This window comes from Rhodovulum sp. HP10, assembly GCF_047553435.1.
Classification (GTDB): Bacteria; Pseudomonadota; Alphaproteobacteria; order Rhodobacterales; family Rhodobacteraceae; genus Rhodovulum.
On sequence record NZ_CP180201.1, the window covers coordinates 2,946,721 to 3,002,195 of the forward strand.

The window sequence follows — 55,475 nt, forward strand, 5'->3', positions numbered from 1 at the left end:
GGAAAGTGAAGTCCGCATCCTCACGGTGCAGCATCGAGCCGGTCGCCGCCCGCATCAGGTCCAGCGCGTTCGACAAGTTCGCCAGCGCCTCGTCATTGCGCCGTTCGGCCGCGAAGCGCGCGGCTTGCGGCTCGATCGTCAGGCGAAATTCGTAGCAGCGCTGGATGTCGGCGATCGTCTCGATCCGGCCGTAGCCCAGGGTCCGTGACTGATGCGCGCGGACGAAGTTGCCGGCTCCTTGCCGCGACACGATCAGCCCCTCGGCACGCAGCCGCTCGAGCGCGTCCCGCAGAACGGGGCGGGACACGCCGATCTCGGCCGCCAGCGTCGTCTCGGAAGGCAGCTTCTCATCCGGCGGATAATCTCCGTTGCTGATCCGTCCATAGAGCGTGTTGTAGACATGATCGGCGAAGGAAGGCCGTGATTTCTGCCGAGTGGCTTTCACTCTCTGGTCCTATATTTTCTGACTTCGGTGGGCGTCGGTCGATTATCGACCAGATTGACGAGTTGCGCCAGCATGTCAGCCGCGCCAAATCCCCCCGACTTCGTCACGATCGTCAAAACGCGTGATCCGGGCAGCGCAGCTCGGACGACGGCAATCCCCGGCAGGGCCAAGCCAAAGACCTCCGCTTGATCGACGCCGAGCCGGGCAAGGATGGCTGCGGCCGTTTCCCCGCCGCACGCGATCAGCGTGCCTACCGGGTCCCGCATGATCATCTTGGTCAGCCCTTCCGCAAAATCGGCCCCGGCTTCTGCCGCAGAGCGGTCCATGCCGCCAGAAACCATCTGCATCACGCAAGGGGCCCGCGGTGGATCAAGCGGAAGTCGGCCATCTGGGGCCAGGTACAGCGGCAGGTCGAGGCGCTCCACCTGCGCGAGCGTAATGGGATCGCGCGAGCCGATCGCAAGAACGGCCGGGCCGGGCAGAGGCGGTGTCCCTTGACGTGTCGCGTCGGGCCATAGCTGGGCAACCAATGCCGCAGCCAACGACCGGGCGCCCACGGGCAGGCCATCAAGTTCTGCCGCTTCTTTCATCTGTGCGGCGTCGGTAATGTCGGGCACATGGGGGGAAAGGCCCGAGAACCGCGCTGCGATGTCTAGAGGAGTTTCGATCCCCGCACCGGTCAGCCGGCCATGCCGTTGCACCCGGCCCATGTCCGGCAAAGCCGGCGCGGCGATGATTTGCCTCCGATGCAAAGCGTCGGCCAGAATCGCGCATTCGACCGCAACATGCCCCTTGAGCCTGGAATCAACCTTCTTCATGACCCGCTCTGGTCTCAGCCATGACAGGCACGCGCAAACGTTATGCATCGCCGCAGCGGCTGCTGCCGCGGTCCCATCCCGGCTGCCGGTAGTGACAGCGACGACCGGGGGAAGAGTGCATTCCCTTGCCGCCGCCAGCGCGGCCGGTGACAGGAAGACGCGGGTGCCGATGCCGAGGCTGGCAGCTTCGCCTGCGCTGTCCAAGGCTCCCGTGAGGTCATCGGCGACGATCAGCAGCCGTGGCGGGGTCATCCGTGTTGCTCGTCCAGCGGGACGATCATGTGTCGGATCGACTGGCGAAAATGGGTCCAAGTCACATGCACACGGCCGTTCCGATCCTGCAGGATCGATGGGTAGGATAGCTCGCGGTTCACCTGATCGGCCGAGTTGTTCGACAAGCAATAGCCGTCGCTGAAGGCCAGATCGATCCGGTCCGGCCAGCTCTGCCCGCCATCGGCGGACAGCGTCAGCGACAGCGGCGCACGGGGCGCGCCCCAGAAGGCGCGACCGGGCCGGGCTGCGGGCGCGGCCCCGTCCTCCTCGATCTCGTCATAGAGCGAGACGCGACGTCCCTCGGCATCCTCGCGGCTGGAGTGGTTATAGACCATCGCGATGCGCCCGTCGTCCAGCCGCACCGCCTGGATCGACGAGTTGTTGTTGGGTAGGCCCGCAGGCTCGGGAGCGCTCCACCGGACGCCATCGGCAGAGTGCGAGCGCCAGATATGATCGGCCCAACGGCTGCGATAAAAGGCCGCCATGCTGCCATCCGCCAGCGGCACGATGTTCATGTGCACGCAGCCGAGGCTGCCCGGCACTTCATAAACCTTCCAGCTGACCCCCTCATCATGCGAGACCATGACGACGCTGTCATCGTTCTCTCCGGTCCAAGCCACACCCTCCTCGACGCGGCAGCGGAACCCCGGCAGTAGCCAAGCCCCGTCATCGGCGACGATGACCGGCTGGCGCACGAAGATTCCCTTTTGCGACCACAGCGCACACGGCTCGGTCCAGCTTTGCCCGCCATCGTCCGAAATGCGGAACCGCACTTCGGCCTCGTTCTGCCGCCCACCGGGCTGGGCAGTATAGATCAGCCACAGCCGCCCGTCGGGTGCGGTGAACAGGACCGGGTTCTGTTCCGAGCGGGCCGGGTCGTCGGAAAGCTGGACCGGATTGCTCCAGTTCCTGCCGTCGAAGCGCGACATCAGGATCGAGATGTCGGACTTGCCCTCAATCGTGCCGCCGAACCAAGCGCAGAGAATCGTGCCGTCGGGCAGTTCGTGCAGGAAGGATGCGTGATTCTGGACGCGCGGCGTCGGCAGGTCGGTTGCGGGAAAGGCGATGTCAGCCATGACTTCGGTCATTTCGGCCTCCTTCAGGCGGTGACGAGACGGGGACGCAGCGCAAAGCGCCACACAAGTAGCAGGCAGGTCAGCGTGACCGAGATCACCCAGCCCGCAGTCAGTGTCGGCGTGACGACCAGAGCAAGACTGGCGAGCGCGAACCCGCCGCGTTCGGGGAGGGACAGGTTGCCGCGTAGCCAGCCGATCAGGAAGACGGCCCAGCAGAAGGTCGCCAGCAGCATGCCTGCGGCGCCGGTCGCGATCTGGAACGCGCTACCCTGCCACAGCACGGCCGGGTCTTTGATGAAGCCGAACGGCACGAGGAAAATCACCAGCGAATAACCGAAGGCCAAAAGCCCGGTCCGGTTCGCATCCGATTTCGCGATCCCCGCCGCGGCATAGGAGCAGAGCGCAACCGGCGGCGTCACCATGGACAGCACGCAGTAATACAGAACGAAAAGGTTCGCAGCCAGCCGATCGACGCCCAGATCCATCAGTGCTGGCACGAAGACCAGCGATCCGATGATGTAGGCCGCGACGGTGGGCAGGCCCATCCCCATGATGATGCAGCCGAAGATCGCCAGCAGCAGCGACAGATAGAGGTTGTCCGTGCCCATGTCCGACAGCAGACGGACGAATTTGAGTGCCAGGTTCGATTGCGTGGCAACCACCATGACGACCCCCACCGCAGCCAGAGGGGCCGAGATCCAGGCCATCTGGCGGGCGGTGTCCAGCACCGTCTCGAACAGCTGGGACAGGTTATAGCGGGTCGATCTGCGCAGGACCGGCGCCACCAGTGCGATGGCCGTGCCGACCAGCGCCGCATAGGGGGCCGAATAGCCTGCGATCAGCGTCGCGATCATCGCCACCGGCGCGGCCAGCAGGTGCAGGCGCGGGATCACCGGCGGTATCTCCAGCAGTTCCGGCGCGACATCGCCGACGCCCGATTTGCGCGCCCGCAGGTCCACGATGATATAGAGCGCGAAGTAGAAGGCGGCGGCCGGGATCAGGGCCGCGGCGGCGATGGTGATGTAGGGAATGCCCAGCATGTCGGCCATCACGAAGGCCGCGACCCCCATGATCGGCGGCATCAGTTGCCCGCCGGTCGAGGCGATGGCCTCGGTCGCGGCGGCCTGTTCTTTCGAATATCCCGAACGAGTCATGATCGGGATCGTGAGCACGCCGGTAGAAGTGGTGTTGGCAATAGCCGAACCCGACACCATCCCGAACAGCGCCGAACCCACCAGCGACATCTTCGCCGCCCCGCCCTTCAGCCGCGCAGTGGCGCGCATCGCAAGATCGATAAAAAGTTGACCGCCGCCGGTGATCGTGAAGACCGATCCGAACAGCACGAAATAGAAGACGAAGTTGATGGCCGCGCTGGCTGTCACTCCGAAGATGCCGTCAGTCTTCATGCCGATCAGTTCTGCTTGGGTCGGCAGGGAGAAGCCCGGAAACTGCATCAGACCGGGGAACCATGGTCCCAGATAGGCGTAGGCCAGGAAAATCAGCACAACTGCCAGCAAAGACCAGCCGACCGAACGGCGCACCGCCTCGAAGATCAGCGCAAGACCAAGCACATGCAAAAGGATGTCGACCGGTAGGACTGGGTCAATCATCTCGAACCGCCGCTCGAGCCGGAATATCTCGCCCGCATAGAGCGCGACGACCATCAGTGACAGCGCAACGCCCGCGATGTCGATGATGCGGGCCGCGTACCTGGCGCGACCTTCCCACGCCAGCGGCGTCCAGGCAAAGACCAGCGCGGTCGCCATGAAGACATGAAAGCTCGCTGCCGCAAGGGGCGAGGCTGGATGAAAGAACTGGGCCACCAAGAAGGCGACATAGACGACCGACAGCACGGCCTGCAAAGCGCGCCACCATGTGTCGAAATTTGAGATTTTGCGCATCGCGGGCCTCCTCCCCGGATATGGATGTGCCGTCGCCCGATTAAGGGCGGCGGCCTGCGGCGATCACTCGATCCAGCCGCGCTCCCGATAATAACGGGCCGCACCCGGATGCAGCTCGATCACGGCCTGATCTGGCTGAGCGCCCTTCTCGGGGTCCCATCCGGCCAGCGCCGGAAAGGCCTCGGCGATCTTCTCGCGCTGTTCGACCAGGGCGCGGGTCAGCTGATAGGCGACCTCCTCGTCCATATCGGCATTGGCGATGAGGATCGTGGGCGTCATCGAGGTGCGATAGACGCCCTCCTGCCCCGGATAGCTGCCTTCGGGCATGTTCGCAGCAGGAGCGCCCAGTTCGGACATGTGGTCCAGCACGGTATCGCTGGCGGGCACGAAAACCATGGGGGTGGTCAGCGTCACCTCGGACATGGTGGCCTGACCGACCGGGGCGTTCTCGATATAGACGTCGGCAGTTCCGTCACGCAGCATCTGTGCGATCTGGGCCGTACTGATCTGGGTGATCGCGCCGCGGCCTCGCATGTCCTCGAGGCTACTGCCCAAGGCTTCGAACATGTAGTTTGCGAGGATCGGCACCTGCGAACCTGCGGGTTTCAGCACGAAGCGGGGCGGATTGTCCGAGGCGACCATCTCGTCAAAGGTGGTCAGACCGCTTTTTTTGACATAGTCGCGCCGCGCGGCGATGGTGGTGTAGGCGAGTTGCAGACCGCCGACGATCGCGCGGGCGTTGTTCGCCTCGCGGCCCTCGAACTCCTCACCGATGCCGTCGCGCGCCCAGACCGCTGCACTGGCCGAGACGAAGCCCAGATCGGCGGCGCCCTGACTGACGGCGACAGGGTTCGTCATCCCGCCCCCGCGCGGCAGCACCTCGACGTTCAGCTCGTTCTCGCCTTCGGAGCCCTGAATGATCTCGCTAAAGGTCGAGCCGTAGGAATACCATGAGCCGCCCGGCTCCATGGTGATCAGGCGCAGGTCGACCGGCGCGGCAAACGCGGCCAAGGGCAGTACGGCTAGGGTCGTGGCGGTGGCGAAAGTCCGAATATGTCTCATCTGGTCCTCCCTTGGCGCCGGAGCGCCGGTTTTGCGTGACCCCATTCGCGGGGGCCGACGGACGTTCCGCTCTCCTCACGGAACGGGGCGAAGATGGCGGGGCGGTCGCAACTTGTCAATTGATTATATGAAGCGAGCAAGTATCAGGCTCTGGTCGCGGGTCAATACAGGAAAATAAGGATTATTCTGAGGTTAGCATGGATTTTCCGCTTTTCTTTATTTGACAACTTGTAAATATGTGATACCTCGTTTTTGCCATCAAGGGAGGATGCCATGCTCGACCAACCCCTGGAAATCCTGCAGCCCGGCTGCGTGCGGAACGGCGCGGGTCAGGCGGTGCGGGCCGCATCCTGGCTGCGCGATCGCGGCCTGACGCGGCCCGTCGTCATTGCCGATGCTTTCAATGCGACCCGACTGAATGCCCTCGGCTTGGACGGCGCGGCCTGCGTGTCGGTCCGGCCCGAGCCCGACCTCTCCGACCTCAATCAGGCGGTGACGGCGGCGCGCGCGGCGCGGCCGGATGTGGTCATCGGTTTTGGCGGCGGCAGCGCCATGGACGTGGCCAAGCTGGTGGCTGTCCTGCAAGATCCTGTGACGACATTCGACGACATCTCGGGGCCGGGTCGTGCTGGGCCGCGGCGCGCGGCGCTAATGCAGATCCCCACAACCGCCGGCACCGGCAGCGAGGCCGGCACGCGCGCGCTGATCACCGAACCCGGAACATTGCGCAAGATTGCCACCGAAAGCCTTCACATGCTGGCCGATATGGTGATCCTCGATCCCGGCCTGACGGTATCGCTGCCCGGTCCAGTGACAGCCGCGACCGGCGTCGACGCACTGGCCCATTGTGTTGAGGCTTTCACCAGTCGCCGCTCTCATCCGGTCATCGATCATTATGCGCTGGAAGGCATCCGGCTGATTGGCCGGTTCCTGCCTCGCGCGCTGGCCGACGGCGACGATCTCGAGGCGCGGGCGGCACTGCTTCTGGCCTCGTTCTATGGCGGGGTCTGTCTGGGGCCGGTGAACACGACCGCCGGACATGCGGTGGCCTATCCGCTCGGGACGCGCCACCACCTGCCGCACGGGCTGGCCAATGCGCTGATCTTCCCGCATGTCCTGGCGGCCAATCAGGGGGCCTGTCCCGACAAGACCGCGCTGGTCGCGGCCGCGCTGGATCTGGAGCAGGGCCGCCCGCTACTTCAGGCTGCGCATGATTTCTGCGCCGGGCTTGGCCTGCAGATGCGCCTGCGCGACCATGGCGTCCCCGAGGATGACCTGCCCGAGATGGCGGCTGAAGCCCATGCTATTCGTCGCCTGTTGGACTGGAACCCCCGCGACCTGAGCCGTGAGGACATTCTTGCGCTTTATCGCGCGGCCTATTGATACTGAAGGATCTGCCATGACCTCCGCCGAACCCCGCCGCGCTTATGTGGCCACGGTTACCTGCTTCAACGACGACGAGACGCTGAACCTCGATCAGTCCCGCGCACAGGTCCGCCGCCAAGTCGAAGCTGGCAACGACATCCTTTGCGCCGGTACGAACGGCGATTTCACCGCACTTTTGTTCGACGAGAAGCTGTCCCTGATCGAGGCCGTGCTTGCTGAGGCCGCAGGCCGCGCACGCGTCATGGTGAATGTCGGCGCCCCCTCGACCTTCGAAACGGTCCGGCTGGCCCGCGCCGCCGCCGATCTGGGGGTCGATTGCGTGTCGGTCATCACCCCGTATTTCATCGCCTGCACGCAAGAGGGGCTGCGTCGCCATTTCGAGATGGTGGCCGATGCGGTAGATGTGCCCGTCTATCTTTATGACATCCCTGCGCGGACCCAGAACCATATTGAACCCGACACCGCGCTGATATTGGCCCGGCACGGCAACATCTGCGGCATCAAGGATAGCGGCGGCAGCCAGAAGACGCTTGAGGAGTATCTTGAGGTCTCGCGCCAAGTCGAAGGCTTCGGCGTTTGGTCCGGTCCCGATCACCTTGTGTTATGGGCACTGAAGAACGGCGCGGCGGGCGCGATCTCCGGGCTTGGCAATGTTGCCCCGCATCTTTTGGCGGGGATCGTGCGCGCTTTCAACGCGGGCGACATGGAGGCCGCCGAAGCCGCGCAGGCGCGTTTCGGCGCGCTGCGGACCGACCTTTATGCCTTGGGTTATCCGCCCGCCGTCGCCAAGCGCGCACTCTATCTGACCGATCCGGGCGTGGGTGCCTCGCGACAGCCCGCACTGATGCCGGATGCCGCGCAGGATGCCGCAATCCGCGACATTCTTGATCGGCATGACCTTGCCGCAACCGTCTGACCGGAGGTTTCCATGACCAATCCCTTAATCGCCATCACTATGGGCGACCCTTCGGGCGTCGGCGCCGAAGTCACCCTTCGGGCGGCAGCCGACCTGCCTGCCGACCAGCGCGCCGGACTGATCGTGATCGGCGATAGGGCCGTGCTGGAGCGCGCCCGTGATGCGCTCGGCCTGGCGCTGGAACTGGGCGACGGCCCCGGGGGCCTGCGCCTGCGCCATGTCCCCGTTGAGGGCCTGCCCGACCGCTTCGGCGTATTGTCCCCCTCCTGCGGCGAGGCGTCCTTCCAGTATATCCGTACCGCCGTCGAGATGGCGCAGGCAGGCGAGGTCTCATGTATCGTCACAGCCCCCATCAACAAGGAGGCTCTGAACGCTGCCGGTCACCATTACGATGGCCATACGGGTTTGCTGGCTCATTTGACCGAAAGTCGTGGCAGTTGGATGCTGTTGGCGTCGGAACGTTTGAATGTGATCCACGTCTCGACCCATGTGGCACTGAAGGACGCAATCACCCGCGCCACGCCCGAGCGCATCTTGGAGACGATCCGAACAGGCCATTCCCACCTGAAGCGCATGGGCATAGAAGCTCCACGCATCGCCGTGGCGGGAATCAACCCACATTGCGGAGAATCCGGCCTTTTCGGCACCGAGGATGACGCGCAGGTCGCCCCCGCCGTCGCGGCAGCGCAGGCCGAGGGGATTGATGTCCAAGGTCCGATCTCGGCCGATACGGTATATCACCGCGCCTACCAGGGAGCGTTCGATCTGGTCGTCGCGCAGTATCATGATCAGGGCCACATCCCGATCAAGCTCGTGGCCTTCGATACGGCGGTGAATGTCTCGCTTGGCCTGCCGATTGATCGCGCCTCGGTCGACCACGGCACGGCCTTCGACATCGCCGGAACCGGCAAAGCAAACCATGTGAACATGCTGAGCGCCCTATCCTATGCTCGCAACCTCGCGCAGGCGAAGCGCCATGCCTGAGCCGCGCCACGCCATCGTCACCGGCGCCAGCTCGGGCATCGGGCTGGCCATCTGCAACCGCCTTCTGGCCGATGGCCGGAAAGTGACGGGTCTTAGTCGCCGGGCACCGGAAGCGACTTTGGGGTCGGCCTTTACCCATCGGCCCGTCGATCTGCTGGACGAGGACGCCGTTGCCGCTGCTCTGCCGGATCTGCCTGCACCTGATGCGCTGATCCATGCCGCAGGCGTGTTGCGAGTGGGCGATCACGCTTCGATGTCACGTGCCGAGGGTTCCCAGATGTGGCGGCTGCACGTCGACTGCGCGGCGCAGCTGATCCAGCATTTTGCGCCCCGAATGCCCCAAAACGGGCGGATCGTCTTGATCGGCAGCCGCGTCGCGACCGGGGCGAAGGGCAAGGCGCTCTACGCCGCCTCCAAGGCTGCCGTCACGGGCCTCGCCCGCTCGATTGCCGCCGAGCTGGCGCCCAAGGGGATCACGGTGAACATCGTGGCCCCCGCTGCGACGGACACACCAATGCTGCGCGATCCTGCGCGCCAGGGCGTCGGACCGGCCTATCCCCCCATCGGGCGCTTCGTTCTGCCCGAAGAGGTTGCCGGCACGGCGGCATTTCTTCTGTCGGATGCGGCGGCCAGCATTACCGGGCAGACGCTTGTCATCTGCGGCGGAGCTTCGCTTTAGCGTGTCATTTACCGGTCTCCGAGGCGCCCACAGTCGTCTTGCGCATCGCGTTCAGCTTGCGCTCGCTCCAGATGATCAGCACGCCGGCCAGGATCCCGAGCCGCACCGCTTAGAACGGTGCGGCTCGGGATCTCGCCGAAAAAGCTCCACCCGATGGCGATCGTGAAGATCATAGAGCTGTATTCGAACGGCGCCACCACGGACGCATCCGCATGGCTATAGGCGGCGGTCAAGCAGATCTGCCCCAGTCCGCCGATCACACCGATCCCGATCAGCAGGGCGAGGGTCACCGGGGCCGGCAGAACCCAGCCATAGGGAATTATCAGCAGGCTGAGCAGTGCCGACGTGATGATGAACCAGAACACGATCGCCGTTGTCGGCTCGGTCTGCGACAGCTTCCTGATGAAGATATGCGCAAGCGCCGACATGAGGGCGCTTCCAAGCGCCACCACCGCCCCAAGAGCGCGCAGCGGGCCCGACGCGGTGCCCATGTCGGTCAGCTGCGGAGACATGACGACCATCACGCCTGCAAGCCCTAGGCCGACCATCGACAGCCGGAACAAACGCACGTCTTCGCCCAGGAACATGCCCGCGAAGATCACGATCAGCAGCGGTGCGGCAAAGAAGATCGCAGTCGCTTCGGCCAAGGGGCCATCTGAATGAGGCGTCGAACCTCGGCGCCTGGCCCGAAGGCCAGGAGCTTTTGTCAGATTTCCTGGACGAGATCGGAGAGTAGCCATGGACGTTGCAACTGCATTGCTGAGCTTTTCCATTGCCGCGGCTTTGCTGACGATCACACCGGGGCTCGATACAGCCCTCGTTCTGCGGACGGCGGCGGTCGAGGGGCCGCGCCGCGCGATGCTGGCGGGAGCAGGGGTGGTGACCGGGGTGCTGGCATGGGGATTGATTGCGGCTTTGGGGCTCGGTGCTGTGCTGGCCGTGTCGGAACTGGCTTACCGTTGTCTTCAGCTTGCCGGCGCGGCCTACCTGATCTGGCTGGGGATCGGGATGTTGCGGGGGGCGTTGCGTGCGCGAGAGCCGGGCCTGCCCAGGGCCATGGCGCCTTCCGCACCGAATTGGTTCCTGCGCGGGGTGATGACCAACCTTCTTAACCCCAAGGTCGGAGTCTTCTATATTAGCTTCCTGCCGCAGTTTCTGCCCGTGGGCGTTTCGGTGGTGCCGTTCAGCGTCATGCTCGCGGGGATACACGCGTCGATGGGGCTGATTTTCTTTGCAGCGCTGACTGCCGCGACAGTGCCGTTTCAGAATGCCCTGAACGGCCCCCGCCTGCCTCGGCTCCTCGACGGGGTTACACGCCTGCGATGTTGGTTTTGAATCCCACGACCAGGCGTCGGGAATGGCGCATGAGCCGCGACGACATCGCTGCGTTTGAGGCCAGCTACACGACCCCATCGATGTTGTCGGCCGAAACCGGTGCGCACTTGAACACGATTCGGGCCGTTCTGCAGAGCGAGCGGGTCCAGCCGTTCCGACCAAACGGCCTGGATGTCGGACCGGTCTATCTTCGCAACGCTGTTGAGCCGGTTGTGGCACTCCTGAAATCTCAGAGAGGTAAGTGACCGATAGCCACGGGTTGTGCTGAAATACCGTTCTATCCCAGTGTGCTAGAAGTAAACCTCGATACCGCACCCCAAGCCTCTTGACAGGGGGTGTGCATGGAAACCGCCAAAACGTGCAAGCTTATGCTTCATTGGCAATTGTGGGAAGGGGCACATAGTTTTGCCTCTGAGCATCAAAATTTCCTTTTGAATTCAGGGCCCCGAAATCTCAACGCTGAACTGCGCTTGCCTTTTTCGTCAGATAGGTTTGCCTTTGGGGCGACATAAAAAAAGCCGACATAGCCGTCGGCTTTCTTGTAATCTTTGCATCACATACCTTATGAGGCGGATCGCCAAGATGTCCAACAGTCTTGCGTGGATATCTTTCGCATTTATCCTTCAAACAACATGTTTAGCAGCGTATGGGCTGAGATTTTCGAGAGAGCCCTCTTTGTAACCGCTATGAGCGGCAAGATCATTCATCTTCGCGTTAACGAGTCTCCAGACATTCATGCGCATAGCGGTCACATGCGTCTTAAGTTCGGGTTGATCAATGCCGAGCAGTATCATACCTGAAACATCTAATTGAGTCCCCAGCTCCTCCTTGAATGTGCTGTTAGGCGGTAGCAACAGGCTCAGAAAGGACGCGCTTCGAATAGCCTCTATTTTCGTCTGTTCGCTAATCTGATGTCCGCTGGCAAGTATCTCGAGTGCTGAAAGAAGTCTAGATGCCGCATCTCTTATAGAAGTGAGCTCATCAGCAATCAATTTTACCGTACTGTTGGATTTTTCGATGGCCATGATAGCTTGCTTGTGTGTTTCATCAGATTGAAACTTCAACTCGCTAAGCTTATTGGATGCACGTTCCAAGTCTAACTTTAGACGTGCAGCGCGATAGTTCATAAGCACTCCAAAGATAACACCAGAAAGAGTAATTGTTCCAGCTAGCGCACCAGCAATTACTCTTGGATCGCCTAGGGCTTCTAAAATTTCCATGCGTTACATCACCCTTCCTCTTGTGTGGTCTAAATTTCGGGTTGCTTATCTACACTGGCAATAGGCATTGCAGCTTTTCAGTTCGGCCTAACCAAGAGTTTGCTCCTAATTACATGAGGTGCAATGTCAGTCTACGTCGCGGCGGCGAAAGATGATCCGGTTCTCGCCGCTGAAAACGAGTGGTTCGACGCCGTTTTTGTAGAGCTCGCGACAGAGATTGGCGGTATCGCGTCGCAGTTCGCGAGCAAGATCGGCAGCCGAGATGTATTGCTCGCCAAACTGTCCACTTAACCTTCTTTCCATGCTATTTTGGGAACGGAGGACCCCGCCATGGATGGAACACCGAAAGCGACGAAACCCAAGGCTCGTGACGCGAAGACCAAGATCGCGCAAACCCGCATGAGCGTTCTGGAACTGGCGAAAGAACTCGGCAACGTGGCCGAGGCCTGTCGCCAGCGCGGCATGGACCGCACCAGCTTCTACGAGTGGAAACGTCGGTTTCAGACCCACGGCTTCGAGGGGCTGAAGGACCTGCCGCCGATCCACAAGACCCACCCGCAAACGACCCCGCCGGAGACGGTCGAGCGGATCAAGGCGCTGGCGCTCGAACATCCGGCCTATGGCTGCAACCGCTTCGAGGCGATGCTGGCGCTCGAGGGTGTGCGGGTCTCCTCAATCACCATCCAGAAGATCCTGAACGAAAACCGCCTGGGCACGCGCTACGACCGCTGGCTGGCGCTCGAGGAAGCCCATGCGGGCCAGACCATCGAGATCACTGCCGAACAAGCCGCCTTCCTCGAGAAGCAGAACCCGTGCTTCCGGGAAAGACACGTGGAATCAGGCACTCCCGGCGAGCTGCTCTCGGCCGACACCTTCTTCGTCGGCTCGTTGAAGGGGATCGGCAAGGTCTATCTGCACGCGGTCGTCGATACCTTCGGCAGCTACGCCTTCGGCTTCCTGCACGTTTCCAAGCAGCCCGAGGCGGCGGTCGCGGTCCTGCACAACGACGTGCTGCCCTTCTACCGCGCCCTGGACCTGCCGGTGAAGGCGGTGCTGACCGAGCGAGCCATTGAAGGCGCCATTGGTTCGAGCCCAATGGCGAGCGGTCGCGAATTCTGCGGCACCGAAAAGCACCCCTACGAGCTCTATCTCGACCTCAACGCCATCGAGCACCGCCGCACCAAGGTCCGCACGCCGAAGACCAACGGCTTCGTCGAGCGGTTCAACGGCACCGTGCTGGAGGAGTTCTTCCGCGTGAAGATGCGCGAGACCTTCTACGAGACTGTCGAGGCGCTCCAGGCCGATCTCGACGCCTGGCTCGTCCACTACAACACCGAGCGTCCCCATCTCGGCTATCGCAACATGGGCCGCCGGCCCATCGAAACCGTCATGTCATTCGTTAGCCAAGAAGGTTAAGTGGACAAGCAGAAGTCGTTGTTTGGCGCGTGAGATCGCTACAAAGTAAGCTGCGCGTTCCTCTGGCGGCTCGCCCCAAAAGGTTTCCTTTTCGACCCCAAGTATGACCACCGTATCGAATTCCAGGCCCTTACTCTTGTGCACCGACATAATGCGAACCGCGCTGTCACCCGAAAATGAGGCTAGTGCTGTTGATGAGTCCGCCTGGCTCTGCAGCAGCATGTGCGCATGCTCAAGAGTATGGGCGATGAGCTCATCGAAGCGATCGCCGTGGCTATAGTCCGGCGATAAAGAGATGAGACTATCACGCCCAACATTGTCTACCAGTGATATGGCGAGAGCTTGCAAATCGTTCATCTGCCGAAGATCGATCTCATGCGCCGCGATCTTCTTCTTGGTTTCCTTCACGAAGCGATCCCAGCGTGATCGCAGCTGATATTCTCGTTCCTCATCATAGCCGTGATTGAAAACAACCAAGTCAAGCAAACGGCGATAAGCGGAGGCTTGGCGCGAGCCACTTGCGATCAGAAGAAAATCGATGAGTAGTGACGTGATCGGCTCCGACGCTAAATCCTGTTTCGTATCTTCTTCCCGAAACGGAATCTCTTCCGCCTCAAAAGCAGCCACCAGACGCTGACAATAAAGACTTTGTTGTTTGCTGACTAGGATCGCAATCTCAGAGGGCTCAATGCCATCGTCGATCAGCTGGCGAATCCGCTCAGCCAAGCCGCTGGCTTCGTCTTCGTCATCTTCAAATCGAAGAATGCAAACCTCACCCTCGTCGCCAATGATATCGTCATCGTCGAGCGCCGCTGGCGGATCCATCATTTTGATCATCGCATTCTGCATCCGACGGAGAGCTGGCGCGGAACGGAAATTCTGATAGAGATGGCGCGGCAGCGCATCGAAAGCGTTGGCGAAGGTATCGAAGATGCCTTCGAGCGCTCCGGCCCAGCCCATGATGCTTTGCTTGGTATCGCCGACAGCCGTGAGGATTGTCGGGGTGTCGCCGAAACAAGCGAGTATCAGGCGATATTGCTCATCTGTGCAGTCTTGAAACTCATCCAGGAAGACATGGGTATAGGTCTGTCGCACCGCATTTCGGGCGACTAGGCTGTCTTCGATGATCTTGCAAGCGAGCGGCACCATGTCGGCGAATGTGATGGACTGGTGCTGCACTCGGCGCGGGCCAATCGAATAATCAGCGTTTAGCGCATCGTGTCCGCTAAGCACTGGGCGAAACCGGTCAATGATCCGCTTAGCGAAGGCATGGAAGGTGTTGCTATCGAATCGCGCAGCCAGCCCAAGTCCACAGCGTTTCCGGACGCGAGCCTTGAGATTTTGGCTAGCATCAGTCTTGAACGATATGGCGAGGATCCGGCGAGGGTAACGGCATGTTCCAGTGCGAAGCAGGAAGTCGGCACGTTGCGCCAACATTTCAGTCTTGCCAGCACCGGGACCCGCGGTAAGCGCCAAATTTCGCGTAATCTCTGTTGTAGCAGCCAACGCGTTCGGCTCAAGCGTTAAGCCATCCGCGGGAGACCATCGTTCCACTGCAATCATTCAGGTAAGCTTTCGAGTTCATTTTCGACATAGTCGATTAGCGCGGTCATTGCCGCGGGCATGTCCGCGGCAATTTCTGCATCATTAATCGCTGCCATTGCCCGGATATGCCAAGCTGGCTTGCTGCCTATCTTGAAGCGACGGTGGTAGGAATCGAACAGCTCAAGCTGGTCGTCTGTATATTGCCCTTCCACGGCATCGTGATTTTTGCCGAGGACAGCCTTGAGCGTTGTCTCATCTGGTTCTTCGCGCTCTTCATCTTCAACTTGATAGACTTCGGCGAATGCCTCGATCATCATAAAGTCGAGATCAAGCGGCGACGAGAAGAAGACGCCGCGCTCGTTGAAATACTCGAACCAACCATCGTCATCGGTTAAAAGTCTTTCGTCACTATTCCAAGCTGGGATGGTTGCTATTTCATCTTCGTCGATGCCCGCATTATCCACATCGCTATATTTCAAAAGCTGCTTCGCAGCGTACTTGATCCTGCCCCAGCCACCTTGGAAACGAGCAAGGTCGAGATCAAGCAAAGTCGCGTGCGGGATGCCGAGCCCGTGCAGCAACCGCCAAAAATGATTGACGTGGCGTCCACCCAAAGGGACGACCGAGATCGATGCATCATCCGTGAGAACGCCGCGTGCAGCGAGCATCCGCGGCAGGACGACTTCTTCGCTGTCGCCTTCACCCAAAATGACGAACCGGGCGAAGTACAATTCAGGGAATGCGTGTACGGCTTCACGCACATATTTTGCCGCGTCCTCATTTTCCGGGAGAACAACCCGAGCGATAACCGTTCGACGATCGACGTCTAACCTCAGATAGCGAATAGTCTCAGGGGCGACGCGACGCAAAAGTGATGGGGCGTGCGTAGCCACCAGAGTCTGTGCGTTCTGACCGTTTGCAAATTCGGAAATCGCGCGGATCACGCGCCCGAGATAGTGTGGTGAAAGGCTGTTCTCCGGCTCTTCGACCGCGATCAAAGTAAAGATAGCGGGTCGCAGTTTGTCGATGTCGAAAGATATTAGTTCACCGGCAAGCACCTTGTCGCCGATCTCGCGCATTGCGAGCACTAGAGAGATATACAGCAAGGATTGCTGACCGTCGCTTAGTCGTGAGAAGTCTACGAGCGACTCGCCGTGGCCTGGCGTGAAGCTAAGGCTCAGATGGCGGAGAAGCGCGTTCACCTCACTTTGCGCAAAAGAGATTGACGGGTTGGCAAAAAACTCGCCCTTGTGAAGCTGGCCCCAGATGTCGGTCAGCGAATCGCTGATGCCTACGATGGCGGCGTTCCCACTTAGGGCATTGGTAATTTGCGCTGTAAGATCAGAGACCTCAGTTCGCTCAACGCTCCAGTCAGCGGCCCGCAATGCCCGGCCAACTAAGGCGTTGGCTGAGTAAGAGATATGGTCCGATGGATCGCGGCGAGCAGGGAGGTAATGCACCTGAATGGCGTTGCGATCTTGCTTGGAGACCCGGCTTTCCTCTACCGGCAACCCGTCTTCGTCAGCTTCGGTAACGTAGGTGAAGGTTTCCTCGATATCATTGTCCTGATCGAGAGATGCTGCCAAACGGAAGCGGACGCGGACGACCTCGTCTTCGTCCACCATGAGCATATGCGCAAAATTGCCGGGCACCGCGGGCATGTCGACGTTTTCCAACTCAAGCTCTGGAAATTCGAAATCGGCCTCGATCCAAAGACTGCGCTCTGTTGGTGCACGCATCGTGCGCCTCGTCGGCGGGGATATGAAAATCGGAAGTTCTGATCTTACGCTGTGCGGGATCGAGACTGAACATCCTTGCCAGCGCCTGCAGCACCGCTGTCTTACCGGCGCCGTTCGGTCCAAGAATGAACGTTGTATCGTCTAACGCGATTTCTGTTTCGACGCCCCCAAAGCATCGGAAGTTGCATATACGCAAATGCGTGAGCTTCATTGGGTCTTCTCCACTGGAAAAACATACCTTCGAAAATTACTTTGGCGACTGTTTGTTGAATCACCTTCTCTAATTGTCATTTAGAAAGCCACCCTTGCGCTATGCATATTTTACTTCAATCAGACTGACTGGGTACAGATACAGGGGGCCGGATCGAAGGGCGGTCACCTGCGTCCCCCTCTTAGAAGCCGTTCTTGTTCTTCCAACGAAGTGGTCATGCTGATGCTGTCCTACTACCGTTATCCTACACTTTTCCGACTTGGCTTAAGTGCTGGATTTCAGATTTGATAAAAAGCTGCGTCTCAGCAATTGGACTACACACAGAGAGTCCGCTCAGGGCCGCTAAGTTCCGACCCATCCGCAGACCCAGCTCCTAACGAGGGCACTCTGGGAGAGGGATCGTGCGCCTAATTCGTCGACAACGCATACTCCTGTGCGCTACTGGCACAACGCGACATTATAATAGAACGAGGCGGCCGTTGACCACCTATCCTTCCTCTCTGCGTCTTAACGGCTTGGTGCGCACCGGCCCGGTAGACATTTGTCCTCGAGACGTTCGCCTCATCCTAGCGATGATTGATGCCGGACTGAAGGATCAGCAGATCCACGCCTTTTTCAGCCAGCCCGGGCGCGACTTCAATCCTAGAGAGATCTTAGAGCTGCGCTCGACCGATCGATCCAGTCTGCCAACGCCCGCGACCCGCGCGGAGTTGCAAGCCTTTCTCGACGGCTGGAGTACCTATCCTCCCCACTCCTTTCTTGGGCATTATTACGGTGAGCCGGGTTTCTTTGGGAATGCGTGGCAGGTCGCGTATCGCTTTCACCCCGTGGGACAAGGCATGCTCCACTCAGGCGAATTGCGGCAAGGGCGCCGCCGGCCTTTCACTTGGGTATATGATTGCGGCAGCGTTACCGCGGCGGCGCAGGTCGAGAGCGAGCTCGATACTCTATGCGCCGCGCGCAACGCTGCGCCTGGGTCAAAGCCCAGACTCGATTTTGTTGCGCTGTCGCATTTCGACGCGGACCATATCTCTGGCCTCGTCCATCTGCTTGGGCTTTTCGAGGTGAAGATTATCCTCCTGCCATTCCTTGAGCTTTGGCAGCGATTCTGGATCGCGGCATCAGCTGGCGATCTTGCCCCCGCCTTTCTGCAGTTTTTAGTCGATCCCGCCGGCTATCTTCGCGGCGTGGACGGCGGTAGGGAGGCGAGGATCGTTTTTGTGCCGCCGAACTCGGGCGACCCGCCGCCCGCGCTCGACTTAGGTCCGCCTGAAGGTCCACGTGGCGAGCTCGACGACCGACCGATGAAATTACGGCTGGAGACTGACCGCGTCCCGGACGTGGTCGACGGCGAGATCCCCGAGGTGACGGGGCAGCGCCTGTCGGCGGCGGAATTTCTGAAAGTGGGGTCGGTGCTCGACATAGACGGATTATGGGAGTTCGTCCCGTATAACGACGCACACCAAGCCAAGCGTTGCCCGGCGGGTTTCCAGGCGGCCGTCGAGCCGCTGATCAAGACCTTGCTAGACGCCAGCAATCCTGACGACCGGAAAACGGCCCTGGATGCACTTAAGGCACATTATGACACAACCTTCGGCGACAGCGCCTACCGCCGCAATATCATCTCACTGTTCCTGTACGGCGGTCCGGTGTCGGCACCTGCCGCTGCCTATATCGAGACCTGCAGGACCCGACTTGGTGGTATGGCTTGGCGCCATGAACCAGATAGGTCGGGGCTCTCTGCAACCCATTTCTCGATACTGTTCACAGGAGATGGTTCGCTGAACTCAAAGTCGCGTCGGACAGGGTTCGAGAATTTCTTCACGCCCCATGGCCGGCTTGAAAAGGCATCCGTTTTTCAAGTGATGCATCATGGCGCATCCGGGAACTCGTCGCCAGAGGTCGCAGCCCTAGTGGCGCCGTGGGCAAGCATCTTTTGTTCTGACCCCAGCAAGGGCCATAAGCATCCCGATGCTGACGTGTTGCGGCAGTTCTGGCCCTATAAATGCGTCCAAGTCGATGATGCGCACGGCTGGCGGATGCTTGGGGTGTTTGAATTCTAGATCGATAGGGTCGCTCGCGACTGCTGCACGGGCGAGAACGGTTCGAAACGGATGATCGGTCGTCCAACGGCGATGCCGGTATCGTCGCTCTAACGGTGTTTGCCTTGCCTGCGATCACGAGTACCGACAGGCACCGGGATTCCGCGAGAAAAATCGTGAGTACCAGCGGAAATACAACAGAAAACCCAAGGTCCGACAGCACCAGCGAGAGCGCGACCGAGCTTACCAGCGCGAATACATCCAACGGCCTGAGGTGCAAGTGGCCAGTCGCGAGGCTGAGCGGCGCCGCACCGCCGCCAAGCGCAAAGCCTCCCCGCCTTGGCTCACCGACGAGCACCTTGCCGCTATCCGCGCCGTCTACGCAGAAGCCGCCCGCCTCACAGAGGCGACGGGCATCCCGCATCACGTTGACCACATCATTCCGCTGACCCATCCCGACGTGCAAGGCCTGCACGTCCCCTGGAACCTGCAAGTCCTGACCACGTCAGAGAACCAGTCGAAAGGCAACTCCTTCGACGGCACGATGGAAAACGAAGGCTGGCGAACAGCAGTAGGCGTATAACTCGGTTATTGCTCTCTGCCCTACATGCCCAGGGGCGCGATGCAGAATACCGCCTTAGCGGCGCACTCTGCGCGTCTCTCGTCGAGTTGAAGGGGCAATCCCAGGGGCAGCGTCACTCAGCACCGCGAGACGCGATCTTGTCTCGTCGTTTTTCTCTCGATCTCCGCAAGTGTTCTGCCATGCAGGTGACGCAGTAGCCGTCATTTGTGTAGCGCGTTCGGGTTTCGTGTTTCTTGCACGGCGCACCCTCGTATCGCTCGTTGCCCGCGGCCCAAGCGGCAGCACGTTCAGGCGATATGGGGTCGTAGGCAGGAACCGTCCCGCGTTCGATAGCGTTACGAAAGGTGGAGTGGCTCGCGTCGAACTCTTCCGCCAAAATCGTCGTCGCGCGGCTTCTCGGTTCGCCCGCAGCAGCCAACTGCTCGAAGCGGCGCAGCGCGTCAGGCCACCAGGGCCGTTGTTCGATGTGGGGTTGCTTCGCCATAAGTCAGTTATGACCGATTGTGCCAACCTCGCCAATCGTTTAAACGTCGGGGCGCGCCGCAGGCCCCTTAGCTCAACTGGATAGAGCAGTCGACTTCTAATCGACAGGTTGAGGGTTCGAGTCCTTCAGGGGTCGCGCTGTGCGTCAATTTGAAAAGCACCAGATAGTTCTGCCTTTCTCGTCAGAGGATTTGCCTCTGCCGCGCAGACGGGTGCTGTTTTTCCTGCGAAAATCCATGCTGCTTCGATCCGCGCCTTTCGGAGTGTCGATCGCTGCGCAGCTCTTCCCCTGTCAAACCCGAGGATGGCCCATGAGCGACCGTTTCTTCGTCGTGACGGGCGGCCCCGGTGCGGGCAAGACCAGCCTGATCACCGACCTCGCCCGACGCGGCTTCCACACGATCCCCGAATCTGGCCGCGCGATCATTCGCGAGGAGATGGCGCGCGGTGGAGACGCCCTCCCCTGGGCGGACCGCATGGCCTATGAGCTACCCCCCGAAATTCGGACAGTGACGTAAGCTACGATTTGCAGTCTGCTGATCTTCGACGAGAAGGAGATCAGAGATGTCGAAACGCAAGCAGCACGCGCCTGAGTTCAAGGCGAAGGTCGCGCTGGAAGCCCTGAAGGGTGAAGAGACGGCGGCCGAGCTGGCGAGCCGGTTCGGAGTGCATCCGACGATGATCCATCAATGGAAGCGCGCCCTGCTCGAAGGCGCGTCCGGCGTGTTCGAGCGCGGTGGCCGCAAGAGACCCGAGATCGACGAGGAGCAGGTGAAGGAGCTCCACGCCAAGATCGGGGAGCTGGCGGTGGCCAACTCTTTTTTGGAACGAAAGCTGAAGCCCTGGGGCGGGAAGTGAGGCGCGGTATGATCGAGCCTGACCATCCTCAGCTGTCCATCGGTCAGCAGTGCAGGCTGCTGTCGATTGCGCGCTCGTCCTATTACTACGAGCCGAAGGGAGAGACCGCACAGAACCTCGGCCTGATGCGGCAGATCGACGAGCAGTTCCTGGAGACGCCGTTCTTCGGTGTCCGCCAGATGACCTGGCACCTGCGCAATGACGGGCATCTCGTGAACGAGAAGCGAATACGCCGGCTAATGCGCCTCATGGGGCTGATGCCGATTTACCAGAAGCCCAACACGAGCAGGCCGGCGAAAGGACACAAGACCTATCCTTACCTTCTGAAAGGGCTGCACGTGGATCGTCCGAACCAGGTCTGGTGCTCGGACATCACCTACCTGCCCATGCGCCGCGGGTTCCTATACCTCATAGCGATCATGGACTGGCACACGCGCAAGGTTCTATCCTGGCGGATCTCGAACACCCTGGAGGCCGACTTCTGCGTCGAAGCACTGAGCGAGGCCATCCACAAGTTCGGCCCGCCCGAGATCATGAACACGGATCAGGGCAGCCAGTTCACGTCCTTCGCCTGGACCGACCGGCTCCGCCGATCCGGTGTGCGCATCTCGATGGATGGGAAAGGCCGATTCCTCGACAACATCTTCATCGAGCGGCTGTGGCGAACCCTGAAATACGAATGCGTCTACCTGCATGCCTGGGAGACCGGATCAGAGACGAAAGGGGCTATCCGGAAATGGATGACCTTCTACAACCACCAGCGTCCTCACTCAGCCCTCGGCGGCAAGCCACCGGCGCTGGTTTATTGGCAGAGAAATGATATCAAAAAACCCGATCAGCAGGTGCAAAGAGTAGCTTAAATTACGCCAGATACTGTCCAACCGATGGGGAGTAGCTCAGAGAGCGTCTCCGCCGCTAGCCATCTCCTCGCGAATGACCGCGCGGCCGGATTCGGGGATTGTGTGGAAGCCGCGGCAGGCAAGCTCGGTGATGAGGCTGGTCTTGCCCGCACCGGGGCCGCCCGTCAGGACGAAGAAATGGGCGCTCATGGGCCATCCTCGGGTTTGACAGGGGGAAAGGGCTGCGGAGAGATCGACACGCCACGGGCGCGGATCGAAGCAGCATGGATTTTCGGAGGGAAAACAGCACCCGTCTGCGCGGCAGAGGCAAATCCTCTGACGAGAAAGGCAGAACTATCTGGTGCTTTTCAACGTGTTTTTGGTGGAGCCAAGGGGGGTCGAACCCCTGACCTCTTGCATGCCATGCAAGCGCTCTCCCAACTGAGCTATGGCCCCATCCGTGTGCGGCCCTTCCGGCCCGCCCGCGCTTATTATGGAAGCGGGGAAGGGAGATCAAGCAGAAAAATGCAGAAGGGATGGGGCAGGGCGATTTTTTTGGTCGATGTCCGGTGCCGCGAAAGCTCACACTCCGCATTGGTAAAAACCTTACCGAAGCAAGGAGTTAAGGTCTGCCTGCGGCACATACAAAAAAACCGCTCCGAGAGGAGCGGTGCCGGTAGGGTCGAAAAGGGACCCAGGCGTGGATCCCTGGCCCGGGACGGGGCCGGGCGGGATATCAGGGCCGCCCGGCCGAAAAGTCAGGTCTCGTCGTCATCCTCGGAGGACATGTCGGCGATGTCGTCAAGCGAGACGTTGTCGTCGTCATCGTCCTCCAGCACGTCGTCGCCGAGATCGACATCATTGCCGTCATCGTCATCGTCGATGATGGCGTCATCGTTGTCCAGATCCTCATCGTTCCGCGCCTTGGCGGGGGCCGTCTTCTCGGCGATGAGCGGCCGGTGCTTGCCCTGGGTGAGGCTGTCCAGCGAGAAGCTGTGGCCGCAGGACGGGCATGTCATCGGGTCGCGCTGAAGATCGTAAAATCGGGTCGAGCAGTGCGGGCAAACGCGCTTAACGCCCCATTCTTCTTTGGGCATGGGTATCCTCTCGCAGGGGTCACGGCTTTGCGGTTGCAGCCACGTGCCACAAGTCCCCCTACGTGTCAAAGCCCTTTTCGGCTGTTATGCTCCGGGCAAAACACGAGGCAGAGATGAGCATCATCCGCATTCCCGGCGATCCGCCGCTCGAGGTCACGCTGCGCCGCTCGGCACGCGCGCGGCGCTATTCGCTGCGGGTGTCGCAGCTTGACGGGCGCGTGACGCTGACATTGCCCCAGCGCGCCCCCGAAGCCGAGGGGCTGGCCTTCGTTCGCGAGAAGGAGGCCTGGATCCGGCGCCACCTTTCGGCGCGACCCGAAGGTCATGTGGTCCGGGCCGGCGGTACGGTGCCCTATGAGGGCCGCGCTCTGCCGCTCGTGCCGGGGACCGGACGGATCCCGCAGATGCGCGAGGGCGAACTGGCGGTGCCCGGATCTGCCGAAGAAGTGCCGCCCCGGGTGCTGGCCTTTCTCAAGATCCGGGCGCGGGCGCGGCTGGCGGCGGCGGCCGACGGCCATGCGGCCGCGCTGGGGATCAGCTACCGCCGGCTCACGGTCAGGGAGGCGCGGTCGCGCTGGGGGTCCTGTTCGTCGCGCGGCGACCTGATGTTCGCCTGGCGCCTGATCATGGCCCCGCCCGAGGTGCTGGACTATGTCGCGGCCCATGAAGTCGCGCATCTGGTCGAGATGAACCATTCCAGCAGGTTCTGGTCGGTGGTCGGGAGGCTGATGCCGGGCTACGAGGCGCCGCGGGCCTGGCTGAGGGCCAATGGTGCCGCCCTGCACCGTGTGCGTTTCGGTGATTGACGGCTGCCCCCGTGCGGTCGCACTATCCGCGCCATGCTGATCCAGACCCGATCCGGTGAGACCGTATCTGCGACACATGAGCGGCTTTACCGGACGCTGCGGACGCAGATCATGCATGGCGAGCTGGCCCCGGGCGCCGCGCTGACGCTGCGCGGGATCGGCAAGAGCTTTGGCGTGTCGATGACGCCCGCGCGGGAGGCGGTGCGGCGGCTCGTGGCCGAGGGCGCGCTGACGCTGTCCTCCTCGGGGCGGGTCTCGACGCCGGAACTTTCGAACGAGCGTCTGGAGGAACTGGCCTCGCTGCGTGGCCTGCTCGAGCCCGAACTGGCAAGTCGGGCCCTGCCGCGGGCCCATTTCGCCCTGATCGAGCGGATGCAGAAGATCAATGCCGAGATCGGCGAGGTGGTCATGCGCGGGGATGCGGTGGCCTATATCCAGAAGAACCTCGAATTTCACCGCGTGCTTTACCTGCGGGCCCAGGCCCCCGCGATGCTGGCCATCGCCGAGACGGTCTGGTTGCAGCTCGGTCCGACGATGCGGTCCTTCTACGGCCGGCTGGGCCGGACCGAGCCGCCGCAGCATCACCGGATGATTCTGGCCGCTCTCCGGGCGGGCGACGAGCCCTCGCTGCGGCTGGCGGTGCGCACTGACGTCACCCAGGGCCTCAGGTTCCTCGCGACCTGACCTGACCGGGCGTCTTGCCAATTTTGTCGGGACAGTGGTTCCGAGCGCAACCGACGCCCCTGCGCCCGGGGCTCTTGCCGTCTTTGTGCTGACGCCCGGCACGACTGAGCGACCCGACCGGAATTTTCTCGATCCCCTGGCGGTGCGTGCGGCGAAAGCTGTGCGGAGCGCGGGACAGGAAAAGGGGCGGGGCCATCCGGCCGCCGCCCCTTTCCAGGAAGGATGAAGCCTGCCCTGTCAGCTGTGGATCGGACCGTCGCCGCAGGCCAGGGCCGCTTCGCGCACCGCCTCGGAATAGGTCGGATGGGCGTGGCAGGTGCGGGCGATATCCTCGGCCGCGGCGCCGAATTCCATCGCGACGCAGATCTCGTGGATCAGATCGCCCGCCGAGGGCCCCAGGATATGGGCGCCGAGGATGCGGTCGGTTTCCGCATCCACGATCAGCTTGACGAAGCCGTCGGCGGCGAAATTGGCCTTGGCGCGGCCGTTGCCCATGAAGGAGAACTTGCCGACCTTGTAGGCCCGGCCCGCTTCCTTCAGTTGGTCCTCGGTCTTGCCGACCGCGGCCACCTCGGGATGGGTGTAGATCACGCCCGGGATCACGTCGTAATTCACATGACCGGTTTGGCCCGCGAGGATCTCGGCGACCGCCATGCCCTCATCCTCGGCCTTGTGGGCGAGCATCGGGCCCTCGATCACGTCGCCGATGGCATAGACCCCGTCCACGGAGGTCTTGTAATGGGCATCGGTCGCGATCTGGCCGCGCTTGGTCAGCTCGAGACCCAGCGCGTCGAGCCCGAGGCCCTGGGTGAAGGGCTTGCGGCCGGTCGCGACCAGCACCACATCGGCATCGAGCTGATGCTCGCTGTCGTCCTTGCGGAGCTTGTAGGTGACCTTGGCCTTGGTCTTGAGCGCCTCGGCGGATTGCACGGCGGCGCCGGTGACGATGGTCAGACCCTGTTTCTTGAGGAGCGCGCGGAAGCTGCGCGCCACCTCGGTGTCGATGCCCGGGGTGATCTGGTCGAGATATTCCAGCACGGTCACCTCGGCCCCGAGGCGCGCATAGACCGAGCCCAGCTCCAGCCCGATCACGCCGGCGCCGATCACGATCATCTTCTTCGGGACCTTGGACAGCGCCAGCGCGCCGGTCGAGCTGACGATCACCTTCTCGTCGATCTCGAGCCCCGGCAGGGTGGAGGCTTCGGAGCCGCTGGCGATGACGATGTGTTTCGCCTTGTGGGTCTCGTCGCCCACCTTCACGAGCCCCGCCTCGGGGATCGAGGCCCAGCCCTTGAGCCAGTCGATCTTGTTCTTCTTGAACAGGAATTCGATGCCCTTGGTGTTCTGGCCGATGACCTCGTCCTTGTAGGACTGCATCTGCGTCCAGTCGACCGAGGGCGGCTTGCCCTTCAGCCCCATCTTCTCGAAATTATGCTGGGCCTCGTGGAGCTGGTGCGAGGCATGCAGCAGCGCCTTCGAGGGGATGCAGCCGACATTGAGACAGGTGCCGCCCAGCGTGCCGCGGCCTTCGACACAGGCGGTTTTCAGGCCAAGCTGCGCGCAGCGGATGGCGCAGACATAGCCGCCTGGGCCGGAACCGATCACGATCACATCATAGCTTGCCATTCGGGGCCTCCTTTGCGGGCGAGTGTTGGGATGGCGGCGGGGGTGTGGGGGGCATCCGCCCCTCGCCGCCCGTGCCGGGCGGCTCCCCCCGGGGTATTTCCGCCAGGAAGAAGATCATATCAGGGCGGCGAGCGTCATCAGGACGGTCGCGCCGAAGCCCGCGGCCCAGATCATCGAGCGCCCCGGCACCCAGCCCCGGAGATAGGCCGGCACATATGCGATGCGGGCGATCAGGTAGATCCAGGCGCAGAGCGCGGTGAACCAGCTCGACTGGTCCGAGACGGTGACGAGGACGACCGCCGCGGTGAACAGGATCAGCCCCTCGAAATGGTTGTTGAGCGCGCGCTGCATCCGTCCGGTCCGGCGCGAGAGCTGCTGGTCGGGAGGCGTGTCGCGGGGGCTTGTGGTATATGCCGTGCCGAGTTCCATATTGGCGGGGATCGCCATGAGGACGAATTGCACGGCCTGGACGAGGATGGCGAGGGCGAGGGCGGTAAGCTCGGGGGTCATGCGGGCCTCAGAAGATGCTGGCGAGGATCATGGCGAAACAGGCGACAAGGCCTGCCATGAAGATGACCGAGCGCCAGGGCACCCAGCCGAAGGCATAGGCGGGCAGGTAAAGCGCGCGGGCGGCGACGAAGATCCAGGCGGCAAGCCCGGTGACCCAGCCATTCGAGCCGGTGAACTGCACCAGAACGACGGCGATCACGAAGAGGCCGGTATTCTCGACATGGTTGGCCAGCGCCCGGCGCAGGCGGAGGGTATAGGGCGACAGCCGGTCCGCGATATCGTCGCGGGGCCCGGTATTGCCTTCGCGCCCCACATCGGCCTCGAGCGCGCGCTGGGACCAGAGCACTGCGGCGAGGTGGATGACGGCGGTGGCGGCGAGGGCGGCGAGTTCAGGGGGCATTAGGAACCTATGGATTTTGTGAAGCCGCCCAGAAGGCCGCCGACGAAATCGCCGAATTGGGCATAAGAACGGGAGCCGGCGCTCACTTTCTTAACGGCATCGCTTAGCTTTTCTTCCGTTTCGCCGAGTTGAATGCGCGTTCCGAGAACATTCAAGCCGTACGAAGTCAAAACGGGGTTCATTACGGATCCGCATCCGGTTCCGCCTAGCTCTCCGTGGATCTCTCCGGTCCGAATGACCCCTTCGTCTGTCAGCCACTCGATACAAGGAAAGAAGAAAAAGCGAAATTCATCATCGAGCTCCAGTTCTTCGAACTCAAGCTCACATTCCCTGATTCCCCACTCCATCAGGAGGCTGAGGATTTTGGATATGACGATTTCGCTTTTTTCCAGGTTCTCCACGGCAAAGAGCCTCACAGATCCATCAGCAGGCGGCGCGGGTCTTCCAGCGCTTCCTTGACGCGGACGAGGAAGGTGACCGCGCCCTTGCCGTCGACGATGCGGTGATCGTAGCTGAGCGCCAGATACATCATCGGGCGGATCACGATCTGGCCGCCCTCGACCATCGGACGCTCCTGGATCTTGTGCATGCCGAGGATGCCCGATTGCGGCGGGTTCAGGATCGGCGAGGACATGAGCGAGCCGTAGACGCCGCCATTCGAGATGGTGAAGGTACCGCCCTGCATCTCGGCCATCGACAGCTTGCCGTCACGGGCGCGGGTGCCCATCTCGGCGATCCGCTTCTCGATTTCGGCGAAGCTCATCGAATCCGCGTTCCGCAGCACCGGCACCACCAGCCCCGAGGGCGTGCCGACCGCGATGCCCATATGGACGAAGCGCTTGTAGACGATGTCGGTGCCGTCGATTTCCGCGTTGACCTCGGGCACTTCGGACAGCGCATGGCAGCAGGCCTTGGTGAAGAAGGACATGAAGCCCAGTTTCACCCCGTGCTTCTTCTCGAAGAGGTCCTTGTATTCCTTCCGGAGCGCCATGACGCCCGACATGTCCACCTCGTTATAGGTGGTCAGCATCGCGGCGCTGTTCTGGGCATCCTTCAGGCGGCGGGCGATGGTCTGGCGCAGCCGGGTCATCTTGACCCGTTCCTCGCGCTCGGCATCCTCGGCCGGAATCGGCGCCCGCGCCGCGTCGGGGACAGCGGTGGGTTTCGGCGCCTCGGGCGCGCGCGCGGCGGCTTTCGGCGCCTCGGCGGCCTTCAGCACGTCTTCCTTCATGATCCGGCCATCGCGGCCCGTGCCGGTGATCTCGGCAGCCGAGAGGCCCTTTTCGGCCATCAGCTTCTTGGCCGAGGGCGCATCCTCGACATCCTTGCCCGATCCGCCGCCCGATCCGTCGCCCGTGCCGGCAGTGGTCTTCGGAGCGGCGGCTGCCGCGCCTTCGCCCGCCAGAAGGACCGCGAGCTGGCCGCCGGCCTCGACGGTGGAACCTTCGGCGGCGAGGATCTCCTTGAGAACGCCCGCAGCAGGAGCGGGCACCTCGACCGAGACCTTGTCGGTCTCGAGCTCGCAGAGCATCTCGTCGCGCTCGACCTTGTCGCCGGCCTGCTTGAACCAGGTCGAGACCGTGGCCTCGGTCACGCTCTCGCCCAGCGTCGGCACCATCACGGGCACGTCTTCGGCGCCGGCATCGTCGTCGGCCGCAGCCGGGGCGGACGCGCCGCCATCGGCCTTCGGAGCAGGCGCGGACGCGCCTTCGGCAATGGTGGCCAGAAGCGCGTCGACCCCGACCGTCTCGCCTTCGGCCGCGACGATTTCGGAGAGCGTGCCTGCGGCGGGCGAGGGGACCTCGACCGTCACCTTGTCGGTTTCCAGCTCGCAGAGCATCTCGTCGGCCTCGATCGCGTCGCCGGGCTTCTTGAACCAGGTGGCGACGGTGGCTTCGGTGACGCTTTCGCCGAGCGTCGGGACACGGACTTCTGTGGACATGGCGGTTACCCTTCGATGGTCAGCGCGTCGTTCACGAGCGCGGCTTGTTGTGCCTTATGCGTGCTGGCAAGACCCGTGGCCGGCGAGGCGGCGGCGGGGCGGCCCGCATAGCGGGGCCGGCCGTGCTTGGCATTGATGCGGGTCAGGACCCATTCCAGATTGGGCTCGATGAAGGTCCAGCCACCCTGGTTCTTGGGCTCTTCCTGACACCAGACGATTTCGGCGTCGCTGAAGCGTTCCAGTTCCTTGACGAGGCTGAGCGCGGGGAACGGATAGAACTGTTCGAGCCGCATCAGGTAGATGTCGTCGATGCCGCGGGCATCGCGTTCCTCCAGCAGGTCGTAATAGACCTTGCCCGAGCACAGGACGACCCGCCTGATCTCGGCATCGGGCCTGAGCTTGGTTTCCGACATGTGGCCGGTCTCGGCATCGTCCCAGAGCACCCGGTGGAAGGAGGAGCCGGTGACGAAATCGCTGGCTTCCGACATCGCCAGCCGGTGGCGCAGCAGCGATTTGGGCGTCATCAGGATCAGCGGCTTGCGGAAGCTGCGATGCAGCTGGCGGCGCAGGATGTGGAAGTAGTTGGCCGGCGTCGAGCAGTTGGCGACGATCCAGTTGTCTTCGGCCGACATCTGCAGGAAGCGTTCGAGCCGGGCCGAGCTGTGCTCGGGGCCCTGGCCCTCATAGCCATGCGGCAGCAGCACGACGAGACCCGACATCCGCAGCCATTTGCGTTCGCCCGAACTGATGAACTGGTCGAACATGATCTGCGCGCCATTGGCGAAATCGCCGAACTGGCCTTCCCACATCACCAGCGCGTTGGGTTCGGCCAGGCTGTAGCCGTATTCGAAGCCCAGGACCGCATATTCCGAGAGCATCGAGTCGATGACCTCGTATTTCGCCTGCCCCTTGCGGATGTGGTTGAGCGGATAGTAACGCTCTTCGGTATCCTGGTTGATCAGCGCGGAATGGCGCTGGCTGAAGGTGCCGCGCGCACTGTCCTGGCCCGAGAGCCGCACCGGATATCCCTCGGTCAGCAGGCTGCCGAAGGCCATCGCCTCGGCGGTCGCCCAGTCGAAGCCCTTGCCGGTCGCGAACATCTCCTTCTTGGCGTCGAGCAGGCGTCCCACCGTCTTGTGAAGCTCGAAGCCCTCGGGCGGGGTGGTCAGCGCCTGGCCCAGCTCCTGCAGGGTTTCCTCGCCGATCGCGGTATCGCCGCGCTGATAGTCGTCGCCGCCGCCGCGCTGGATATGCGACCAGCGCCCGTCGAGCCAGTCGGCCTTGTTCGGCTTGAACTCCTTGGAGGCGTCGAATTCCTCGTTGAGATGGGACTGGAAGGCGGCCTTCATGTCCTCGATCTCGCCCTCGGGGATCAGCCCGTCCTCGACCAGCCGTTCGGTGTAAAGCTGCAGCGTGGTCTTATGCTTCTTGATCTTCTGATACATGAGGGGGTTGGTGAACATCGGTTCATCCCCCTCGTTATGGCCGAAGCGGCGATAGCAGAAGATGTCGAGCACCGCGTCCTTGCCGAATTTCTGGCGGAACTCGGTGGCGACCTTGGCAGCATGCACCACCGCCTCGGGGTCGTCGCCATTGACATGGAAGATCGGCGCCTCGACCATCAGCGCGATGTCGGTCGGGTAGGGCGAGGACCGCGAGAAATGCGGCGCCGTGGTGAAGCCGATCTGGTTGTTCACGACGATATGGATGGTGCCGCCGGTGCGATGACCGGTCAGGCCCGACAGGCCGAAGCATTCGGCCACCACGCCCTGGCCCGCGAAGGCCGCGTCGCCATGCAGAAGCACCGACAGCACCTGCTTGCGCTCGTGGTCATTCATCTGCGCCTGCTTGGCGCGGGTCTTGCCCAGCACGACCGGGTTGACCGCCTCGAGATGCGAGGGGTTCGCGGTCAGCGACAGGTGCACGGTGTTGCCGTCGAATTCGCGGTCCGACGAGGCGCCGAGGTGGTATTTCACGTCGCCCGAGCCGTCCACGTCCTCGGGCTTGAAGCTGCCGCCCTGGAATTCGTTGAAGATCGCGCGGTAGGGTTTGCCCATCACGTTGGCCAGCACCGACAGGCGGCCACGGTGGGGCATGCCGATGGCGATTTCCTTCAGACCCAGCGCGCCGCCGCGCTTGATGATCTGTTCCATCGCCGGGATCAGCGCCTCGCCGCCATCGAGGCCGAAGCGCTTGGTGCCCATGTATTTGACATGCAGGAACTTCTCGAAACCCTCGGCCTCGACCAGCTTGTTCAGGATCGCGCGGCGCCCCTCGCGGGTGAACTTGATCTCCTTGCCGAAGCCCTCGATCCGTTCCTTCAGCCAGGACGATTGTTCGGGGTCCGAGATATGCATGTATTGCAGCGCGAAGGTGCCGCAATAGGTCCGCTGCACGATGGCGAGGATCTCGCGCATCGAGGCGACCTGCAGCCCCAGCACGTTGTCGATGAAGATCGGCCGCTCCATGTCGGCATCGGTGAAGCCGTAGGATTTCGGATCGAGCTCGGGATGCGGGGTCGGGTTGCGCAGCCCCAGCGGGTCGAGATCGGCGACCAGATGGCCTCGGATCCGGTAGGCCCGGATCAGCATCAGCGCCCGGATCGAGTCGAGCACCGCGCGCTTGACCTCGTCATCGGTGACCTCGACGCCCTTTTCCCTGGCCTTCTCGCGGATCTTCTCTTCGGCGGCCCTGGTCTCGCGGGCGGCAGGCGGCGTCGGCCACTGCCCGTCAAGTGCCGCGGTCAGGTCGTCATTCGGCGCGGGCGGCCAGTCGCGCCGCGCCCAGGACGGCCCCGCCGCCTCGCGCTTGACCGAGACCTCGTCATCGCCCAGCTCGGCGAAGAACTTCTGCCATGCCTCGTCGACCGCGTTCGGGTCATTGGCATAGCGGGCGTAAAGCTGTTCCACATATTCGGCATTGTGGCCCTGAAGGAAGGACGAGCTGTGAAAGATGTCGTTCGCGCTTTGCTCGGTCATGGAGTTACCTCATGGGGGTTTGGACCGTATTTGTTGAGGCCGGGTTGGGAGGGGCGGGTCAGCCACCAGATCACCAGAAGGGGCGAGATCATCAGAACCAGGACCGAGAGGACGAGCACGAGGCCCGCGATGCCGGTAAAGGCCTCTGCCGGACCGCCCGAAGCGGCGAGGCCGAAGGCGCCGACGAATTGGGCAAAGCCCAGGATGCCGACCAGCACGATCAGCGGATAGACGTAGAAAAGCCCGCTTCGGCCGCTGTCATGCATCCGGCGCCAGCCTGCGGAAACCGAAGGCAGGAAGACGGCAAGCGTGAAGAGCATGGTCAGGGGGCCGTCGCTGTCGGCCTCTATGCTGCCCGGTCCGGTGCGGATCTCGCCCGGGAACAGCAGCAGGTCGAGCAGCCCGGTGGCGATGCTGCCCAATAACGTGAACAGAACGAACCACCAGTATTCGGGGCGGGACGCCCGCCCCGAAAAGGTGAAGTACTTTCTGAAACAGACCTTTACGGCAGCCGCAAAGCCCATTTTGCCTCCCTCGGCGACCGGCTTATCCGATCGCCTTCAGCACCGCTTCGCCCAGATGCGCCGGGCTGTCTGCCACGACGATCCCGGCCGATTTCATCGCCTCGATCTTGTCCTCGGCACCGCCCTTGCCGCCGGCGACGATGGCGCCCGCATGGCCCATGCGACGGCCCGGAGGGGCCGTACGGCCGGCAATGAAGCCCGCGATGGGCTTGCTGCGGCCCTTCTTGGCCTCGTCCTTGATGAACTGGGCCGCTTCCTCTTCGGCCGAGCCGCCGATCTCGCCGATCATGATGATCGACTGGGTCTCGTCATCGGCCAGGAACCATTCCAGCACGTCGATATGCTCGGTGCCCTTGATCGGGTCGCCGCCGATGCCGACGCAGGTCGACTGGCCAAGGCCCACATCGGTGGTCTGCTTGACGGCCTCATAGGTCAGCGTGCCCGAGCGCGAGACGACGCCGACCGAGCCGCGCTTGTGGATATGGCCGGGCATGATGCCGATCTTGCAGGCGTCGGGCGTGATGACACCGGGGCAGTTCGGCCCGATCAGGGTCGAGTTCGAGCCTTCCAGCGCACGCTTGACGGTCATCATGTCCATCACCGGGATGCCCTCGGTGATGCAGACGATCAGCGGGATCTGGGCGTCGATGGCCTCGAGGATCGAGTCGGCCGCAAACGGCGGCGGCACGTAGATCACGGATGCATTGGCGCCGGTCCTGGCCACCGCCTCGTGGCACGAGTTGAAGACGGGCAGGTCCAGATGGCTCTGGCCGCCCTTTCCGGGGGTGACGCCGCCGACCATCTTGGTGCCGTAGGCGATGGCCTGTTCCGAATGGAAGGTGCCCTGGCTGCCGGTGAAGCCCTGACAGATGACCTTGGTGTTTTCGTCGACAAGAACCGCCATGGATCTTACCCCTTCACCGCTTTGACAATTTTCTGGGCTGCATCGGACAGGTCATCCGCCGCGATCACGTCGAGGCCGGAATTGTTGATGATGGCCTTGCCCTTCTCGACATTGGTGCCTTCGAGGCGCACGACCAGCGGCACCTTCAGCCCGACTTCCTTCACTGCGGCGACCACGCCCTCGGCAATCACGTCGCAGCGCATGATGCCGCCGAAGATGTTCACCAGGATCCCCTTCACGTTCGGGTCCGAGGTGATGATCTTGAAGGCTTCGGTCACCTTCTCCTTGGTGGCGCCGCCGCCCACGTCGAGGAAGTTGGCGGGCTCCGAGCCGTAAAGCTTGATGATGTCCATCGTCGCCATCGCGAGGCCCGCGCCGTTCACCATGCAGCCGATCTGGCCGTCGAGCGCGATGTAGTTCAGGTCGTATTTGGAGGCCTGATGTTCCTTCGGATCTTCCTCGGTCTCGTCGCGCAGCGCCAGGATGTCCTCCTGCCGGTAGAGCGCGTTCGAATCGAAGCTCATCTTGGCGTCGAGGCAGCGCAGGTCGCCCTGATCGGTGACGATCAGCGGGTTGATCTCCAGCAACTCGCAATCCTTCTCGGTGAACAGCTTGTAAAGCTGGCCCATCAGCCGGACGCATTGCTTGATCTGGTTGCCGGTCAGTCCCAGCGCAAAGGCGATGCGGCGGCCGTGATAGCCCTGATAGCCGGTCACCGGATCGACCGAGAAGCTGAGGATGCGATCGGGGGTCTTGGCGGCGACCTCCTCGATATCCATGCCGCCCTCGGTCGAGCAGACGAAGGCCACCCGGCTGGTCTGGCGGTCGACCAGCAGGGCCAGGTACAGTTCGCGCTCGATGCCGGCGCCTTCCTCGATATAGACCCGGCCGACCTGCTTGCCCGCGGGGCCGGTCTGATGGGTGACGAGGGTGCGGCCCAGCATCTTCCTGGCTTCCTCGGCGGCCTCGCCGACCGATTTGGTCAGCCGCACGCCGCCCTTCTCGCCCGCCTCTTCCTCGACGAAGTGGCCCTTGCCGCGACCGCCTGCGTGGATCTGCGCCTTGACGACCCAGACCGGCCCGTCGATATCGGCCGCGATCGACTTCGCTTCCTCCGCCTTGGTGACGACATGCCCTTTCGAGACCGGCGCGCCGTAGCTGCGCAGCAACGCCTTTGCCTGGTATTCGTGGATGTTCATCAAACTGTCCCGTGCTGGTACGATTTCCAGATGTCTAAGCACGGAACGGTGGTGCGGCGAAACGGCCTTTTCCTTAAATTCCCGTGATCATGCTATGTTTTTCCATTTTGTGATCACGCTCATGAATGCTGTGATCACGAAGTTGGGCAAAACCCGGAGCCGCATGAGGCAGGGCTGTGGCGGTCCTGTGCCGAGAGACTCTGGCCGCGCGGCCTGGCGGGGGGCTTGCCGGGCTGCTTGCCGGGCGGGGTCCGGCCCCGTCGCCACGCGGTCCCGGGCTTGAACCCGGCCTCGATCCGGCTATGCCTTTTCGAGAAATGGAGAGCCTCATGACCAATCCCCTGCTGGCGCCGCGCATCGCGCCCTTCGAGCTTCCCGCCTTTGCCGACCTCTCGGATGAAGATTTCGCGCCGGCCTTCGAGCGGGCGCTGTCCGGTGCCCGGGCCGAGATCGCGGCCATTGCCGAGGCGCCTGAGGCGCCCGATTTCGCCAATACCATCGAGGCGCTGGAACGGTCGGGGCAGGCGCTGTCCGACGTGCTGTCGGTCTTCGATCTGCTGGCCTCGACCTCCTCGACCCCGGCGCGCGAGGCGCTGCAGCGCGCCTTCTCGCCGAAGCTGGCGGAGTTTTCCTCGGATGTGGTGCTGAACCGCGCGCTGTTCGAGCGGATCGAGGCGATCTGGCAGGCGCGCGAGACGCTGGATTTGACGGCCGAACAGGCCCGTCTGCTGGAGCGGAAGCATCGCGACTTCGTCCGCGCCGGGGCGGCCCTGCCCGAAGAGGGGCGCGGCCGGCTCCGCGAGATCAACACAAGGCTGGCCAAGCTGTCGACCGCCTTCGGCCAGAACCTTCTGGCCGACGAGCGCGACTGGACGATGCCGCTGGCCGAGGCCGATCTTGCGGGCCTGCCCGGCTTCGTCATCGAGGCGGTCCGGGCGGCGGGCGCCGAACGCGGCGCGGACGGCCCGGTGGTGACGCTGTCGCGCTCGGTGATCGTGCCCTTCCTGCAGTTCTCACCCCGGCGCGATCTGCGCAAGGCGGCCTATGAGGCCTGGACCTCGCGCGGCGCGCGCGGCGGCACCACCGACAACCGTGGCATCGTGGCCGAAACGCTGAAGCTCCGGGCCGAACGTGCGGCGCTTCTGGGCTATGGCAGCTATTCCGCCTATGCGCTGGAAACCCAGATGGCCAGGACCCCCGGCAATGTGCGCGATCTGCTGATGCAGGTCTGGGCCCCGGCCCGGGCGCGTGCCGAGGCCGATGCCGCGATCCTCGAAGACATGCTGGTCGCGGACGGGGGCTCGGCGCCGCTCGAGCCCTGGGACTGGCATTACTATTCCGAGAAGCGGCGCCGCGCGCTCCACGATCTCGACGAGGCCGAGCTGAAGCCCTATCTGCAACTCGACCGCATGATCGAGGCCGCTTTTGACTGCGCCAACCGTCTGTTCGGGCTGGATTTCTCGCCGCTCGATGTGACCCTGCACCATGCGGATGCCCGGGCTTGGGAGGTCACCCGCGATGGCCGCCATATGGGCGTTTTCATCGGCGATTATTTTGCCCGGGCGGGCAAGGAATCGGGGGCCTGGTGTACGGCGCTGCGCAGTCAGCGGAAGCTGGCGGGGGAGATCCGGCCGCATGTCGTGAATGTCTGCAACTTCTCGAAACCGGCCGAGGGGCGGCCCGCGCTCTTGTCCTATGACGATGCGCGGACGCTGTTCCATGAATTCGGCCATGCGCTGCACCAGATGCTGTCGGATGTGACCTATGAAAGCCTGTCCGGCACCTCGGTGCCGCGCGATTTCGTCGAGCTGCCGAGCCAGCTTTACGAACACTGGCTCGAAGTGCCCGAGGTGCTGGAGCGTTTCGCCACCCATGCCGAAACCGGGCAGTCGATGCCCGAGGCGATGCGGGACCGGGTTCTGGCGGCCGCGACCTATGACATGGGGTTCCAGACCGTCGAATTCATCGCCTCGGCGCTGGTCGATCTTGAATTCCATGACGGCCCCGCCCCCGCCGACCCGATGCAGAAACAGGCAGAGGTGCTGGAAGAGATCGGCATGCCGCGCGCGATCCGGATGCGGCATGCGACACCGCATTTCGCCCATGTCTTCGCGGGTGGCTATGCTTCGGCCTATTATTCCTACATGTGGTCCGAGGTGATGGATGCCGACGCCTTCGCGGCCTTCGAGGAGGCGGGCGATGCCTTCGATCCGGCGACCGCGCGGGCTCTGGAAGACAACGTGCTGTCGACCGGCGGCACGCAGGAGCCGGACCTGCTCTATACCGCCTTCCGCGGCCGCCTGCCCGGGGTCGAGGCGTTGCTGAAGGGCCGCGGGCTGGAACCCGAGCCGGCCTGAGGCTGCCAGGACGGCCCCGGAGATGCAAAAAACGCCCGCCCGGGGACCCGGGCGGGCGTTTGCGTTTTCCGTCAGTGGCGCGGGCGACAGCGCCCCCACCCGACCTCAGGCCGCTGCGCGGTTCTTGTTGCGCGGACGACGGCGCGCCCTCGGCTTGGCTGCGGCCGGCTTGCCTGCACCTTTGCCTGCGCCGCGCGGGCCGTCCCGCGACTGCTTCGGTTCGAGCCCTTCCCAGGGCGTCCCCGAGGCGACCGGGATCGCCGTTCCCATCACCTTATGGATCGCCCGCAGTTCCGAGATCTCCTCGGGCGCGCAGAAGGCGATTGCCGCGCCATCGGCCCCGGCGCGCGCGGTGCGGCCGATCCGGTGGACATAGTTGTCGGGCACGTTCGGCAGGTCGAAATTGTAGACATGGCGCACTTCGGGAATGTCGATGCCCCGCGCCGCCACATCGGTCGCCACCAGCACCCGCACATCGCCCGCGCGGAACGCCTTGATGGCGCGGTCGCGCTGGCCCTGGCTCTTGTTGCCATGGATCGAGGCGGTGGCGAACCCGGCCCGTTCCAGCTGTTTCGACAGCCGCTCGGCACCGTGCTTGGTGCGTCCGAAGACGATGGCGCGGTCGTCGCGATGCCCGTCCAGAAGCTCGATCAGGCGCCCGGTCTTCTCGGCCTTCTCGAGGAAATGCACCGATTGCGTGATCTTGTCGACGGCGGTGCCGGGGGGGCTTACCTCGACCCGGACCGGGTTGCTCAGGTAGCTTGCGGCGATCTCGTCCATCTGCTTGGGCATGGTGGCCGAGAACAGCATGGTCTGGCGCTCTTTCGGCAGCTTGGCCGCGATCCGGCGCAGGGCATGGATGAAGCCCATGTCCAGCATCTGGTCGGCCTCGTCCAGCACCAGGAACCGGGTTTCGGCCAGCACCACGGCGCCGCGGCCCATCAGGTCGATCAGCCGCCCGGGCGTCGCCACCAGCAGATCGGCGCCGCGCGCCATCCGCTTTTCCTGGGCCGACAGCGAGGCGCCGCCGACCACGGTCTCGACGCTGACGGGCGTGCCCGCGACCAGCGGACGGAGGCTCTCGGCGATCTGCTTGACCAGCTCACGGGTCGGGGCCAGCACCAGGGCGCGGGCGGTCTTGGGCGTGGGCTTTCCTCGGTTCTCGGCCAGCGCGGTCAGCAGCGGCAGGCCGAAGGCTGCGGTCTTGCCGGTGCCGGTCTGCGCCAGCCCGATCACGTCGCGGCCTTCCAGAGCCGGAGGAATGGCGCGGGCCTGGATCGGGGTGGGCTCGGTGATGCCGGCCTCGGCCAGTCGCGTCACGAGCCGCTTGGGCAGACCCATCTTGTCGAATGTAATCACAGTGTCCTTTCGGGCGCCCGTCGCGGACGCCTCGTCAAATTGCGTTCGCCGCTGCGAACGGGTGAGCGGGTCCGCGACGCCCCGACCGGACTGGTCGGTGGGCGGCGGTCCCAGTACCCCTCGCGTGATGATGGGAACGGATTTGCCCGACACCTTGCGCCGCGGTCCGGTCATGCCGGGCAGGCGGCCTCTGTTCACGCGACAGAAGGTGCGGATCGGTGATACGTACAGGAAGGTGACCTTCCGGTCAATCCCGCAACCGCCGTCACTTGAGTTGACTGTCCTTCGACCCGCGCCGGTTGATCCCTCCGCGCAGTACCGGACGCCTGTCGCGCGCGCCCTGACATGCGACGCACAGCTTGACCCCCGGCAGGGCCTGCCGCCGCGCCTCGGGGATGGGCTCGCCGCATTCGGCACAATCCGTCAGGCTGTCCCCGACCGGGGCAGGCCTGGCCTTCATCCGGTTCAGCTCATCCTCGATCAAGGCGTCGATCTGGTCGTTCACCGCGCCGTCGCGCGCCCAGCCTCCGGCCATGGTCAACTCTCCCTTGCAGGGTATCAGGATAGGGCAGGCCGTGGCCCTGCGTCAAAGCCTTCAGGCCGCGACGCGGGCCGGGGCAGGCGCCTCGCGGATTGGCAGATGCACCAGCGCCGAGAAGGCGCCGACGCCCACGCCGACCCACCACACGAGATCGTAATTGCCGTACAGGTCGTAAAGCCTGCCGCCCAGCCAGACGCCGAGGAAGCCGCCGAGCTGGTGCGACAGGAAGACGAAACCGTAGAGCGTGCCCATGTAGCGCAGCCCGTAGATATGGGCGACGAGACCGCTGGTCAGTGGCACCGTGGCCAGCCAGAGCGCGCCCATCACCATCGAGAAGACCAGAACCGAGCCCGGGGTGATCGGCATCAGGATGAAGGCGGCCGCGGCGATGGTGCGCGCCGTGTAGATCCCCGCCAGCAGGTATTTCCGGCTGTAGCGGTTGCCGAGCCAGCCTGCGGTCACCGTGCCGACGATGTTGAAAAAGCCGATCACCGAGATCGCCACCGCCCCCAGCGCCGAGGTGGTCGTGATCCCGATCGCCGACAGTGTGCTGCCGGGCACGATGGGCCCGCAAAGCTCGGCCACGAAGGGCGGGAAATGTGCGGTGATGAAGGCAAGCTGATAGCCGCAGGAGAAGAAGCCCATGAAGATCATGATGAAGGACGGGTCGCGGAAGGCCCGGCCCAGCACCTGGCCGAGGCTCTCCTCGAGTTCGGCGCGGCTGGCGATCTGTGGCGAGCGGATGAAGGGCAGCGCCAGCAGCGAGGCCAGAACCACGCCGGCGAAGACCAGGAACACGCCCTGCCATGGCATGAGTTGCAGCAGCAGTTCGGCCGAGGGCGGCCCCACGATCTGCCCCGCCGACCCGGCGGCGGTCGCGACCCCCAGCGCCATCGAGCGATGTTCGGGGGCTGCCGCGCGGCCGACAATGGCGAGGATCACGCCGAAGCCCGTGCCCGCGATGCCGAAACCCACCAGCACCTCGAGCCATTGATGCTGCCAGGGCTGGATCGCGAAGGATGAGAGCACCAGCCCCAGCGCATAAAGCACCGCTCCGGCGATGATGGCCTTGCGGTCGCCGATCTTCTCGGCCACGGCGCCGAACAGCGGCTGGCCGATCCCCCAGGCCAGGTTCTGGATCGCGATGGCCAGCGAGAATTCGGTGCGTGCCCAGCCGAATTCCTCGGCAATCGGGATCTGGAACACCCCGAACGAGGCGCGGATGGCAAAACCGATCAGCAGGATCAGCGATCCCGCGATCAGGACCGGGGTCACAAGCGGCGCCTGCGCGGCGCGTTGGGCCTGGGGCATCTCAGATTTCCCTTCGGTCGTCCTCGCCGGATGGCGCATCGCGGCCGGTGATCCGAAGGACTCCCGGCCACAGGCCCCGGAGGGATGCGGCGCGGCCGGAACTCGGAGGAAAGGCGCGCGGTTTCCTTTCGCAATTCTATGTCCGCTGATGCCGGATCCGGCAAGAGGGCGATTGCGAAGCCGCCTGCGATGACCCGGCCGTGGCGCGTCTAAGGGCTGTCACTGCCGGGCGCGGGGCGTTACCCGAGGGCATGCAGGTCTCTTCGCTCGTCTGTCATGCCTTCGGGCCCCCCCGCGATGCGCTTTCGCTCGTGGCCCGGCCGCTCGGGCCCCGGCCCGAACCGATGCTTCGGGTCGCGATGCTGCGGGCGCCGGTCAATCCCTCCGATCTTGTCCCCGTCACAGGCGCCTATGCGCACCGGATCGTGCTGCCCTTCATCGCGGGATATGAGGGGGTCGGCCGGGTGCTGGAGGCGCCGCCCGGCCATGCCGGTCTGATCGGCCGCCGGATCTTGCCCCTGCGCGGGCCGGGGACCTGGCAGACAGTCCTCGATTGCGACCCGGCGCTGGCGATCCCGGTTCCCGAGGATATCGGCGACGATCTTGCGGCGCGGGCCTATATCAATCCTCTCGCGGCCAGGGGCATGCTGTCGCGCTGGCCGGTCGCGGGGCGGCGGGTGCTGCTCAGCGGGGCGGGCTCGCATTGCGCGGATCTTCTGGGGCAATGGGCGCTGGGGCAGGGCGCGGCCGGAGTCACGGGCGTTCACCGCTCGCCCAGCCGTGCAGCGCGCCTGCGCACCCTCGGGATCGACCCCGTTCCGGCCGCCGACGAGGCCCAGGTCCTGAACCATGCGCGGCGGGCCGACATCGTCTTCGATGCACTCGGCGGGCCGCTTGCCTCGCGCATTCTCGATATCCTGCCCGAGGGCGCCCATTTCGTGGGATATGGCCTTCTGACGGGCCGCCCGGTCCGGCCCGCGAGCCCGCCGCGCGCCCGGTTCGAGCGGTTTCACCTCCGCGACTGTCTGGCCTCTATGTCGGCGGCGGACTGGCGGGCGGCCTTCGAAGGGCTCTGGCCAGGGCTCGCGACGGCCGATCTTCCGGGCATTCGCCCCTTCGCGCTGACCGACTGGAGACAGGCGCTCGACGCGGCCGGACGGCCCGGCGCAGAGAAGCCGATGCTGTGTTTCGGGGCTCCGGGCGTGTGAGGGCGCGCATGGCGCCCGGCGGTCCTGCAGGAGGGTCCGCCGGAGGACGAAAGCACGCAGGCTGTGCGCCTTCGCGCAGTGCCTGCCATTGAAGCCCGCGCCCGATCGCGAAATATAGCCTCCCGACACACAGATCACTCAGGAGACTTTCCAGATGTCGAACAAGACGCTCGAGCTGTTGCAGAAGCGCCGGACGCAATATGCCCTCGGCAAGGATCTTCCGCTCTCGGCCGACATGGTGGAAGACCTGATCAAGGCCGCGATCCGCCATGCTCCTTCCTCGTTCAATTCGCAAAGCTCCCGGGCCGTCATCCTGTTCGGGGCCGAAAGCGAGAAGGCCTGGGCGCTGATCGGGGACGAGCTTCGCAAGATCGTTCCGGCCGAGAATTTCGGCCCGACCGAAGCCAAGATGAAGGGCTTTGCCGCCGGGGCGGGCACGGTGCTCTTCTACGAGGATGAGGACACGATCAAGGGGCTGCAGGAGCAGTTCCCGCTCTATGCCGACGCCTTCCCGCGTTTTGCCCAGCATTCGGCGGGGATGGCGCAACTGGCGGTCTGGACGGCGCTGGCCGAGGAAGGCATCGGCGCGAGCCTTCAGCATTACAACCCGGTTGCGGATGCGGCCCTGGCCGAGGCCTTCGGTGTTCCCGCCAGCTGGACGCTGGTCGCACAGATGCCCTTCGGCGGCCATGCGGACGACATCGGTGACAAGACCTTCATCGATGACGAAACGCGCTTCCGCACCCACGGCAAGTAACCTCGCGGGCGGGCGCTCTGGCGCCCGTCGCACCCGCCTTCGCTGCGCGACAGGGTCCGGCCTCGCATGGCCTCACCGCGTCGCAGACCCGCGCGCGTCAGCGCGTCGGGCCCAAGGCGGGACAAGCAAGGCGGCAGCCTTGTGATGGCCCGGGGCGGGAGGGCTCAGGTCCGGACGTCGGGCGCGGTCCTGCCGGTATGGTTGCGAATGCCCGCGATCTCGTCGGCGGCGGCGATGACATCGGCCAGCACCTCCTCGACCGGCAGCTCCAGCCGCGCCGGATCGTCGGTATACTCCTCCAGATAGACCCGAAGCGTCGCCCCGACAGTACCCGTTCCCGACAGCCGGTAGACGATCCGAGCGCCGCCCTCGAAATGGATGCGCAGCCCCTGGCCCGTGCTTTTCGAGCCGTCGACCGGATCGTCATAGGAAAATTCGTCGGTCATCTCGACCCTCCGCCCGGCAAAGCTCTGCCCGGCCAGATCGCCGAGCCGCCCGCGCAGGGCGTCGAGCATCGCTTCGGCCCGGTCCTTGTCGACCGCTTCATAATCGTGCCGCGTGTAGTAGTTGCGGCCGTATTCGGCCCAATGCGCGCGCATGGTCTCGGCCACGGACAGGCCGGTCTCGGCGAGGATGTTCAGCCACAGAAGCACCGCCCAGAGCCCGTCCTTCTCGCGCACATGGTCCGATCCGGTCCCGGCGCTTTCCTCGCCGCAGAGCGTCGCGCGCCCGGCATCGAGCAGGTTGCCGAAGAATTTCCAGCCGGTGGGCGTCTCGTAACAGTTGAGCCCCGCCGCCGCCGCCACCCGGTCGACTGCGCGCGAGGTCGGCATCGAGCGTGCCACCCCCTTCAGCCCGGCCGCATAGCCCGGCGCCCGGGTCGCATTCGCCGCCAGCACCGCGAGGCTGTCCGAGGGCGTCACCACGATGCCGCGCCCGAGGATCATGTTGCGGTCGCCGTCGCCATCCGAGGCGGCCGCGAAATCGGGCGCCTCGGGCCCCATCGCCAGATCGACGAGCGGCTTGGCCCAGATCGGGTTCGGGTCGGGATGGCCGCCGCCGAAATCGGGCTGCGGCACCGCGTTGATCACGCTGCCCGCGGGCGCGCCCAGACGCTCCTCGAGGATCGTCCTGGCATAGGGCCCCGTCACCGCATGCATCGCGTCGAAGCGCAGCGTGAAACCGCCCGCGATCAGCCGCCGGATGGCGTCGAAATCGAACAGGCTCTCCATCAGCTCGGCATAATCGGCGACCGGGTCGACGATCTCGACCACCATGTCGCCAAGCGCGGCCTCGCCCGGGGCGGACAGGTCCAGATCCCGGGTCTCGAGAATCTCGTAGGAGGTGATGGTCGTCGTCGCTTCGAAGATCCGGTTGGTCACCTCCTCGGGGGCCGGGCCGCCATTGGGGGTGTTGAACTTGACCCCGAAATCCTCGTCCGGCCCGCCCGGGTTGTGGCTGGCCGAGAGGATGATCCCGCCATCGGTGCGGCGCTTGCGGATCAGGTTCGAGGCGGCGGGCGTCGACAACAGCGCATTCTGCCCGACGATGACCCGTGCCGCGCCACCGGCTGCCGCCATCCGCAGGATGACCTGGGCCGCGCGGTCGTTGAAATAGCGTCCGTCGCCGCCCAGAACCAGAGACTTGCCGGCGACCCCGCCGATGGCGTTGAAGATCGACTGAACGAAATTCTCCAGATAATGCGGGCTCATGAAAACCGGCGTCTTTTTTCTCAGCCCCGAGGTACCGGGCTTCTGACCTTCGATGGGCCGGGTTTCGACGGTGATCTTCTGCATGAGGATGGGCTCTCCCGTGGCCTTGATGTCCGCGGGCCGGAGCATAGCGGCCTCGCGCACGGCCACAAGCGGCTCCGGCGTCTCCGTGGCGCCGTGAGCGGCGCGCCGCGGGGAGGGCAGGGGCCATTGCACAGGGAATAAGGTCGGGCCGATTGCCCGCGGCAGATGGCGCCCGGCCGCGCGGAACATGGATGACATGCCGACGGGCGGGCGCCGGGCCGTTCGTTCCGTCGCGACCGCAGCTCGGCGGCTCGCCACAGGGATGGCGCTGCTGACGGGATGGCGGAAGCTCGGTGCGCCCGCCCGGTCTGAGGCCGGTCCCGGCCCGGTCCCGGCTCTGTCTCGGCTCAGGCGGCCACGAAATCGCGCACGAAGGCGCAGGCCGGGCGCGCGCGGATCTCGGCGGGCTTGCCGATCTGTTCGATCCGGCCCATCGACATCACCACGACGAGATCGGCCAGATCCATCGCCTCGTCCTGGTCATGGGTGACGAAAAGCGTGGTCAGCCCGGTCGCATCGTGGATCTCGCGCAGGCCCTGGCGCAATTCCTTGCGGACCTTGGCGTCGAGCGCGCCGAACGGCTCGTCAAGCAGCAGCATGCGCGGCTCGATGGCCAGCGCCCGCGCCAGCGCCACGCGCTGACGCTGCCCGCCCGAAAGCTGACCGGGATAGCGCGCGCCGATATCGGGCAGCTGGATCAGCGCCAGCAGCCGGTTTACCCGGCGGTCGATTTCGGCTGCGGTCGGACGGTCGCGGCGCTTGCGGGCGCGCAGCCCGTAGGCGATGTTCTCGAACACGGTCATGTGCCTGAACAGCGCGTAATGCTGGAAGACGAAGCCCGCCCGGCGGTCCTGTACGCTCAGCCCGGTGGTATCCTGCCCGTCGAAGAAGATCCGTCCCGAACTGGGATATTCGAGCCCGCCCAGAATGCGCAGCAGCGTGGTCTTGCCCGAGCCCGACGGCCCCAGCAGCGCCACCAGCGCTCCGTTCGGGATCGAGAGCGAGACCGGATGCAGCGTCCGCGCGGTGCCGAAGTCCTTCGCGATTTCGTCGATGTCGATATGCATGGGATACGCCTTTCAATGCCGGCGGGTGGCGGAGAGCTGCTCCGCGTAGCGCCATTCCAGAAGGGTTTTCAGGGTCAGGGTCAGAAGCGCGAGCAGCGCGAGCAGCGCCGCGAGGGTGAAGGCCGCGACCGAGAGATATTCGTTGTAGAGCATCTCGATCATGATCGGCATGGTGGTGGTTTCGCCCCGGATCTTGCCCGAGACCACGGCGACCGCGCCGAATTCGCCCATCGCCCGGGCATTGCACAGAAGCAGCCCGTAAAGCAGCGCCCAGCGTATATTGGGCAGCGTCACCGTCAGGAAGGTCCGCCAGCCCGAGGCCCCCAGCGTCAGTGCCACCTCTTCCTCGCTCCGGCCCTGTTCGATCATCACCGGAATGAGTTCGCGGGCGACGAAGGGAAAGGTCACGAACAGCGTGGCCAGGACGATGCCGGGCAGGGCGAAGACGATCTTGAGGTCATGGGCGATAAGCCAGGCGCCCAGCGGCCCGTTGACCCCGAACAGAAGCACCAGCGCCAGTCCCGCCACCACCGGAGAGACCGAGAAGGGCAGGTCGATCAGGGTGACGAGCAGCGCCTTGCCACGAAACTCGAACCTGGCGATGGCCCAGGCGGCGGCGATGCCGATCCCCGCGTTCAGCGGCACCGAGAGGACGGCGACGGTCAGCGTCAGCCCGATCGCCGCGCGGGCATCGGGCGAGCCGAGCGCGGCCAGCGCCGCCGCGCCGCCCCCGGCCAGCGCCTCGGCGAAGACAGTGACGAGCGGCGCGAAGAGCAGGATGCCGACCAGTGCCAGTACCGCCGCGATCAGCGTCCAGCGGGCCAGCCGCGGCTCGGTGGTCACGGCCTCCCGCCTCGGATATGCGATCTCAGCCAAGGCCGATCCTCCGTCTGCTCCAGAACTGGATGGTGTTGAGGGCCAGCAGCACCGCGAAGGAGATCATGAGCATTGCGATCCCGATCGCCGCGGCGGCGTCGTGATTGTATTCCTCAAGCCGGATCACGATCAGCAGGGGCGCGATCTCGGTCCGGAACGGCAGGTTGCCGGCGATGAAGATGACCGAGCCGTATTCGCCGACAGAGCGCGCCAGCGCCAGCGCGAAGCCGGTCATGAGTGCCGGGCTCAGCGTCGGCAGCACGACCCGGCGCAGGGTGTAAAGGCGGCTGGCGCCGAGCGTGGCGCTGACCTCTTCCGCCTCGCGGTCGATTTCCTCGATCACCGGCTGCACGCTGCGTACCACGAAGGGCAGGCCGATGAAGATCAGCGCCAGCCAGATCCCGGCCTCGGTATAGGCGATCTCGATCCCGAGCGGCGCGAGCGCGCGGCCGAAAGGGCCGCTCGGTGCGTAAAGCGCGGTCAGTGCGATCCCCGCCACCGCCGTCGGCAGCGCGAAGGGCAGATCGACCGCGGCGTCGATCAGCCGCCGTCCCCAGAACCGGTACCGCACCAGCACCCAGGCCAGCACCAGCCCGAAGGCCAGATTGAAGAGCGACGCGACCAGAGCGGCCCGGAAGGACAGGCCGAGCGCTTCCCGGACGCGGCGCGAATTGACCATGTCCAGCAGCTCGACCGGGCCGATGGCAAGCCCGCGTTCCAGAAGCGCGCCGAGCGGCAGCAGAACCACGATGGACAGCCCCGCCATCGCGATCCCGAAGCTCAGCCCAAACCCCGGCAGGGGAGAGGGCGAGCGGAAGGGGCCCGCTCGCATCGTTCAGTTCTCGTAGATCTTGTCGAACAGCCCGCCATCGCCGAAGAAGGCAGGCTGCGCCCTGGCCCAGCCGCCGAAATCCTCGATGCTCACGAGCCGCAGCTTCGGAAAGCGCGCGACATCCTCGGGCGCAGCGGCAGAGCTGTCCCAGGCGCGATAGAAATGACGCAGCGCCAGGGCCTGGGCCTCGGGGCTGTAGAGGTGCTCGAGATAGGCCCGGGCGACCGCGCGTTGCGCATCCGAACCGATATTGCCGTCGACAAGCGTGACCGGCGGCTCGGCCAGGATCGAGATCGAGGGCACGACGATGTCGAACTTCTCGGCGCCCAGCTCGTCGAGCGCCAGGAAGGCTTCGTTTTCCCAGGCCAGCAGCACGTCGCCGATGCCCCGTTGCGCGAAGGTCGTGGTGGCGCCGCGGGCCCCGGTATCGAGCACCGGCACATTGCGGTAAAGCCGCGTCATGAAGTCCTGCGCCCGGGCCTCGTCGCCGCCGAACCGGTCGAGCGCATAACCATAGGCCGCAAGGAAGTTCCAGCGCGCGCCGCCCGAGGTTTTCGGGTTCGGGGTCACCACCTGCACGTCGTCCCGGATCAGGTCGTCCCAGTTCTCGATCGACTTGGGATTTCCCTTGCGGACGAGAAAGACGATGGTCGAGGTATAGGGCGCCGAGTTATGCGGCAGGCGGCTTTGCCAGTCGGCCGGGATCTTTCCGGTGCGTTCGGCGATGGCGTCGATATCGGCCGACAGTGCCAGCGTGACCACCGTCGCGGGCAGGCCGTCGATCACGGCCCGCGCCTGTGCCCCGGCGCCGCCATGCGATTGCTGGACGGTGACCGGCGCATGACCTTCGGCATCCCACCAGGCTTCGAACAGCTCATTGTAATCGCGGTAGAATTCGCGGGTCGGATCATAGGAGACATTGAGGATTTGCAGCGCCTCGCTTTCGGTGGCGAAAGCGTCCGACGGCATGCCGAGCGCAAGCCCGACGGCGGCCAGCGCACCGAGAATGCCGTTCCGCCAGCGGAAGGGGCTCAGCGCATGTCGCAGAGGTGTTGCCGCGCGCATCGGCGCGCTGGGCACGGCGGTCCCCGTGAGGCGCCGACCGCCGATGTCGATCTCGATCTGTCCGTCGCCGAAGGTGCGGATGACCTGGCCCTGAGCGAGCGCATGGGCGCCAAGCTGGATGGTGCGGATCATGGGCGTATTCCTTTGCTACCCCTGTCGAGTGTGTCGTGTCAGGCGGACGGGACGGGACCCGGCCGGTGGCCGTTCTGGCGGGGGCCGGGCGAGGGCCGGGCGTCGTCTGCGCCGCCTGACCCTTAAATAACGACAGATGTGATCGACTTTTTCAAAGGAAGAATGTCGGCTTTTTCGGTCGTGATTTTGGAAAATCCTTCTCCGGCTGCAGCCCCCCCGGCCGAAGTCTCATGAAGAGAGCCAGGGAGGGGGGCCTGGCTGGCGGATATTTTTACACGATTATAAAGGTCGACATTTTGTTGAATTGTGGCATCCTGAATGCCGACTCGCCTTCCATGGGCGCGGTCAATGTCAGGGAGGCAGCATGAAACTCGATCGCATAGACCTGAAGATTCTCGATCTCCTTCAACGGGATGCGACCATTCCACTGGCGCGGATCGCAGACCGGGTGGGATTGTCGCAAACGCCCTGCTGGAAGCGTATCCAGAAGCATGAAGAGGCGGGCGTGATCCGCGAACGCGTCGCCATTCTCGATCCGGAAGCGCTGGGCCTGTCATTGACTGCCTTCGTCATGATCGAGGCGCTCGATCACACATCCGAATGGCGCGAGAACTTTCTCGGGATTGCCGAGCGGTTCGAGGAGGTGCGCGACCTCTATCGGCTGGCCGGGCGTTATGATTTCCTGCTGCGGGTCGTGGTCCGCGACATGGCCGAGTTCGACCGGTTCTATGCCGACCTGACCTCGGTGGTACGTCTGCGCAGCGTCGACAGCTTCTTCGCGCTCGAACGGCTGAAGGTATCGACCGCATTGCCGCTTGCGGGAATGCTGGCCTGAGCGACCCTGCGAAGCCGCATCCGGCGGAAGGCGAGGATCTCAGCAAGCTCGACGCATGCGGATTTCTCGTCGCGGGGGCGGTTTTTCAAAGGTGCCGGCGCCGCATCGATCACCCGAACAGCCCGCAAGGGGGCGCCGCGGTTGCGACGGTCGGGCTGTGCCGATCGGCTCGCCTGTGGCCATCCCGTCGGCAGGGAGACAGGCCCCACCAATGGCCCCACCAATGGCCCCACCAATGGCGCGCCCCGTCAGCCTCGGGATGCAGAGGCGGTCAGCGCGCCAGCACCAGATCTGCCCGCAGCCCGCCCAGCCGGTCGCTGATGCCCAGATGCAGCGCGCCGCCATGGCCGCGCGCGATATCGGCGGCAATGGCCAACCCAAGACCCACGCCGGTGCTCCGGTTCTGGTTGCGCGCCGCGTCGAGCCGTTGAAACGGTTGCATCGCCAGTTCGCGCTGGGCTTCGGGGATGCCCGGACCGTCATCCTCGACGGTGAAGACCAGCGCGCCCGGCCGCATATAGAGCGACAGCGCCACCCGGTTGCCATGGCGCAGGCCGTTGTCGATCAGGTTCTGCAGTGCACGTTCGACCGCCATCGGTCGCAGCGAGGCATTCTCTCCGGAGGGCAGGGCCCCGATTTCGATGGTGCCACCGCCGGCGCGCGCGCGCTCTGCCGCGCGCATTAGCAGGGTGGCCGGATCGAGCTCCTCGGGGTCGTCCAGCGCATCGGCGCGCGAGAAATCGAGGAAGGTGTCGATCATCCGTCCCATGTCGTTGATGTCGCGCAGCATCGCCCGGGTCTCGGGGCTGTCCTCTGCCATCGACAATTCCAGCTTGAGTCGGGTCAGCGGCGTGCGCAGGTCATGGCTGACCCCCGACAGCATCAGCGTGCGCTGTTCGATCTGGCGCTCCATCCGGGCCCGCATGTCGAGAAAGGCGCGACCCGCGGCCCGGACCTCGGTCGCCCCCGAGGGGCGGTAGGGAATCGGCCGACCCTTGCCGAAGGCATCTGCGGCGCGGGCAAGGCGCCGGATCGGGCGCAGCTGGTTGCGCAGGAACAGGAAGGCGATCAGCGTCATCAGCGCGCTGGTGGACGCCATCAGGACAAGCAATTGATGCGGGTTGGTCGCCGAGACCCGGCGGCGGTTGAACGACACCTCCATCGGCCCCTTGCCGGTCGCGATCCCGACCCAGACGCGGGCGGTATCGGTCGCTAGGTCGATCCCGGTGAAGCCCGGCAGACCCTGGCGCAATGTGGCGGTCACGGTCTTGCCGGACAGATCGTAGAACCGGCGGCTGATGTCCTGCGGCGCGTCGCCTGGCAGCACCAGCGCCAGGTCCAGCGGCCTTGCCACGGCTTCGGCCTCGGATCGTGCGGTAGCCAGATCGGGCGCGGCCTCCACCATCCGGGTCAGGTAAGCCAGTTCCAGCACCAGGGCCCGGGTCATCTGCTGGGTGACATCGGCGAAATGGCGCTGAATGAAGACCACGGACACGACCAGCTGGATCGTGACGATCGGCACGATCAGAATCAGCGCGGCCCGGCCATAGAGTCCCCGCGGCAGCACCCGTTTGATCCAGCGCTCCACCATGCTAAAGCCATATCGGCGCCGCCGCTGCGACGAAAGGGGAATGATGGACGACCCCACCGCCTTTGCCCCCATGCCCGGCCGGGTCGACCGGCTGGCGCCGGGGCTGCGACGTGTCCTCGCCCCCAACCCCTCGCCGATGACCTTCCGCGGCACCAACAGCTACCTCCTTGGCGAGGGAGAGGTGGCGGTCATCGATCCCGGCCCGGCGCTCAGGCCGCATCTCGAGGCTGTGCTGGCGGCGCTCGAACCCGGCGAGAAGATCTCGCGCATCCTCGTCACGCATTCCCATCTGGACCATTCCGCGCTGGCCCGGCCGCTGGCCGAGGCGACGGGCGCGCCGGTTTTCGCCTTCGGAGACATCAGCGCCGGTCGGAGGGCCGATCTGGCCGGGCTCGCGGGGCTCGGAGGCGGCGAGGGGGTCGATGCCGGGTTCCGCCCGGACGAGCGGCTGGCCGACGGGACAACCCTCGTGACCCCGGACTGGCATCTGACCGCGCTGCATACGCCGGGCCATATGGGCAATCATCTTTGCCTGGCCTGGAGCGGCCTCGACCCGGAGGGCGCGGCGCTCTTCACCGGCGATCATGTGATGGGCTGGGCAAGCTCGATGGTCTCGCCCCCCGACGGCGATCTCGGTGCCTTCATGTCCTCTCTCGAGCGGCTGGCCGCGCGGCCCGAGCGGTGTCTGTTTCCCGCCCACGGCCCCCCTGTCGCCGATGGCCCGGCACGGATCGCGGCGCTCGCCGCCCATCGCCGTGCCCGCGGCGCGCGGCTTCTCGAACTTCTCTCCGAAGCTCCGGGGACGCCCGCGGCCCTGGCCCGGGCGATCTACACTGACACGCCGCCCGCGCTCCTGCCCGCCGCCACCCGCAACGTGCTGGCGCATCTTATTGAACTAAGGGATAAATCTCTTGCCAGCTCCGAAGGCGGCGCGGTGACGGAGGCCGTCTGGCGGCTGGTTTGACGCCCTCTGCATTTTTTCGTCAGACCCCTCTGGACGCGCCTGAAACGACTTGCTATATGCCCCCCACGTTCCGGCGTAGCTCAGCGGTAGAGCAGTTGACTGTTAATCAATTGGTCGTAGGTTCGATCCCTACCGCCGGAGCCAATTCACCCACTAAGCCCTTGATAATCAAGGCATAGGCTGAATTTGGCAAGTACAGTGTCACACAGCACTGTAGCACAAGTTCCTGAAGTGCGGGTCGCTCGTCTCCAATTCTGGAGGCCGCATCTTGGCGACCACCCCTTACCTCCTGCAGCGCGGCTCCACATGGAGCTGGCGTCGGCGTGTGCCTGAGTTTTCCACAAAAACCCGACATTGGCAGCTGTCTCTGCGCACCACGGACCGGTCGATCGCATGTATCATCGCACGCAGATTGAACTACGAGTGCGACCGGATGCTGGATGCAATCACTGATGGAAAACTGACCCCCGGCCAGGCCAAGGCCTGGCTGACCTCGGTTGTGCGCAGCGAGCTTGACCGCATCGAGCGTCAGCGCATGATCAGCCGGATGGACCCGGTGGGGTCATCCGAAGAAGACGAGCGTCTCGATTGGGCGACGGCGCGCGCCTGGTCTCACCTGGCGAGCAAGGGACTGCATCCGGAGCTCTCCGCTCACGACCGACGTACCGTACTTAACGAAGGTTCGAGTGAGACAGACATCGCGTCGCTGGAGAGGATGCTTGGGATCCTGTCGCGCGACGTACTGTCCGAGGCGGGCGTCAACAAGATGCTTCGCGCCGCGCGGGACAGCATTCAGACGGCTACAGGCGAGACCTTGAACCCTGCGGCTGAGACGATTCTCTCTCTGCGGCAACTGCTGCTGGCGGGAAAAGCCGCGGCCTGGTCCGCATCTGAAGGTCGGGAAGATCCAAGCCTTGAACAAGCGCGCGCCCTTGCGCGGGAAATCCTCGACGGCGCGGCTGCCGAGATCATCGATACCCGAGAGCCCCTTCACATCTCCGAGGAAGCCACTCTGATCGAGGCACCTGCCCCAACTCAAATCCCTACCCAAAGGCCTGAATTCAGCTTCGATCCGGACATTGTCGCACTCGTTGAGCGTATCAATGCTGAGAGGGATCGCGATCACATCAAGGAAGACACCCGAAAGCAGCTTGCATCGCAGGCGCGCCTGTTCATCAAGGCCACGGGCATCACCGACGTACGAGAAATCACGCAGGGCCATCTCAAGTTCTACAAATCGGTCCTCCAGCGGCTGCCGACGAGCTACGGGAAGAGCGCGAAGGATGCAGACAGGACCCTCGATGAGCTTCTGGCACGCGCCGAGGATCTTCCCGAGAATAAGGTCGGCCTCTCGCCCCGAACGATCAACGGCCACCTGGACCGGTTCAAGCTCATCTTCCAGTTCGCCAAGAGCGAAAGCATCCCGATTTCCGACACGATCGAACTCGGCCTGCTCCGCGTCCGGGAAGAAAAGCGTAACCGCGACAAGCGCGAAGCCTTCACCTTGCCGGAACTGCAGCAGGTCTTCCGGCACCCGATCTGGACGGGCTGCAGGTCAACATCGCGGCGCCATGAGCGTGGCAACATCGTGAAGGCGGACGGGCTCTACTGGGGGCCGATTCTGGCGGGCTACAGCGGCGCCCGGCGGGAGGAGGTTCTCGGCCTGGAACCCCGCGATGTCGTGTCCGTCGACGGCATTCCCTGCTACCACATCCGCGACAACATGCATCGCGGGGTCAAGACCTTCAGTTCGGAGCGCCTGGTTCCCATTCACGCGCATCTGATCGAACTGGGCTTTCTCAGGCATGTCGACGACATGCGCATGCGCGGTGCCACGGCCCTCTTCCCCGAGTTGATCGCGACAAATGATAGCCAGTCCTTCGGCGACAAGATCTATTACAACTGGGCGAAGGCGCTGGTGCTGCAGTTGGACGGCAACCCTAGGGAACTCTGCTTCCATTCGTTCCGCCACTATGCCATCGCCCACCTGAAGGAGTTGCCCGAGGTCAGCGAGAAACAGCGCCGTGATCTGGTCGGACACAGCGGAGGTGACGTGCATGACGAGCAATATGATGTCGCCACGTCGATAACCGTGATGAGAGGCGTGGTAGCGAAGCTGCCGCGATTGTTCTGACACGCTGACGAGATCAATGCCCGGTGGGCCTCTCGAATATGATGACGAATGGCTCGGATCGTCACATCAGGATCAGAAAATCATTTTCGACATATCGGATGCTTCGGCTCGTGATTGCCCGCCCGAGGGCCCTCCCCCTTAGGTTCTTTCGCGCGCAAGTGCACCTTGCTTGGCCCGAAGCAACAATTACGATCCGATAAACATGCCAGATGTGGCCAGTCTGGTCTGTGAGCCCCCTTGGCGGAAAATACAGACTTTTCCTCCAGGCTGTCTCAGCCGCCACTTACCGGGCGCTTCACCAGCCACTCGGCCCACCAGGCCAGCGCGGTTATCCACATAATAGCGACGCGAGACGCTCTCGAAACGCCATTCGGGCGCGCTGGGGCATCCTGCAGCAGTTACAATGTCGGTCAGAGAAACTGCAAAAAGAACAACCACGTTGACTGACAAACAGGCCATCATCTGCGCCCGCACCCGCCCTACGTTCCGCCAGATCGCCGGTCACACCGACGGGTGTCCTGCATGACCGCGCGGCGGGACAAGCTCGTCAAGGTCCGCTACTCGGAGGAGGAGTACTCGCGGCTGCAAAAGCTGTGCCGGGCTGCAGGACCGGAGAGCCATGCGGGCTATGTCCGCCGTCGGTCACTGGAGCACGAACTCGGCACAGGAGCAATCGCGGATCTCATTGGCCAGGTCGGCGTGACGCTGAACGCAGAAGATATCTCTCCCGCACAGCTCGACCATCTGTCGCTCCTCCTTGGCGAACTCACTCTGGAGATCCGCAAGGTGCAGAGGGCCTGACCAATGCGCGCGCATAACACCTTCCACAAAACGGCCGGCGTCTTGTCAGCCTATGATCTCCGCGCAGGTGCGGAGTTCATCGGTGGCACCATCCTGCGCGCGGATCCTGTGATCCTCCGCGACCGGTTGGACCGCGCGGCCGATGGTGCGGGGCTGATGCACATGACACTGTCGCTGCCGGAAGGGCTGCACGCTAATCGCGACACTTGGCACGCGATCGTCATGACGCAGCTCAATTTGATTGGCCTGCCCGCCCTGCGCACTCCGTGGATCGCAGCACGACACACTGATGCCAACTGCGACCACGTGCATGTCGCTGTCGCTTTGCGTGGGTTTGACGGATCCCCCTTGCGCCCCGAAACCGGAGACATCAGGACAAGTCGCAATCACCAAATGCTGGCCCGGCTCCTCGGCTTGCCCGTACCAGACTACTTCACCCCTCAGATCCCGCGCCTCGATCCGCCGGCCATCACCCGTCGGTTAACCACGGAGCCCAAGAAAAGGCTCAGCGCGGCACTCAGGGTCATCTTCACAACTGAGCGTCCACGAACTCTCGAAGACCTCGATCTCGCTCTCGCGCGTCAATCACCTGCCATCGTGCGCACTACAGCCACGAATAGGCACGGTACGAAGAGCCATCTATTCAGCCTAGATGGCGCGAATATTTTCGGAGGCGATCTGGGGCCTGCTTGGGAGCCGCGACATCTCCAAGGGCGCCTAGCTTTCACCCACGCAATCTATCGGCTGCGACTGCGTCTGAGCGCGCGGACCATTCTGGCGGATTTCCTGCCCTACAGGGAAATAATGAAAGACCTCATCCATGCAAAAAGACAAGAAGACCCTGAGCCTGCCCCGCGAATGGGAGGTTCTGCTCCAGACGCAACTGACCACAGATGGCAAGGTGGATCAGCTGCTGCCCTTGATCAGCCTTTTGGACGACCCCGAGCACCCGATGTCCGAGCTTGGCCAGGCCCTGGTCGACGCGCTTCAGCGGATCTCCGAAGACCTGCGGGAGGCCACGAGCCTCCGTATAGCGCACCGCGCAGCACTGGAGCAAGCAAGCGCAGCCAACACCACCATGCTACAGATAATCAAGGATACCTCTCAGGAGCTTCACAAGATCCGGGCGGAGAACCACACTTTGAGGCGCCAGATCGACGAGATCCACGGTCTGATGTTCAGCCCGGCGGACTGACCTTCGGGCAGCAGCTTAGGCAGCTTCTCCACCTTCTTCATAAGGGCTTCGGCGGCTGGCGCTGGCGCCGTTCAAAAAAAACTGGGATCCAAGTCACGTTCCGGGATGGAAGCGTTGCCGATATTGCCGGTGGCGTTCTGGTGAAAGAGACCGCAGAAGGCGAAGTGGTCCGG

The 55,475-nt window shown here is 63.9% G+C and carries 53 protein-coding genes, 3 tRNA genes and 1 pseudogene (1 of these 57 running past the window's edge); 25 read left to right on the forward strand and 32 right to left on the reverse strand.

The genetic code is table 11. From position 1 onward, the window contains the following. From ACK8CO_RS13835 to ACK8CO_RS13855, 5 genes are all read right to left on the reverse strand, one after another. On the reverse strand, positions 1–445 hold the 5' portion of the coding sequence (locus tag ACK8CO_RS13835; RefSeq protein ID WP_202253957.1) for a FadR/GntR family transcriptional regulator. 284 nt of this gene lie to the left of the window's left edge; only the first 445 of its 729 coding nucleotides appear in the window; the start codon lies at positions 443–445; the stop codon falls past the left edge of the window. Beyond that, positions 442–1,515, reverse strand: a complete 1,074-nt coding sequence (locus ACK8CO_RS13840) for a four-carbon acid sugar kinase family protein (protein ID WP_080617311.1) — start codon at positions 1,513–1,515, stop codon at positions 442–444. The genes ACK8CO_RS13835 and ACK8CO_RS13840 overlap by 4 nt, the downstream gene beginning before the upstream one ends. Further along, positions 1,512–2,624 carry a sialidase family protein gene (locus tag ACK8CO_RS13845; RefSeq protein ID WP_414896989.1) on the reverse strand — a complete coding sequence of 371 codons (1,113 nt, stop codon included), beginning with the start codon at positions 2,622–2,624 and terminating at the stop codon, positions 1,512–1,514. Before ACK8CO_RS13845 ends, ACK8CO_RS13840 begins: the two co-directional genes overlap by 4 nt. Positions 2,625–2,635: 11 nt before the next feature. Next, positions 2,636–4,513 (reverse strand): TRAP transporter permease, encoded by a 1,878-nt coding sequence (locus ACK8CO_RS13850; RefSeq protein ID WP_414896990.1) that lies wholly within the window; start codon positions 4,511–4,513, stop codon positions 2,636–2,638. 63 nt (positions 4,514–4,576) lie between these two features. Next, a complete protein-coding gene (locus ACK8CO_RS13855; RefSeq protein WP_196774260.1) occupies positions 4,577–5,575 on the reverse strand; it encodes a TAXI family TRAP transporter solute-binding subunit in 999 nt (332 codons plus the stop codon). Between the two features lie 273 nt (positions 5,576–5,848). Between ACK8CO_RS13855 and ACK8CO_RS13860 the strand changes: the two genes are divergently transcribed. From ACK8CO_RS13860 to ACK8CO_RS13875, 4 genes are read left to right on the forward strand one after another with little or no spacing between them, the layout of a single operon-like run. Beyond that, positions 5,849–6,958 (forward strand): iron-containing alcohol dehydrogenase family protein, encoded by a 1,110-nt coding sequence (locus ACK8CO_RS13860; RefSeq protein ID WP_414896991.1) that lies wholly within the window; start codon positions 5,849–5,851, stop codon positions 6,956–6,958. Positions 6,959–6,974: 16 nt separating this feature from the next. Continuing rightward, the gene (locus ACK8CO_RS13865) at positions 6,975–7,877 is read left to right on the forward strand and encodes a dihydrodipicolinate synthase family protein (RefSeq protein ID WP_080617306.1); all 903 of its coding nucleotides are present in this window, start codon (positions 6,975–6,977) and stop codon (positions 7,875–7,877) included. A 12-nt stretch (positions 7,878–7,889) separates the two neighbouring features. Then, complete coding sequence (gene pdxA / locus ACK8CO_RS13870; RefSeq protein WP_080617305.1) at positions 7,890–8,861, forward strand: 4-hydroxythreonine-4-phosphate dehydrogenase PdxA; 972 nt, start codon at positions 7,890–7,892, stop codon at positions 8,859–8,861. After that, on the forward strand, positions 8,854–9,540 hold the full coding sequence (locus ACK8CO_RS13875) for an SDR family NAD(P)-dependent oxidoreductase (RefSeq protein ID WP_080617304.1): 687 nt from the start codon (positions 8,854–8,856) through the stop codon (positions 9,538–9,540). The genes pdxA and ACK8CO_RS13875 overlap by 8 nt, the downstream gene beginning before the upstream one ends. An 8-nt stretch (positions 9,541–9,548) precedes the next feature. Here the strand turns inward: ACK8CO_RS13875 and ACK8CO_RS13880 are convergent, their stop codons facing one another. Further along, on the reverse strand, positions 9,549–10,187 hold the full coding sequence (locus ACK8CO_RS13880) for a DMT family transporter (protein ID WP_414896992.1): 639 nt from the start codon (positions 10,185–10,187) through the stop codon (positions 9,549–9,551). Between the two features lie 91 nt (positions 10,188–10,278). Here ACK8CO_RS13880 and ACK8CO_RS13885 point away from each other — a divergent pair, with 91 nt between their 5' ends. Both ACK8CO_RS13885 and ACK8CO_RS13890 read left to right on the forward strand, forming a co-directional pair. Beyond that, complete coding sequence (locus ACK8CO_RS13885; protein ID WP_414896993.1) at positions 10,279–10,875, forward strand: LysE family translocator; 597 nt, start codon at positions 10,279–10,281, stop codon at positions 10,873–10,875. 29 nt (positions 10,876–10,904) lie between these two features. Further along, the gene (locus ACK8CO_RS13890) at positions 10,905–11,120 is read left to right on the forward strand and encodes a hypothetical protein (protein WP_414896994.1); all 216 of its coding nucleotides are present in this window, start codon (positions 10,905–10,907) and stop codon (positions 11,118–11,120) included. Positions 11,121–11,498: 378 nt separating this feature from the next. Here ACK8CO_RS13890 and ACK8CO_RS13895 read toward each other — a convergent pair whose 3' ends face one another. Further along, on the reverse strand, positions 11,499–12,095 hold the full coding sequence (locus tag ACK8CO_RS13895; protein WP_414896995.1) for a hypothetical protein: 597 nt from the start codon (positions 12,093–12,095) through the stop codon (positions 11,499–11,501). Positions 12,096–12,218: 123 nt separating this feature from the next. Between ACK8CO_RS13895 and ACK8CO_RS13900 the strand changes: the two genes are divergently transcribed. Continuing rightward, positions 12,219–12,386, forward strand: a complete 168-nt coding sequence (locus tag ACK8CO_RS13900) for a hypothetical protein (protein WP_414896996.1) — start codon at positions 12,219–12,221, stop codon at positions 12,384–12,386. 39 nt (positions 12,387–12,425) lie between these two features. Then, on the forward strand, positions 12,426–13,511 hold the full coding sequence (locus tag ACK8CO_RS13905) for an integrase core domain-containing protein (protein WP_414896997.1): 1,086 nt from the start codon (positions 12,426–12,428) through the stop codon (positions 13,509–13,511). Here the strand turns inward: ACK8CO_RS13905 and ACK8CO_RS13910 are convergent. From ACK8CO_RS13910 to ACK8CO_RS13920, 3 genes are read right to left on the reverse strand one after another with little or no spacing between them, the layout of a single operon-like run. Next, complete coding sequence (locus ACK8CO_RS13910) at positions 13,488–15,074, reverse strand: UvrD-helicase domain-containing protein (protein WP_414896998.1); 1,587 nt, start codon at positions 15,072–15,074, stop codon at positions 13,488–13,490. The two genes, ACK8CO_RS13905 and ACK8CO_RS13910, sit on opposite strands and share 24 nt — an antisense overlap. After that, complete coding sequence (locus ACK8CO_RS13915) at positions 15,071–16,795, reverse strand: ATP-dependent nuclease (protein WP_414896999.1); 1,725 nt, start codon at positions 16,793–16,795, stop codon at positions 15,071–15,073. Before ACK8CO_RS13915 ends, ACK8CO_RS13910 begins: the two co-directional genes overlap by 4 nt. Next, complete coding sequence (locus ACK8CO_RS13920; protein WP_414897000.1) at positions 16,734–17,006, reverse strand: AAA family ATPase; 273 nt, start codon at positions 17,004–17,006, stop codon at positions 16,734–16,736. The genes ACK8CO_RS13915 and ACK8CO_RS13920 overlap by 62 nt, the downstream gene beginning before the upstream one ends. Positions 17,007–17,485: 479 nt before the next feature. On the opposite strand from ACK8CO_RS13920, the gene ACK8CO_RS13925 reads away from it, so the two are divergent. Next, positions 17,486–19,069, forward strand: coding sequence for a hypothetical protein (locus ACK8CO_RS13925; RefSeq protein WP_414897001.1), 1,584 nt, complete (start codon positions 17,486–17,488; stop codon positions 19,067–19,069). 259 nt (positions 19,070–19,328) lie between these two features. Then, entirely contained in the window at positions 19,329–19,631 is a 303-nt protein-coding gene (locus tag ACK8CO_RS13930) for an HNH endonuclease signature motif containing protein (protein ID WP_414897002.1), read from the forward strand. A 112-nt stretch (positions 19,632–19,743) separates the two neighbouring features. On the opposite strand, the gene ACK8CO_RS13935 is transcribed toward ACK8CO_RS13930, so the two are convergent. Beyond that, positions 19,744–20,115 (reverse strand): hypothetical protein, encoded by a 372-nt coding sequence (locus ACK8CO_RS13935; RefSeq protein WP_155774078.1) that lies wholly within the window; start codon positions 20,113–20,115, stop codon positions 19,744–19,746. Between the two features lie 61 nt (positions 20,116–20,176). Between ACK8CO_RS13935 and ACK8CO_RS13940 the strand changes: the two genes are divergently transcribed. From ACK8CO_RS13940 to ACK8CO_RS13950, 3 genes are all read left to right on the forward strand, one after another. Beyond that, positions 20,177–20,250 (forward strand) — tRNA-Arg (locus ACK8CO_RS13940). A 175-nt stretch (positions 20,251–20,425) separates the two neighbouring features. Beyond that, complete coding sequence (locus ACK8CO_RS13945) at positions 20,426–20,632, forward strand: AAA family ATPase (protein ID WP_414897003.1); 207 nt, start codon at positions 20,426–20,428, stop codon at positions 20,630–20,632. Between the two features lie 46 nt (positions 20,633–20,678). Continuing rightward, positions 20,679–21,832 (forward strand): IS3 family transposase gene (locus ACK8CO_RS13950; protein ID WP_414897004.1). Its coding sequence is split into 2 segments (ribosomal slippage): positions 20,679–20,931 and positions 20,931–21,832, totalling 1,155 coding nucleotides; the frame shifts between segments, so codons are not numbered across the junction. A 36-nt stretch (positions 21,833–21,868) separates the two neighbouring features. On the opposite strand, the gene ACK8CO_RS13955 is transcribed toward ACK8CO_RS13950, so the two are convergent. The 3 genes from ACK8CO_RS13955 to ACK8CO_RS13965 all read right to left on the reverse strand — a co-directional run bounded on the left by ACK8CO_RS13955 (position 21,869) and on the right by ACK8CO_RS13965 (position 22,908). Next, positions 21,869–22,021: an AAA family ATPase gene (locus ACK8CO_RS13955; RefSeq protein ID WP_414897005.1), complete on the reverse strand. Its 153-nt coding sequence runs from the start codon at positions 22,019–22,021 to the stop codon at positions 21,869–21,871. 170 nt (positions 22,022–22,191) lie between these two features. Further along, positions 22,192–22,267, reverse strand: a tRNA-Ala gene (locus ACK8CO_RS13960). A gap of 302 nt (positions 22,268–22,569) precedes the next feature. Further along, entirely contained in the window at positions 22,570–22,908 is a 339-nt protein-coding gene (locus ACK8CO_RS13965) for a TIGR02300 family protein (protein WP_080617281.1), read from the reverse strand. A 113-nt stretch (positions 22,909–23,021) separates the two neighbouring features. Between ACK8CO_RS13965 and ACK8CO_RS13970 the strand changes: the two genes are divergently transcribed. Further along, positions 23,022–23,714: a M48 family metallopeptidase gene (locus ACK8CO_RS13970; RefSeq protein ID WP_414897006.1), complete on the forward strand. Its 693-nt coding sequence runs from the start codon at positions 23,022–23,024 to the stop codon at positions 23,712–23,714. Between the two features lie 33 nt (positions 23,715–23,747). Beyond that, positions 23,748–24,398: a GntR family transcriptional regulator gene (locus ACK8CO_RS13975; RefSeq protein ID WP_414897007.1), complete on the forward strand. Its 651-nt coding sequence runs from the start codon at positions 23,748–23,750 to the stop codon at positions 24,396–24,398. A 237-nt stretch (positions 24,399–24,635) separates the two neighbouring features. On the opposite strand, the gene lpdA is transcribed toward ACK8CO_RS13975, so the two are convergent. The 9 genes from lpdA to sucC all read right to left on the reverse strand — a co-directional run bounded on the left by lpdA (position 24,636) and on the right by sucC (position 34,481). Then, complete coding sequence (lpdA, locus tag ACK8CO_RS13980; RefSeq protein WP_414897008.1) at positions 24,636–26,024, reverse strand: dihydrolipoyl dehydrogenase; 1,389 nt, start codon at positions 26,022–26,024, stop codon at positions 24,636–24,638. Between the two features lie 114 nt (positions 26,025–26,138). Next, on the reverse strand, positions 26,139–26,534 hold the full coding sequence (locus ACK8CO_RS13985) for an MAPEG family protein (RefSeq protein WP_414897009.1): 396 nt from the start codon (positions 26,532–26,534) through the stop codon (positions 26,139–26,141). 7 nt (positions 26,535–26,541) lie between these two features. After that, positions 26,542–26,934 (reverse strand): MAPEG family protein, encoded by a 393-nt coding sequence (locus ACK8CO_RS13990; protein WP_414897010.1) that lies wholly within the window; start codon positions 26,932–26,934, stop codon positions 26,542–26,544. Next, the gene (locus ACK8CO_RS13995; protein WP_414897011.1) at positions 26,934–27,335 is read right to left on the reverse strand and encodes a hypothetical protein; all 402 of its coding nucleotides are present in this window, start codon (positions 27,333–27,335) and stop codon (positions 26,934–26,936) included. The genes ACK8CO_RS13990 and ACK8CO_RS13995 overlap by 1 nt, the downstream gene beginning before the upstream one ends. Before the next feature lie 11 nt (positions 27,336–27,346). Further along, a complete protein-coding gene (odhB, locus tag ACK8CO_RS14000) occupies positions 27,347–28,876 on the reverse strand; it encodes a 2-oxoglutarate dehydrogenase complex dihydrolipoyllysine-residue succinyltransferase (protein ID WP_080617274.1) in 1,530 nt (509 codons plus the stop codon). Between the two features lie 5 nt (positions 28,877–28,881). Continuing rightward, positions 28,882–31,854 (reverse strand): 2-oxoglutarate dehydrogenase E1 component, encoded by a 2,973-nt coding sequence (locus tag ACK8CO_RS14005; protein ID WP_080617273.1) that lies wholly within the window; start codon positions 31,852–31,854, stop codon positions 28,882–28,884. Further along, entirely contained in the window at positions 31,851–32,378 is a 528-nt protein-coding gene (locus ACK8CO_RS14010) for a DUF805 domain-containing protein (RefSeq protein WP_414897012.1), read from the reverse strand. Before ACK8CO_RS14010 ends, ACK8CO_RS14005 begins: the two co-directional genes overlap by 4 nt. 22 nt (positions 32,379–32,400) lie before the next feature. Continuing rightward, a complete protein-coding gene (gene sucD, locus ACK8CO_RS14015) occupies positions 32,401–33,282 on the reverse strand; it encodes a succinate--CoA ligase subunit alpha (RefSeq protein ID WP_080617271.1) in 882 nt (293 codons plus the stop codon). Between the two features lie 5 nt (positions 33,283–33,287). Continuing rightward, positions 33,288–34,481, reverse strand: coding sequence for an ADP-forming succinate--CoA ligase subunit beta (sucC, locus tag ACK8CO_RS14020; protein WP_080617270.1), 1,194 nt, complete (start codon positions 34,479–34,481; stop codon positions 33,288–33,290). 329 nt (positions 34,482–34,810) lie between these two features. On the opposite strand from sucC, the gene ACK8CO_RS14025 reads away from it, so the two are divergent. Next, positions 34,811–36,838, forward strand: coding sequence for a M3 family metallopeptidase (locus tag ACK8CO_RS14025; protein ID WP_414897013.1), 2,028 nt, complete (start codon positions 34,811–34,813; stop codon positions 36,836–36,838). Positions 36,839–36,943: 105 nt separating this feature from the next. Here the strand turns inward: ACK8CO_RS14025 and ACK8CO_RS14030 are convergent, their stop codons facing one another. From ACK8CO_RS14030 to ACK8CO_RS14040, 3 genes are all read right to left on the reverse strand, one after another. Continuing rightward, complete coding sequence (locus tag ACK8CO_RS14030) at positions 36,944–38,197, reverse strand: DEAD/DEAH box helicase (protein ID WP_414897014.1); 1,254 nt, start codon at positions 38,195–38,197, stop codon at positions 36,944–36,946. A gap of 265 nt (positions 38,198–38,462) precedes the next feature. Next, positions 38,463–38,732: a DksA/TraR family C4-type zinc finger protein gene (locus ACK8CO_RS14035; protein WP_414897015.1), complete on the reverse strand. Its 270-nt coding sequence runs from the start codon at positions 38,730–38,732 to the stop codon at positions 38,463–38,465. Between the two features lie 60 nt (positions 38,733–38,792). After that, positions 38,793–40,049 (reverse strand): MFS transporter, encoded by a 1,257-nt coding sequence (locus tag ACK8CO_RS14040; protein WP_414897016.1) that lies wholly within the window; start codon positions 40,047–40,049, stop codon positions 38,793–38,795. A 251-nt stretch (positions 40,050–40,300) separates the two neighbouring features. On the opposite strand from ACK8CO_RS14040, the gene ACK8CO_RS14045 reads away from it, so the two are divergent. Then, positions 40,301–41,257: a zinc-dependent alcohol dehydrogenase family protein gene (locus ACK8CO_RS14045; protein ID WP_414897017.1), complete on the forward strand. Its 957-nt coding sequence runs from the start codon at positions 40,301–40,303 to the stop codon at positions 41,255–41,257. 154 nt (positions 41,258–41,411) lie between these two features. Next, positions 41,412–42,014: a nitroreductase family protein gene (locus tag ACK8CO_RS14050; RefSeq protein ID WP_414897018.1), complete on the forward strand. Its 603-nt coding sequence runs from the start codon at positions 41,412–41,414 to the stop codon at positions 42,012–42,014. A 164-nt stretch (positions 42,015–42,178) separates the two neighbouring features. On the opposite strand, the gene ACK8CO_RS14055 is transcribed toward ACK8CO_RS14050, so the two are convergent. The 5 genes from ACK8CO_RS14055 to ACK8CO_RS14075 all read right to left on the reverse strand — a co-directional run bounded on the left by ACK8CO_RS14055 (position 42,179) and on the right by ACK8CO_RS14075 (position 47,554). Continuing rightward, a complete protein-coding gene (locus ACK8CO_RS14055; RefSeq protein WP_414897019.1) occupies positions 42,179–43,810 on the reverse strand; it encodes an alpha-D-glucose phosphate-specific phosphoglucomutase in 1,632 nt (543 codons plus the stop codon). Positions 43,811–44,157: 347 nt separating this feature from the next. Continuing rightward, positions 44,158–44,877 (reverse strand): sulfate/molybdate ABC transporter ATP-binding protein, encoded by a 720-nt coding sequence (locus ACK8CO_RS14060; RefSeq protein ID WP_414897020.1) that lies wholly within the window; start codon positions 44,875–44,877, stop codon positions 44,158–44,160. 12 nt (positions 44,878–44,889) lie between these two features. Further along, on the reverse strand, positions 44,890–45,753 hold the full coding sequence (cysW, locus tag ACK8CO_RS14065; protein ID WP_414897021.1) for a sulfate ABC transporter permease subunit CysW: 864 nt from the start codon (positions 45,751–45,753) through the stop codon (positions 44,890–44,892). Beyond that, positions 45,746–46,585 (reverse strand): sulfate ABC transporter permease subunit CysT, encoded by an 840-nt coding sequence (gene cysT, locus ACK8CO_RS14070; protein WP_414897022.1) that lies wholly within the window; start codon positions 46,583–46,585, stop codon positions 45,746–45,748. The genes cysW and cysT overlap by 8 nt, the downstream gene beginning before the upstream one ends. A 3-nt stretch (positions 46,586–46,588) precedes the next feature. Beyond that, positions 46,589–47,554, reverse strand: coding sequence for a sulfate ABC transporter substrate-binding protein (locus tag ACK8CO_RS14075; RefSeq protein WP_414899027.1), 966 nt, complete (start codon positions 47,552–47,554; stop codon positions 46,589–46,591). A 592-nt stretch (positions 47,555–48,146) separates the two neighbouring features. Here ACK8CO_RS14075 and ACK8CO_RS14080 point away from each other — a divergent pair. Then, positions 48,147–48,617: an Lrp/AsnC family transcriptional regulator gene (locus ACK8CO_RS14080; protein WP_080617259.1), complete on the forward strand. Its 471-nt coding sequence runs from the start codon at positions 48,147–48,149 to the stop codon at positions 48,615–48,617. 271 nt (positions 48,618–48,888) lie between these two features. On the opposite strand, the gene ACK8CO_RS14085 is transcribed toward ACK8CO_RS14080, so the two are convergent. After that, positions 48,889–50,208: an ATP-binding protein gene (locus ACK8CO_RS14085; protein WP_414897023.1), complete on the reverse strand. Its 1,320-nt coding sequence runs from the start codon at positions 50,206–50,208 to the stop codon at positions 48,889–48,891. Between the two features lie 43 nt (positions 50,209–50,251). Between ACK8CO_RS14085 and ACK8CO_RS14090 the strand changes: the two genes are divergently transcribed. The 6 genes and pseudogenes from ACK8CO_RS14090 to ACK8CO_RS14115 all read left to right on the forward strand — a co-directional run bounded on the left by ACK8CO_RS14090 (position 50,252) and on the right by ACK8CO_RS14115 (position 55,302). Beyond that, on the forward strand, positions 50,252–51,172 hold the full coding sequence (locus ACK8CO_RS14090; RefSeq protein ID WP_414897024.1) for an MBL fold metallo-hydrolase: 921 nt from the start codon (positions 50,252–50,254) through the stop codon (positions 51,170–51,172). A gap of 69 nt (positions 51,173–51,241) precedes the next feature. Beyond that, a tRNA-Asn gene (locus ACK8CO_RS14095) sits at positions 51,242–51,316 on the forward strand. A gap of 124 nt (positions 51,317–51,440) precedes the next feature. Continuing rightward, positions 51,441–53,306 carry a DUF6538 domain-containing protein gene (locus tag ACK8CO_RS14100; RefSeq protein ID WP_414897025.1) on the forward strand — a complete coding sequence of 622 codons (1,866 nt, stop codon included), beginning with the start codon at positions 51,441–51,443 and terminating at the stop codon, positions 53,304–53,306. 522 nt (positions 53,307–53,828) lie between these two features. Further along, positions 53,829–54,107 (forward strand): hypothetical protein, encoded by a 279-nt coding sequence (locus ACK8CO_RS14105; protein WP_414897026.1) that lies wholly within the window; start codon positions 53,829–53,831, stop codon positions 54,105–54,107. A 3-nt stretch (positions 54,108–54,110) separates the two neighbouring features. Continuing rightward, a pseudogene (locus ACK8CO_RS14110) lies at positions 54,111–54,479 on the forward strand (relaxase/mobilization nuclease domain-containing protein); the annotation flags it as partial. Positions 54,480–54,927: 448 nt separating this feature from the next. Continuing rightward, the gene (locus ACK8CO_RS14115) at positions 54,928–55,302 is read left to right on the forward strand and encodes a hypothetical protein (protein WP_414899057.1); all 375 of its coding nucleotides are present in this window, start codon (positions 54,928–54,930) and stop codon (positions 55,300–55,302) included. Positions 55,303–55,475: the final 173 nt, after the last annotated feature.

What these genes read in the sequence shown, in the direction of transcription:
- ACK8CO_RS13840 (WP_080617311.1), bottom strand. Translation starts at nt 1,515, where the DNA reads ATGACCCCGCCACGGCTGCTGATCGTCGCCGATGACCTCACGGGAGCC.
- ACK8CO_RS13845 (WP_414896989.1), bottom strand. Translation starts at nt 2,624, where the DNA reads ATGACCGAAGTCATGGCTGACATCGCCTTTCCCGCAACCGACCTGCCG.
- ACK8CO_RS13850 (WP_414896990.1), bottom strand. Translation starts at nt 4,513, where the DNA reads ATGCGCAAAATCTCAAATTTCGACACATGGTGGCGCGCTTTGCAGGCC.
- ACK8CO_RS13855 (WP_196774260.1), bottom strand. Translation starts at nt 5,575, where the DNA reads ATGAGACATATTCGGACTTTCGCCACCGCCACGACCCTAGCCGTACTG.
- ACK8CO_RS13860 (WP_414896991.1), top strand. Translation starts at nt 5,849, where the DNA reads ATGCTCGACCAACCCCTGGAAATCCTGCAGCCCGGCTGCGTGCGGAAC.
- ACK8CO_RS13865 (WP_080617306.1), top strand. Translation starts at nt 6,975, where the DNA reads ATGACCTCCGCCGAACCCCGCCGCGCTTATGTGGCCACGGTTACCTGC.
- pdxA (WP_080617305.1), top strand. Translation starts at nt 7,890, where the DNA reads ATGACCAATCCCTTAATCGCCATCACTATGGGCGACCCTTCGGGCGTC.
- ACK8CO_RS13875 (WP_080617304.1), top strand. Translation starts at nt 8,854, where the DNA reads ATGCCTGAGCCGCGCCACGCCATCGTCACCGGCGCCAGCTCGGGCATC.
- ACK8CO_RS13885 (WP_414896993.1), top strand. Translation starts at nt 10,279, where the DNA reads ATGGACGTTGCAACTGCATTGCTGAGCTTTTCCATTGCCGCGGCTTTG.
- ACK8CO_RS13890 (WP_414896994.1), top strand. Translation starts at nt 10,905, where the DNA reads ATGAGCCGCGACGACATCGCTGCGTTTGAGGCCAGCTACACGACCCCA.
- ACK8CO_RS13895 (WP_414896995.1), bottom strand. Translation starts at nt 12,095, where the DNA reads ATGGAAATTTTAGAAGCCCTAGGCGATCCAAGAGTAATTGCTGGTGCG.
- ACK8CO_RS13900 (WP_414896996.1), top strand. Translation starts at nt 12,219, where the DNA reads ATGTCAGTCTACGTCGCGGCGGCGAAAGATGATCCGGTTCTCGCCGCT.
- ACK8CO_RS13905 (WP_414896997.1), top strand. Translation starts at nt 12,426, where the DNA reads ATGGATGGAACACCGAAAGCGACGAAACCCAAGGCTCGTGACGCGAAG.
- ACK8CO_RS13910 (WP_414896998.1), bottom strand. Translation starts at nt 15,074, where the DNA reads ATGATTGCAGTGGAACGATGGTCTCCCGCGGATGGCTTAACGCTTGAG.
- ACK8CO_RS13915 (WP_414896999.1), bottom strand. Translation starts at nt 16,795, where the DNA reads ATGCGTGCACCAACAGAGCGCAGTCTTTGGATCGAGGCCGATTTCGAA.
- ACK8CO_RS13920 (WP_414897000.1), bottom strand. Translation starts at nt 17,006, where the DNA reads ATGAAGCTCACGCATTTGCGTATATGCAACTTCCGATGCTTTGGGGGC.
- ACK8CO_RS13935 (WP_155774078.1), bottom strand. Translation starts at nt 20,115, where the DNA reads ATGGCGAAGCAACCCCACATCGAACAACGGCCCTGGTGGCCTGACGCG.
- ACK8CO_RS13945 (WP_414897003.1), top strand. Translation starts at nt 20,426, where the DNA reads ATGAGCGACCGTTTCTTCGTCGTGACGGGCGGCCCCGGTGCGGGCAAG.
- ACK8CO_RS13955 (WP_414897005.1), bottom strand. Translation starts at nt 22,021, where the DNA reads ATGAGCGCCCATTTCTTCGTCCTGACGGGCGGCCCCGGTGCGGGCAAG.
- ACK8CO_RS13965 (WP_080617281.1), bottom strand. Translation starts at nt 22,908, where the DNA reads ATGCCCAAAGAAGAATGGGGCGTTAAGCGCGTTTGCCCGCACTGCTCG.
- ACK8CO_RS13970 (WP_414897006.1), top strand. Translation starts at nt 23,022, where the DNA reads ATGAGCATCATCCGCATTCCCGGCGATCCGCCGCTCGAGGTCACGCTG.
- ACK8CO_RS13975 (WP_414897007.1), top strand. Translation starts at nt 23,748, where the DNA reads ATGCTGATCCAGACCCGATCCGGTGAGACCGTATCTGCGACACATGAG.
- lpdA (WP_414897008.1), bottom strand. Translation starts at nt 26,024, where the DNA reads ATGGCAAGCTATGATGTGATCGTGATCGGTTCCGGCCCAGGCGGCTAT.
- ACK8CO_RS13985 (WP_414897009.1), bottom strand. Translation starts at nt 26,534, where the DNA reads ATGACCCCCGAGCTTACCGCCCTCGCCCTCGCCATCCTCGTCCAGGCC.
- ACK8CO_RS13990 (WP_414897010.1), bottom strand. Translation starts at nt 26,934, where the DNA reads ATGCCCCCTGAACTCGCCGCCCTCGCCGCCACCGCCGTCATCCACCTC.
- odhB (WP_080617274.1), bottom strand. Translation starts at nt 28,876, where the DNA reads ATGTCCACAGAAGTCCGTGTCCCGACGCTCGGCGAAAGCGTCACCGAA.
- ACK8CO_RS14005 (WP_080617273.1), bottom strand. Translation starts at nt 31,854, where the DNA reads ATGACCGAGCAAAGCGCGAACGACATCTTTCACAGCTCGTCCTTCCTT.
- ACK8CO_RS14010 (WP_414897012.1), bottom strand. Translation starts at nt 32,378, where the DNA reads ATGGGCTTTGCGGCTGCCGTAAAGGTCTGTTTCAGAAAGTACTTCACC.
- sucD (WP_080617271.1), bottom strand. Translation starts at nt 33,282, where the DNA reads ATGGCGGTTCTTGTCGACGAAAACACCAAGGTCATCTGTCAGGGCTTC.
- sucC (WP_080617270.1), bottom strand. Translation starts at nt 34,481, where the DNA reads ATGAACATCCACGAATACCAGGCAAAGGCGTTGCTGCGCAGCTACGGC.
- ACK8CO_RS14025 (WP_414897013.1), top strand. Translation starts at nt 34,811, where the DNA reads ATGACCAATCCCCTGCTGGCGCCGCGCATCGCGCCCTTCGAGCTTCCC.
- ACK8CO_RS14035 (WP_414897015.1), bottom strand. Translation starts at nt 38,732, where the DNA reads ATGGCCGGAGGCTGGGCGCGCGACGGCGCGGTGAACGACCAGATCGAC.
- ACK8CO_RS14040 (WP_414897016.1), bottom strand. Translation starts at nt 40,049, where the DNA reads ATGCCCCAGGCCCAACGCGCCGCGCAGGCGCCGCTTGTGACCCCGGTC.
- ACK8CO_RS14045 (WP_414897017.1), top strand. Translation starts at nt 40,301, where the DNA reads ATGCAGGTCTCTTCGCTCGTCTGTCATGCCTTCGGGCCCCCCCGCGAT.
- ACK8CO_RS14050 (WP_414897018.1), top strand. Translation starts at nt 41,412, where the DNA reads ATGTCGAACAAGACGCTCGAGCTGTTGCAGAAGCGCCGGACGCAATAT.
- ACK8CO_RS14055 (WP_414897019.1), bottom strand. Translation starts at nt 43,810, where the DNA reads ATGCAGAAGATCACCGTCGAAACCCGGCCCATCGAAGGTCAGAAGCCC.
- ACK8CO_RS14060 (WP_414897020.1), bottom strand. Translation starts at nt 44,877, where the DNA reads ATGCATATCGACATCGACGAAATCGCGAAGGACTTCGGCACCGCGCGG.
- cysT (WP_414897022.1), bottom strand. Translation starts at nt 46,585, where the DNA reads ATGCGAGCGGGCCCCTTCCGCTCGCCCTCTCCCCTGCCGGGGTTTGGG.
- ACK8CO_RS14075 (WP_414899027.1), bottom strand. Translation starts at nt 47,554, where the DNA reads ATGCCGTCGGACGCTTTCGCCACCGAAAGCGAGGCGCTGCAAATCCTC.
- ACK8CO_RS14080 (WP_080617259.1), top strand. Translation starts at nt 48,147, where the DNA reads ATGAAACTCGATCGCATAGACCTGAAGATTCTCGATCTCCTTCAACGG.
- ACK8CO_RS14085 (WP_414897023.1), bottom strand. Translation starts at nt 50,208, where the DNA reads ATGGTGGAGCGCTGGATCAAACGGGTGCTGCCGCGGGGACTCTATGGC.
- ACK8CO_RS14090 (WP_414897024.1), top strand. Translation starts at nt 50,252, where the DNA reads ATGGACGACCCCACCGCCTTTGCCCCCATGCCCGGCCGGGTCGACCGG.
- ACK8CO_RS14105 (WP_414897026.1), top strand. Translation starts at nt 53,829, where the DNA reads ATGACCGCGCGGCGGGACAAGCTCGTCAAGGTCCGCTACTCGGAGGAG.
- ACK8CO_RS14115 (WP_414899057.1), top strand. Translation starts at nt 54,928, where the DNA reads ATGCAAAAAGACAAGAAGACCCTGAGCCTGCCCCGCGAATGGGAGGTT.